The sequence below is a fragment of the Haloarcula marina genome, assembly GCF_024218775.1.
In the GTDB taxonomy this organism is placed as follows: Archaea; Halobacteriota; Halobacteria; order Halobacteriales; family Haloarculaceae; genus Haloarcula; species Haloarcula marina.
This window is the reverse complement of sequence record NZ_CP100404.1, coordinates 991284-1046503: the sequence shown is the minus strand read 5'-3', so window position 1 is coordinate 1046503 and position 55220 is coordinate 991284. Positions and strand designations below refer to the sequence as shown.

General features: G+C 67.0%; 57 protein-coding genes (2 of these 57 cut by a window edge). 21 read left to right on the top strand and 36 right to left on the bottom strand.

The window, feature by feature from the left end; all coding sequences use genetic code 11:
- Positions 1 to 606, top strand: the 3' portion of a protein-coding gene (locus tag NJQ44_RS05425) for an SAM hydrolase/SAM-dependent halogenase family protein (RefSeq protein WP_254273662.1). 150 nt of this gene lie to the left of the window's left edge; only the last 606 of its 756 coding nucleotides appear in the window; its start codon lies off the left edge, out of view; it ends in the stop codon at positions 604 to 606.
- A 332-nt stretch (positions 607 to 938) separates the two neighbouring features.
- On the opposite strand, the gene NJQ44_RS05420 is transcribed toward NJQ44_RS05425, so the two are convergent.
- Both NJQ44_RS05420 and thsA read right to left on the bottom strand, forming a co-directional pair.
- On the bottom strand, positions 939 to 2258 hold the full coding sequence (locus NJQ44_RS05420; protein ID WP_254273661.1) for an APC family permease: 1320 nt from the start codon (positions 2256 to 2258) through the stop codon (positions 939 to 941).
- Between the two features lie 201 nt (positions 2259 to 2459).
- Complete coding sequence (thsA, locus tag NJQ44_RS05415) at positions 2460 to 4019, bottom strand: thermosome subunit alpha (RefSeq protein WP_254274315.1); 1560 nt, start codon at positions 4017 to 4019, stop codon at positions 2460 to 2462.
- A 198-nt stretch (positions 4020 to 4217) separates the two neighbouring features.
- Here thsA and NJQ44_RS05410 point away from each other — a divergent pair, with 198 nt between their 5' ends.
- Entirely contained in the window at positions 4218 to 5027 is an 810-nt protein-coding gene (locus NJQ44_RS05410) for an amidohydrolase family protein (protein ID WP_254273660.1), read from the top strand.
- 1 nt (position 5028) lies between these two features.
- Here NJQ44_RS05410 and NJQ44_RS05405 read toward each other — a convergent pair whose 3' ends face one another.
- The gene (locus NJQ44_RS05405) at positions 5029 to 5931 is read right to left on the bottom strand and encodes a glycosyltransferase family 2 protein (protein ID WP_254273659.1); all 903 of its coding nucleotides are present in this window, start codon (positions 5929 to 5931) and stop codon (positions 5029 to 5031) included.
- Between the two features lie 156 nt (positions 5932 to 6087).
- Complete coding sequence (locus NJQ44_RS05400; protein ID WP_254273658.1) at positions 6088 to 6792, bottom strand: class I SAM-dependent methyltransferase; 705 nt, start codon at positions 6790 to 6792, stop codon at positions 6088 to 6090.
- A 229-nt stretch (positions 6793 to 7021) separates the two neighbouring features.
- On the opposite strand from NJQ44_RS05400, the gene NJQ44_RS05395 reads away from it, so the two are divergent.
- From NJQ44_RS05395 to NJQ44_RS05385, 3 genes are read left to right on the top strand one after another with little or no spacing between them, the layout of a single operon-like run.
- On the top strand, positions 7022 to 7294 hold the full coding sequence (locus NJQ44_RS05395) for a winged helix-turn-helix domain-containing protein (RefSeq protein ID WP_254273657.1): 273 nt from the start codon (positions 7022 to 7024) through the stop codon (positions 7292 to 7294).
- A gap of 48 nt (positions 7295 to 7342) precedes the next feature.
- A complete protein-coding gene (locus NJQ44_RS05390) occupies positions 7343 to 8131 on the top strand; it encodes an MBL fold metallo-hydrolase (RefSeq protein WP_254273656.1) in 789 nt (262 codons plus the stop codon).
- A gap of 59 nt (positions 8132 to 8190) precedes the next feature.
- Positions 8191 to 8883: a YkgJ family cysteine cluster protein gene (locus NJQ44_RS05385; protein WP_254273655.1), complete on the top strand. Its 693-nt coding sequence runs from the start codon at positions 8191 to 8193 to the stop codon at positions 8881 to 8883.
- 3 nt (positions 8884 to 8886) lie between these two features.
- On the opposite strand, the gene NJQ44_RS05380 is transcribed toward NJQ44_RS05385, so the two are convergent.
- Positions 8887 to 9291 carry a TRAM domain-containing protein gene (locus NJQ44_RS05380; RefSeq protein ID WP_254273654.1) on the bottom strand — a complete coding sequence of 135 codons (405 nt, stop codon included), beginning with the start codon at positions 9289 to 9291 and terminating at the stop codon, positions 8887 to 8889.
- Between the two features lie 237 nt (positions 9292 to 9528).
- Here NJQ44_RS05380 and NJQ44_RS05375 point away from each other — a divergent pair, with 237 nt between their 5' ends.
- Positions 9529 to 9771: a DUF7123 family protein gene (locus tag NJQ44_RS05375; protein WP_254273653.1), complete on the top strand. Its 243-nt coding sequence runs from the start codon at positions 9529 to 9531 to the stop codon at positions 9769 to 9771.
- An 87-nt stretch (positions 9772 to 9858) separates the two neighbouring features.
- On the opposite strand, the gene NJQ44_RS05370 is transcribed toward NJQ44_RS05375, so the two are convergent.
- From NJQ44_RS05370 to NJQ44_RS05320, 11 genes are all read right to left on the bottom strand, one after another.
- Positions 9859 to 10464, bottom strand: coding sequence for a winged helix-turn-helix transcriptional regulator (locus tag NJQ44_RS05370; RefSeq protein WP_254273652.1), 606 nt, complete (start codon positions 10462 to 10464; stop codon positions 9859 to 9861).
- A gap of 44 nt (positions 10465 to 10508) precedes the next feature.
- Positions 10509 to 11678 carry an SPFH domain-containing protein gene (locus NJQ44_RS05365; protein ID WP_254273651.1) on the bottom strand — a complete coding sequence of 390 codons (1170 nt, stop codon included), beginning with the start codon at positions 11676 to 11678 and terminating at the stop codon, positions 10509 to 10511.
- A gap of 71 nt (positions 11679 to 11749) precedes the next feature.
- Positions 11750 to 12367: an NfeD family protein gene (locus NJQ44_RS05360; RefSeq protein ID WP_254273650.1), complete on the bottom strand. Its 618-nt coding sequence runs from the start codon at positions 12365 to 12367 to the stop codon at positions 11750 to 11752.
- A gap of 25 nt (positions 12368 to 12392) precedes the next feature.
- On the bottom strand, positions 12393 to 12746 hold the full coding sequence (locus NJQ44_RS05355; RefSeq protein WP_254273649.1) for a DUF7312 domain-containing protein: 354 nt from the start codon (positions 12744 to 12746) through the stop codon (positions 12393 to 12395).
- A gap of 41 nt (positions 12747 to 12787) precedes the next feature.
- Positions 12788 to 14947 (bottom strand): methionine--tRNA ligase, encoded by a 2160-nt coding sequence (gene metG / locus NJQ44_RS05350; RefSeq protein WP_254273648.1) that lies wholly within the window; start codon positions 14945 to 14947, stop codon positions 12788 to 12790.
- A gap of 44 nt (positions 14948 to 14991) precedes the next feature.
- The gene (locus NJQ44_RS05345) at positions 14992 to 15570 is read right to left on the bottom strand and encodes a YqaA family protein (protein WP_431357792.1); all 579 of its coding nucleotides are present in this window, start codon (positions 15568 to 15570) and stop codon (positions 14992 to 14994) included.
- A gap of 100 nt (positions 15571 to 15670) precedes the next feature.
- Positions 15671 to 16723, bottom strand: coding sequence for a tyrosine decarboxylase MfnA (gene mfnA, locus NJQ44_RS05340; RefSeq protein ID WP_254274313.1), 1053 nt, complete (start codon positions 16721 to 16723; stop codon positions 15671 to 15673).
- Between the two features lie 50 nt (positions 16724 to 16773).
- Positions 16774 to 17676, bottom strand: coding sequence for an RAD55 family ATPase (locus tag NJQ44_RS05335; RefSeq protein ID WP_254273647.1), 903 nt, complete (start codon positions 17674 to 17676; stop codon positions 16774 to 16776).
- Between the two features lie 58 nt (positions 17677 to 17734).
- Positions 17735 to 20041 (bottom strand): phosphoenolpyruvate synthase, encoded by a 2307-nt coding sequence (gene ppsA / locus NJQ44_RS05330; protein ID WP_254273646.1) that lies wholly within the window; start codon positions 20039 to 20041, stop codon positions 17735 to 17737.
- Positions 20042 to 20131: 90 nt separating this feature from the next.
- Positions 20132 to 21040: a PhzF family phenazine biosynthesis protein gene (locus NJQ44_RS05325; RefSeq protein WP_254273645.1), complete on the bottom strand. Its 909-nt coding sequence runs from the start codon at positions 21038 to 21040 to the stop codon at positions 20132 to 20134.
- A gap of 40 nt (positions 21041 to 21080) precedes the next feature.
- Positions 21081 to 21500 (bottom strand): hypothetical protein, encoded by a 420-nt coding sequence (locus tag NJQ44_RS05320; RefSeq protein ID WP_254273644.1) that lies wholly within the window; start codon positions 21498 to 21500, stop codon positions 21081 to 21083.
- A 198-nt stretch (positions 21501 to 21698) separates the two neighbouring features.
- On the opposite strand from NJQ44_RS05320, the gene NJQ44_RS05315 reads away from it, so the two are divergent.
- Positions 21699 to 22394: a phosphoribosyltransferase gene (locus NJQ44_RS05315; protein ID WP_254273643.1), complete on the top strand. Its 696-nt coding sequence runs from the start codon at positions 21699 to 21701 to the stop codon at positions 22392 to 22394.
- A 223-nt stretch (positions 22395 to 22617) separates the two neighbouring features.
- Positions 22618 to 23319, top strand: a complete 702-nt coding sequence (locus NJQ44_RS05310) for an SDR family NAD(P)-dependent oxidoreductase (protein ID WP_254273642.1) — start codon at positions 22618 to 22620, stop codon at positions 23317 to 23319.
- Here the strand turns inward: NJQ44_RS05310 and NJQ44_RS05305 are convergent.
- Positions 23316 to 23588: a hypothetical protein gene (locus NJQ44_RS05305; RefSeq protein WP_254273641.1), complete on the bottom strand. Its 273-nt coding sequence runs from the start codon at positions 23586 to 23588 to the stop codon at positions 23316 to 23318. The two genes, NJQ44_RS05310 and NJQ44_RS05305, sit on opposite strands and share 4 nt — an antisense overlap.
- An 81-nt stretch (positions 23589 to 23669) precedes the next feature.
- Between NJQ44_RS05305 and NJQ44_RS05300 the strand changes: the two genes are divergently transcribed.
- Positions 23670 to 23903, top strand: coding sequence for a DUF7576 family protein (locus tag NJQ44_RS05300; protein ID WP_254273640.1), 234 nt, complete (start codon positions 23670 to 23672; stop codon positions 23901 to 23903).
- Positions 23904 to 23951: 48 nt separating this feature from the next.
- Entirely contained in the window at positions 23952 to 24602 is a 651-nt protein-coding gene (locus tag NJQ44_RS05295; protein ID WP_254273639.1) for a DUF6663 family protein, read from the top strand.
- On the opposite strand, the gene NJQ44_RS05290 is transcribed toward NJQ44_RS05295, so the two are convergent.
- The 4 genes from NJQ44_RS05290 to NJQ44_RS05275 all read right to left on the bottom strand — a co-directional run bounded on the left by NJQ44_RS05290 (position 24599) and on the right by NJQ44_RS05275 (position 30759).
- On the bottom strand, positions 24599 to 25705 hold the full coding sequence (locus tag NJQ44_RS05290; protein ID WP_254273638.1) for a site-2 protease family protein: 1107 nt from the start codon (positions 25703 to 25705) through the stop codon (positions 24599 to 24601). The genes NJQ44_RS05295 and NJQ44_RS05290 overlap by 4 nt on opposite strands.
- 56 nt (positions 25706 to 25761) lie before the next feature.
- Positions 25762 to 26718 (bottom strand): segregation/condensation protein A, encoded by a 957-nt coding sequence (locus NJQ44_RS05285; protein WP_254273637.1) that lies wholly within the window; start codon positions 26716 to 26718, stop codon positions 25762 to 25764.
- Between the two features lie 77 nt (positions 26719 to 26795).
- Complete coding sequence (gene smc / locus NJQ44_RS05280; RefSeq protein ID WP_254273636.1) at positions 26796 to 30383, bottom strand: chromosome segregation protein SMC; 3588 nt, start codon at positions 30381 to 30383, stop codon at positions 26796 to 26798.
- Between the two features lie 19 nt (positions 30384 to 30402).
- Positions 30403 to 30759, bottom strand: coding sequence for a DUF7518 family protein (locus NJQ44_RS05275; protein ID WP_254273635.1), 357 nt, complete (start codon positions 30757 to 30759; stop codon positions 30403 to 30405).
- 186 nt (positions 30760 to 30945) lie between these two features.
- Here NJQ44_RS05275 and gatB point away from each other — a divergent pair, with 186 nt between their 5' ends.
- Positions 30946 to 32460 (top strand): Asp-tRNA(Asn)/Glu-tRNA(Gln) amidotransferase subunit GatB, encoded by a 1515-nt coding sequence (gene gatB / locus NJQ44_RS05270; RefSeq protein ID WP_254273634.1) that lies wholly within the window; start codon positions 30946 to 30948, stop codon positions 32458 to 32460.
- Between the two features lie 124 nt (positions 32461 to 32584).
- On the opposite strand, the gene NJQ44_RS05265 is transcribed toward gatB, so the two are convergent.
- Positions 32585 to 33136, bottom strand: a complete 552-nt coding sequence (locus tag NJQ44_RS05265; protein ID WP_254273633.1) for a hypothetical protein — start codon at positions 33134 to 33136, stop codon at positions 32585 to 32587.
- Between the two features lie 162 nt (positions 33137 to 33298).
- On the opposite strand from NJQ44_RS05265, the gene NJQ44_RS05260 reads away from it, so the two are divergent.
- Complete coding sequence (locus NJQ44_RS05260) at positions 33299 to 34705, top strand: aryl-sulfate sulfotransferase (RefSeq protein WP_254273632.1); 1407 nt, start codon at positions 33299 to 33301, stop codon at positions 34703 to 34705.
- Positions 34706 to 34864: 159 nt separating this feature from the next.
- A complete protein-coding gene (locus NJQ44_RS05255; protein WP_254273631.1) occupies positions 34865 to 37348 on the top strand; it encodes a DNA topoisomerase I in 2484 nt (827 codons plus the stop codon).
- Here NJQ44_RS05255 and NJQ44_RS05250 read toward each other — a convergent pair.
- Genes NJQ44_RS05250 through NJQ44_RS05235 form a run of 4 tightly spaced genes read right to left on the bottom strand, consistent with a single transcriptional unit; the run spans position 37345 to position 39702 of the window.
- Positions 37345 to 37911, bottom strand: coding sequence for a cysteine hydrolase family protein (locus tag NJQ44_RS05250; RefSeq protein WP_254273630.1), 567 nt, complete (start codon positions 37909 to 37911; stop codon positions 37345 to 37347). The genes NJQ44_RS05255 and NJQ44_RS05250 overlap by 4 nt on opposite strands.
- 2 nt (positions 37912 to 37913) lie before the next feature.
- Complete coding sequence (locus NJQ44_RS05245) at positions 37914 to 38741, bottom strand: YqcI/YcgG family protein (RefSeq protein ID WP_254273629.1); 828 nt, start codon at positions 38739 to 38741, stop codon at positions 37914 to 37916.
- A gap of 52 nt (positions 38742 to 38793) precedes the next feature.
- Positions 38794 to 39258: an MOSC domain-containing protein gene (locus NJQ44_RS05240; RefSeq protein WP_254273628.1), complete on the bottom strand. Its 465-nt coding sequence runs from the start codon at positions 39256 to 39258 to the stop codon at positions 38794 to 38796.
- Between the two features lie 42 nt (positions 39259 to 39300).
- Entirely contained in the window at positions 39301 to 39702 is a 402-nt protein-coding gene (locus NJQ44_RS05235; protein ID WP_254274312.1) for a Rieske (2Fe-2S) protein, read from the bottom strand.
- Positions 39703 to 39847: 145 nt separating this feature from the next.
- On the opposite strand from NJQ44_RS05235, the gene NJQ44_RS05230 reads away from it, so the two are divergent.
- The 4 genes from NJQ44_RS05230 to aspS are packed head-to-tail and all read left to right on the top strand — an operon-like array spanning position 39848 to position 43572.
- Positions 39848 to 40567 (top strand): phosphoglycerol geranylgeranyltransferase, encoded by a 720-nt coding sequence (locus NJQ44_RS05230; RefSeq protein WP_254273627.1) that lies wholly within the window; start codon positions 39848 to 39850, stop codon positions 40565 to 40567.
- A gap of 43 nt (positions 40568 to 40610) precedes the next feature.
- Complete coding sequence (locus NJQ44_RS05225; RefSeq protein WP_254273626.1) at positions 40611 to 41300, top strand: HAD family hydrolase; 690 nt, start codon at positions 40611 to 40613, stop codon at positions 41298 to 41300.
- Complete coding sequence (locus NJQ44_RS05220; protein ID WP_254273625.1) at positions 41297 to 42232, top strand: phosphotransferase family protein; 936 nt, start codon at positions 41297 to 41299, stop codon at positions 42230 to 42232. Before NJQ44_RS05225 ends, NJQ44_RS05220 begins: the two co-directional genes overlap by 4 nt.
- Positions 42233 to 42267: 35 nt before the next feature.
- The gene (gene aspS / locus NJQ44_RS05215) at positions 42268 to 43572 is read left to right on the top strand and encodes an aspartate--tRNA(Asn) ligase (RefSeq protein WP_254273624.1); all 1305 of its coding nucleotides are present in this window, start codon (positions 42268 to 42270) and stop codon (positions 43570 to 43572) included.
- A gap of 243 nt (positions 43573 to 43815) precedes the next feature.
- Here the strand turns inward: aspS and NJQ44_RS05210 are convergent, their stop codons facing one another.
- The 6 genes from NJQ44_RS05210 to NJQ44_RS05185 form a co-directional block, all read right to left on the bottom strand.
- Complete coding sequence (locus NJQ44_RS05210; protein WP_254273623.1) at positions 43816 to 44577, bottom strand: aldo/keto reductase; 762 nt, start codon at positions 44575 to 44577, stop codon at positions 43816 to 43818.
- 37 nt (positions 44578 to 44614) lie between these two features.
- Positions 44615 to 45019 (bottom strand): DUF7344 domain-containing protein, encoded by a 405-nt coding sequence (locus tag NJQ44_RS05205; protein ID WP_254273622.1) that lies wholly within the window; start codon positions 45017 to 45019, stop codon positions 44615 to 44617.
- Positions 45020 to 45109: 90 nt separating this feature from the next.
- Complete coding sequence (locus NJQ44_RS05200) at positions 45110 to 48604, bottom strand: PAS domain S-box protein (RefSeq protein WP_254273621.1); 3495 nt, start codon at positions 48602 to 48604, stop codon at positions 45110 to 45112.
- Between the two features lie 96 nt (positions 48605 to 48700).
- Entirely contained in the window at positions 48701 to 48952 is a 252-nt protein-coding gene (locus NJQ44_RS05195; protein WP_254273620.1) for a KEOPS complex subunit Pcc1, read from the bottom strand.
- The gene (locus NJQ44_RS05190; RefSeq protein WP_166968497.1) at positions 48949 to 49083 is read right to left on the bottom strand and encodes a DNA-directed RNA polymerase subunit P; all 135 of its coding nucleotides are present in this window, start codon (positions 49081 to 49083) and stop codon (positions 48949 to 48951) included. Before NJQ44_RS05190 ends, NJQ44_RS05195 begins: the two co-directional genes overlap by 4 nt.
- Before the next feature lie 26 nt (positions 49084 to 49109).
- Entirely contained in the window at positions 49110 to 49415 is a 306-nt protein-coding gene (locus NJQ44_RS05185; protein WP_431357786.1) for a 50S ribosomal protein L37ae, read from the bottom strand.
- A gap of 113 nt (positions 49416 to 49528) precedes the next feature.
- Here NJQ44_RS05185 and NJQ44_RS05180 point away from each other — a divergent pair, with 113 nt between their 5' ends.
- Genes NJQ44_RS05180 through NJQ44_RS05170 form a run of 3 tightly spaced genes read left to right on the top strand, consistent with a single transcriptional unit; the run spans position 49529 to position 50782 of the window.
- Positions 49529 to 49753, top strand: coding sequence for a hypothetical protein (locus tag NJQ44_RS05180; RefSeq protein WP_254273618.1), 225 nt, complete (start codon positions 49529 to 49531; stop codon positions 49751 to 49753).
- A 35-nt stretch (positions 49754 to 49788) separates the two neighbouring features.
- On the top strand, positions 49789 to 50391 hold the full coding sequence (locus tag NJQ44_RS05175) for a hypothetical protein (RefSeq protein ID WP_254273617.1): 603 nt from the start codon (positions 49789 to 49791) through the stop codon (positions 50389 to 50391).
- A 49-nt stretch (positions 50392 to 50440) separates the two neighbouring features.
- The gene (locus NJQ44_RS05170; protein ID WP_254273616.1) at positions 50441 to 50782 is read left to right on the top strand and encodes a TfoX/Sxy family protein; all 342 of its coding nucleotides are present in this window, start codon (positions 50441 to 50443) and stop codon (positions 50780 to 50782) included.
- 15 nt (positions 50783 to 50797) lie between these two features.
- On the opposite strand, the gene NJQ44_RS05165 is transcribed toward NJQ44_RS05170, so the two are convergent.
- The 3 genes from NJQ44_RS05165 to NJQ44_RS05155 are packed head-to-tail and all read right to left on the bottom strand — an operon-like array spanning position 50798 to position 54325.
- The gene (locus NJQ44_RS05165) at positions 50798 to 51526 is read right to left on the bottom strand and encodes a DUF2103 domain-containing protein (protein WP_254273615.1); all 729 of its coding nucleotides are present in this window, start codon (positions 51524 to 51526) and stop codon (positions 50798 to 50800) included.
- Between the two features lie 54 nt (positions 51527 to 51580).
- Positions 51581 to 52936 (bottom strand): tRNA pseudouridine(13) synthase TruD, encoded by a 1356-nt coding sequence (truD, locus tag NJQ44_RS05160; RefSeq protein ID WP_254273614.1) that lies wholly within the window; start codon positions 52934 to 52936, stop codon positions 51581 to 51583.
- Between the two features lie 42 nt (positions 52937 to 52978).
- A complete protein-coding gene (locus NJQ44_RS05155) occupies positions 52979 to 54325 on the bottom strand; it encodes an MFS transporter (protein WP_254273613.1) in 1347 nt (448 codons plus the stop codon).
- A 166-nt stretch (positions 54326 to 54491) separates the two neighbouring features.
- On the opposite strand from NJQ44_RS05155, the gene NJQ44_RS05150 reads away from it, so the two are divergent.
- Positions 54492 to 54656, top strand: coding sequence for a hypothetical protein (locus NJQ44_RS05150; RefSeq protein WP_254273612.1), 165 nt, complete (start codon positions 54492 to 54494; stop codon positions 54654 to 54656).
- A 68-nt stretch (positions 54657 to 54724) separates the two neighbouring features.
- Here NJQ44_RS05150 and psmB read toward each other — a convergent pair whose 3' ends face one another.
- Positions 54725 to 55220: the 3' portion of an archaeal proteasome endopeptidase complex subunit beta gene (gene psmB, locus NJQ44_RS05145; RefSeq protein ID WP_254273611.1), read on the bottom strand. 197 nt of this gene lie beyond the right edge of the window; only the last 496 of its 693 coding nucleotides appear in the window; the start codon falls outside the window, past its right edge — the gene reads right to left on this strand; it ends in the stop codon at positions 54725 to 54727.

Sequence of the window (55220 nt, the reverse complement as noted above, 5' to 3'; positions counted from 1 at the left end):
CTCCCGTACTTTCCGCCCGCAGTCCACTGCGTCGTGGTCGACCCCGGCGTCGGAACCGGCCGAGATGCGGTAGTCGTGCGTGCGGGCGACCACGCGCTGGTCGGCCCCGACAACGGCGTCCTCCTCCCGGTGGCCCGCGAACTCGCCGACGAGTTCGAGGCGTTCACGTGGGCGTACGACGACCCCGCCAGCACCACGTTCCACGGCCGAGACGTGTTCGCGCCCGCGGCGGCGACGGTCCACGACGCGGGCGTAGACGCCGTCGAATCGCTCGATGCGACCGCCCCGACGACCGAGTTCGTCGACCTCCGCTTTCCCGACCCGACCGTTACCGACGACCGCGCCGTCGGCGAAGTCCTCGTCGTCGACGACTTCGGGAACGCCGTGACGAACATCCCCGGCGACGCGGTGACCGACGCCGTCGGCGGGTCCGTCCTCGTGAACGGCGAGTCGGTGCCGGTCCGGCAGGCGTACGCGACGCTCGACCACGGCCAGCGACTCGTCACCGTCGGCAGTCACGGTAACGTCGAACTCGCGGTGAACCGGGGCCGCGGCGACGACGCGTTCGGCGTCGGCGTCGGCGACAGCGTGACGGTGGCGTGGTGACACCGAGGTTTTAGGTCGTCCGAAAAACCGACACGTTTTTATTCTTTAGGTACACCTAAACGATTGCATGAGGACTCCCTCGGTCCGGTGGCCGACGAGCGGTCGCCCGGCGGACGACGAGACGACTGTCACTGGCCGAGCCGTCACTTTCCCGACGACAGCGGAGGTGAGCGTCCCGGCGACTCAATAATCTCCCCCCTTCGACCCTCGCGGCGACGACGGCCGTGGGCATGGCTGGTCGGTCCGTGTGGACCGACGCCGTCGCCGCACCACGAGTCCCAGCTCGTGTCTGTCCCCCTTCTTCGCGATTTCGCAGTCCGTGACCGCACCGTTCAGAGCTTCGTCTCTATCTGTGCGACACCGTCCTCGATGGAGTCGCGCTCGAAGTAGAGCAGTTCCAACCCGACGACGACGGCCGTGAGGAGTACCACCGTCTCGAAGACGGCCGGTTGCTTCGTCGCGAGGTGCCACAGGAGAATCGGACCGAACGCCGCCGTCCCGAGAACTCCGCAGGCGGGCCAGACGGCCGACACCTCCTCGTGGTCGCGCTGTGTGAACGCGAGCCAACTCATCGTCCCGAAGACGACGAGGAAGGCGAGCGACCCGAACGACGTGATGCCCTCCAGACTGCCGACGGCCGCGAACGCCGCGGCCCCGAAACCGAGGACGACGACGGTCCGTTGGGGCGCGCCGTCGGAGTCCGAGTCACCGAGTTGATCCGGCACCAACCCATCCGAGAGTAACCGCTTAGTGAAGTGCGCGGCCGAGAACAGCGTCCCGTTGATGGCGCTCCCCGTCGAGAACAGCGCGGCGACGGCGACGAACGTGAACCCGATTTCTCCGAGAAACGGTTCGACGGCCTGCGCGACGGCGATTTCGGGATGCGCTTGGATGGTCTGTCGCTCCGCCAAGTTGACCACCAGAATCGCCACGAGGCTGTCGATGATGATTGCCCCGACGATGGAGACGTATATCGCCCGCGGGATGGTCTTGCTGGCGTCCTTGATGCTCTCGTAGTCGTAGACCAGCAACTGCCACCCCTGAAACGAGACGAACGAGATGGCCGTCGCGGTCACCAGCCCGATACTGGCCGCTCGGGAGAATCCGAGCGTGAGCGTGTACTCCGGCGACTGCCACCCGAAGTACAGTCCGGCGACGCTGACCCCGCCGAGGATGAGTATCTTCAGCGCGACGAGCACCTCCTCGGAGGTCCCTGTCGCCCGCGCGCCGACGACGTTCAACAGCACGAATAGGCCGACGGCGGCGATAGAGGCCACCGGCCGAATCGGAACGCCGAGACCGAGGTCGGGAACCAACCGCACGGCGAACTCCCCGAACGCGAAGGCGTACATCGCGATAGCGCCGACGTAGCCGAAGAGGAGCGTCCACCCGACCATCCCGGCCAATGTCCCGTTCCCGAGGAACTGCTCTATCTGCGTTACCGACCCGCCGTTCTGGTCGCTGATGCGATTGAGCGCGATGTAGGAGTACGCCGCGCACATCGAGACGAGGCTCGCAGCGGTGAAGGCCATCCACGCCGCCGGACCCGCGACGCCGACGACGACGCCCAACACCGAGAAAACGCCACCGCCGATCATCCCGCCGAGGCCGATTGCGGCCGCGCCGGGCAGTCCGAGTTTGTCTCCGCTCATGTCGCCGTTTTGATTCGTCGTCGGGCCTTCTATACCCTGTGCTTGCACCTTAACTGTGACCGCCCACTGCGACTGAAAGCGGAACGGGACTGCGAAAATTGGTAGTTCGGCGGTCGTCCGGCGTCCGCGGTCGAAATCGACCTCGTTAGCTCGATTCGAGATTTCGTCGGCTTAGACCCTCTGGCCGAGACCCTCGGGTGTTTAACTAGACGAGATGACGTCGTCGATGCGGACGATCATCGTCGCGGCTTCGGTCGCCGAGTCGATGGCCTCGCGCTTGACCGCGGCGGGGTCGAGGATGCCGTGCTCGACGGGGTCGCCGACGACGCCCGTCTGGCCCTCGCTGATGACGCCAGCGATGCCCTCACTCTCGTGCTCGGCCCGCAGGTCGACGAGCGCGTCGATGGCGTCAAGTCCGGTGTTCTCGGCGAGCGTGCGCGGCAGCACGTCGACGGCGTCCGCGAAGGCCTCGACGGCCAACTGCTTGCGGCCCTCGATGGACGCGGCCGTCGAGCGGATGTGGTCGGCGATGGAGATTTCGGTCGCGCCAGCGCCGGGGACGACGCCGCCCGCGTCGAGCGCGGCGACGACGACGTCCAGCGCGTCGTTGAGCGCGCGCTCGATTTCGTCGACGACGTGGTCGGTCGAGCCACGGGCGAAGACGGTGACGGACTCGGCGGCCGCACCGCCCTGGATGAACGTCACTTCCTCGTCACCGTGCTTCTGGACGCTGATGCTGTCGACGTGTCCCAGTGCGTCCTCGTCGAGCGCCTCGACGGAGCCGAGTCGCTTCGCGCCGGTCGTCTCGACCACGTCCTTCGCCGTCGAGGAACTGACGCTGTCGATGGCGATGACGCCCGCCTTCGCGAGTTGGGAGGCGACGCGGTCGGCGACGTCGTCGGTGACGAAGACGACGTCGACGTCAGCGTCGACGATGGCCTCGGCGTAGCCGCGGAGTTCCTGTTCCTCGGCGTCGAGCGCGGCGTTGAGTTGGTCGACGTTCGTGACGTTGTAAGCGGCGTCGACGTTGCTCTCGCGCACGTCGAGTTCGGTGTCGAGGACCGCCACGGAGGCGTCCTCGGCGGAGCGGGGCATGTTGTCGTGGACGGGGGTGTCGTCGATGATGACGCCCTCGACCAGTTCCGTCGCGGAGGTGGCCGCGCCGGTCTGCGTGTGAATCTCGATGTTGTCCCGACGGACGCCGTTATCCGACTTGGCGTGGCGGACCGCTTCGACGACGACTTCCGCGAGGCGGTGCGCGTCGACGTCACCGGTGCCCTTCCCGGTCATGGAGGACTCGGCGACTTCGACGAGCGTCTCGTCGTCGAGGTCGACGTCGAGCACTTGCTCGTCGATGGCCTCTTGGGCGAGTTGGGAGGCGGTGTGGTAGCCCTCGACGATGGTCGTCGGGTGAACGTCGTCGTCCAGCAGGTCCTCCGCCTTCGCGAGCAGTTGACCCGCCAGCACGGACGCCGTGGTCGTCCCGTCGCCGACTTCGTCCTCCTGGGTCTGGGCGACTTCGACGATCATCTGCGCGGCCGGGTGCTCGATGTCCATCTCCGAGAGGATGGTCGCGCCGTCGTTCGTGATGACGACGTCACCGCTGTCGGAGACGAGCATCTTGTCCATGCCACGGGGGCCGAGCGTGGTGCGTACCGCTTCGCTGACGGCCTTCCCGGCGGAGATGTTCGACGACTGTGCGTCCTTGCCGTGTGTGCGCTGGGCGTCCTCGTCGAGAATGAAGAGGGGCTGGCCGCCCATGCGTCGCTGGCCAGATGACATATTGTGTAGCCTCACCTATTTCATCGTAAGCGGTTCTATATAAGCTTTTCTAACAGTGTAGCGACCCCTATCCCCGGGACCCGCAGACGCCGCCCCGGTGGCGCGCACTGGCGGCGGACGTGCGCGCTCCGTAACGCCCGGATGATTTAATACAGGGTTCCACTCAAGGTGGGATAGATGCTGGAGTTGGAACACGAGTTCCGAATCGTCGACATCCACGCCCGGGTCGAACCCGACGAAACCCGACGGCCGCGGGCGGGAATAGGCGACCCGGAGCAACTCGAACGGGAGATGCATCAGGCAGGGGTCGTCCGCTCCGTCGTCTATCCGGGACCGCGCGAGGACGGCTATCTGAAGGCGAACAACGCCGTCGCCCGGATGTCCGTCGGTCGCCCGCTGGTCGCGTTCGCCCGCGTCAACGGCTCTCGGGACGTGACGACCGGGCCGAGCATTCGCCTGCGCAACCTCACCGGCCGCCGGAGCGACGACCACACCTCGCCCGGCGACATCGAGAAGTACGCCTACGACGACCGCTTCTACGGCTTCAAACTCCATCCGCCGAAAGACGGCCTTCCGGACGAGGAAGTCTTGGAAGAACTGGCCGACGTGTCGCTCCCGGTCATCGTCCACGGCGGTGCGGACTGTTCGCCGAAGAAAGTCGCCAACGAACTGCTCCCCTACGACTTCCCGGTGATCCTCTCGCACTTCGGCGGCCACCCGCTCCGGAAGGAATTGATGAACGACGCCATCGACCGACTGGACGACCACGACCACCTGTATCTGGACACGAGCGTGGTCCGCTATCGAGAACCGCTCGAACGGGCCATCAGGGAGCACCCCGACCGGGTATTGTTCGGGAGCGGCGCGCCCCACGCCCACCCGAACGTGGCGGTCATGGAGATACTCACACTAGACGTGTCCGAGGACGCGATGAAGAAGGTGTTCTCGAACAACCCGGGCCGCGTAGTCGAGGAACTCGCGCCGTGAGTCAGCGCCAGTCGTAGACGGCCACGGCCCGGTCGGCCCGCTGCGAGCGCCCGTTCGGGTTGCGCTGTTCGCTCCGGTCGCGGTAGCGGGCGAGGACGCCGTCTTTCACGCCGATGCCCGCGCCCTTGAGGACGTTCTCTCCGGTTCCGAGCCACTGCGAGGGGGCCGTCTCGCCGCGCGCGACGTCTTTCAGTGTCTCCAGCGCGTCCCGACCCGCGTGGCTCACGACGCGTCGGGCGACCGTTGGACGCACCCCGTAGTTCTTGACGAGTCGGTACGTCAGCGACCGGTACTTCCAGTTCCAGTCCGTCTCGCGGATGCCGCCGTCGGCCTCGAACTCGCGGCTGACGCACATCCCCGTGTTCCACCCGACCCGGTCGCCGCGCGCGGCGAGTCGGTGGGCCACGTCGCGGGACCCGCCGATTTCGAGGTACTCGTCGAAGCCGTCCAACGCGTCGAGCGTCCCGCGGTGGAAGGCGACGTTACCGGGGTTGAAGTACGTCACCTCCCGACCGCCGATGGTCCGCGTCTCCTTCGACTCGGTGGTCATGCCCGCGACGAGTTGCTCGTGTGTCGGTCCCGTCACCGCGGCGGCCTCCGCTAAGCCCGCACGGACGGCGTCGGCCCACCCTGCCTCGACAGAGAGACCTTGACTCACCAGCGCCACCACGTCGCCCGTCGCGCGGTCCAGTCCGGCGTTCCGAGCGACGTTGACCGAGCGGTCCGCGATTTCGACCAGCACGTCCACGTCCGGCCGGTCGCGAATCATGCCCGTCGTCCCGTCGGCGGAGGGGCCGTTGACGACGATGGTCTCCGCGTCGGGGGCCTCCTCGGCGAGTGCGTCCAGACTACCGGCCAGTTCCTCGCGGCCGTTCAATGTCGGGACTACCACCGAGAGCTCCATACGTCTCGATTCTACTCCGGAACCGCTTAAAAGTCGCGGGCGAACGGGGCCACGTGCGCACGTCACATGCGACTGGGGAGCGTCAGTGACCGAATCGCAATAGACCGGGAGCGACCCAGAATTGAATCGGGAACCGGGCGCTCGCGACTCGCGCAGTCAGACGTGCGTGTTCCAGTAGGACACCGACGCGAGTTTCGTTCCCAGCGGCGTCCCGCCGATAGCCGTGTCGATAGAGCGGAACGAGGCCGCCAGTTCGTTCGGAATCTTGCGGTAGAAGCCGTAGGGGAGGATCCAGTCGTGGGACTCCGTCGAGAGTTCGAGTCCCGCGCCGTCCAGTAGGCGGTCGATTTCCCACCGGGAGTAGAGCCGCGACCCCATCGGGAGCGCCCAGTTGTACAGCGACCGAGTGGAGAATCGGTTGAAGGTGTCGAAGAACACCTGTTCCTTCGAGACCCGGCGCATCTCGGCGAGGAAGGCCGCCGGAGTGTCGGCGAGGTGGAAAAACCGCATCGCCATCACGGTGTCGAAGTGGTCGTCCGGGAACGGGAGGCGGGCGGCGTCGCCGCGCATGAACTCCACGTGGTCGGCGACGCCCGCGGCCTGCGCCTTTTGTCGGCCCTGCTGGAGCATCGGCCCGGAGATGTCGAGGCCGGTGATGTCCGCGCCGCGTTCTGCGAGCATCACGGTGAATCGACCGGTCCCGCAGGCGACTTCGAGGACCCTCTTCTCGTCGACGGGGCCGATAGCGTCAAGTACCGCCTGCTTCTCCCGGCGGTCGATGAGGCGGCCGCCGCGGGAGAACCGCTTGGCTTCGTACTCTTCGGCCACCGTGTCGGCCTGGTACCACTCCTGCCCTTTCACGCTACAACTCTCCCCGCCGGGGGGATAAAACGATACTGGAATCGTGGCTCCGCGCGGCCGTGACGGCCACGCGAGGGCGCGGTCGAACGGGTCGCGCCGCCTCGGGACTGGTCGTCTGACAGCCCCGACGGTCAGTTGTATAAGGATACATTAAACACATCTAAGAATCGGTATTGTTTGGTCATACATATAGCCAAGTTTTACCCGTAGCGTTGGACCATCGGTCAGTATGAGCACCACTACCACCGAGGACGTAGCCGTTTCCCCCTTCGCCGAAGACGAGTTCCGCGAGCGCCTCCGCGAACTCCCGCCGAGCGCGAAACTCGTCGCGAAGGTTCTGGAAGACGACTCCCCGCTCTCACAGGGGCAACTCGCCGAATCCTCGCTGCTCCCGGACCGGACGGTCCGGTACGCGCTGAACCGCCTCGAAGAGTCCGGCCTCGTAGGCTCCCGGTACAGTTTCACGGACGCCCGCAAGCAGGTCTACTTCCTCACCGCGTAGTCCCGCCCGCCGCTGGAGTTTTGCCCGTCACCCGCGAGAACTCATTCGATGACATGGACCCGGGTGGACGTACCGGTAGCGACCCGCGCACCGACCGGCGAGACGGCCGCGTACCTCTCTTCGGGGCCGGACGCGCTCCTCGTCGACCCGGCGGCCCGAACCGACGGATTGGACCGCGCCGTCGCCGAGCGGTCGGTCGGCCACGTCGCCGTCACGCACCACCATCCCGACCACGTCGGGGCCGTCGCCCGCTACGCCGACGAGACGGACGCGACGGTGTGGGCGCGGCGCGGTCGCGCCGACGCGTTCGAGGCGGCAACCGGTATCCGGCCCGACCGAACCTTCGCCGACGGGACGACGATTCCCGCCGCGGACGGCGTCACCGTCCTCGATTTGCCCGGCCACGCGCCCGAACACGTCGGCTTCGTCACGGAGAGCGGCGTCGTGAGCGGTGACGTGGCCGTCGCCGAGGGGAGCGTCGTCGTCGGCGCGCCGGAAGGCGACTTGCGAGCGTATCTCACGTCGCTCCGTCGCCTCTACGTACGGAATCCACCGCAACTGCTCCCCGGGCACGGCCCGACCGTCGACGACCCGCGAGCGACCTGCCAACGACTCATCGGGCATCGCTTGCGCCGCGAGCGTCGGGTCCGAGAAGCGGTAGCGACGGGCGCACGGACCGCCGACGAAGTGCTCGACGCGGCCTACGAGAAGGACCTCGACGGCGTGCGTGACCTCGCGCGCGCCACCGTCGTCGCCCATCTGGAGAAACTCGCCGTCGAGGACGCGATTGCATGGGACGGTCGGCGGGCGCGACCGAGCGCCGAGGCCGGGGGATAACCGGACGTGGACCGACCCGCCGTCGCGCCCTTTTTCACCGCCGAGGCCGACGAGTACGTATGGAGTCGCTCGAAGCCGAACTCGACCGCGCCCGCGACCTCGACGAGGCCGAACTGGCCGACGCCGTCGAGTCCATCGGCTTCGAGTGTACGCGCTGTGGGGCCTGCTGTAAGGCCGGTGAGGCGGCCTGTGACGACGGGGGTGCTGCTTCCGAGACGGACCCGGAACCCCACACAGCGACTGTGTTCCCCGACGAGATTCGGGCGTTACAGGCCGAGGGGTACGATTTCCGCGACGTGGCCCGCCCGATGCCGTACGGCATCGAACAGACACCGGACGGGCCGCGGGGCGAGACCTTCGAGTGGGCGCTCCAGACCGACGACTGCGGCGACTGCACGTTCTACACCGAGGACGACGACGGCGTCGGGGCGTGTTCGGTCCACGGCGACCGGCCGCTCATCTGTCGGACCTACCCGTTCAGCGTCGCCCTCGGCGGGACGAGTCAACCGATGGGCGAAGCGGTTGATACGGACGGGATAGTCCGCGCCCACGAGTGCGAAGGTCTCGGTCGCGACATCTCCCGCGAAGACGCCGAAGAACTGGCCGCGGCGCTGAAAGAGCGAGCGGTTCGGGAACTGGAAGAGGCAATCGCCGTCCGAGAGAACTACCGGCCGACGGACGGTGACGGCGTCGTCGTCCACGACTCGGAAGGGCAAAAGCGGCCCGACGGGACGCGACTACAGAGAGACTGAGACTCAGACGCTTTCGTCGAGTATCTCGCCGACCGCGAAGTTGGACTTGACCTCGGTCACCTCGATTTTCACCCGCTCCCCGATGTCCGCGCCGGGGACGATGATGACGTAGCCGCGTTCGACGCGGGCGATGCCGTCGCCCTGCTTACCGATGTCCTCGATTTCGACGTACCGGACTTCACCGGGTTCGACGGGCGGTTGCGGTTGGTCTGGCGGGGTCTCCACCTCCTCGTCGTCGGTGGCCGTCCCGTCCTCACCCGCCGCAGAGATGAGCGCGACGCGATACGTGCCGCCAGATTCGACCGCCCCGGTCTCGACTTCGCGACGCGGCACTTCGACGACGTAGCGGTCGCCGTCGTCGCTTACCTCAGCACTGAACAGACACAGGAGTTCGTCCGAGATTTCCAATGTAGTAGACCTCCGTTCGCCGTAATGTCGTTCCACTACTAAAGAACTGCCGGACGGTCAAACCGGCCGTTGACGCACGCCCGAGGCCTGTTTCCTGCACGTACCAAGCGACGGGGCAGACGGACAACTACCACCGCTGTCGACACCGGCCGCCGACCGAAACCGCAAGACAGCGGCGCGTTAACCGACTGTACCAAACTCACTAAGGGTATCTCGCCGAAAGGAACGGGTGTAGCAATGAGCGCGACTGCACAGGCGGCCGATGGCCCACTCTCGGAGAAACAGCGGCGAATCTTGGAGTACCTGCAAACGAACGCGGACGACCAGACGTACTTCAAATCCCGCCTCATCGGCGACGAACTGGGCCTCTCGGCAAAGGAAGTGGGGACGAACATGAGCGCAATCGCCGACGGCGACCACGGCATCCACGTCGAGAAGTGGGGGTACTCCTCCTCGACGACGTGGATGGTCGACGCCTGAGCGGCCCCGTCGAAGGCCGGTTCCGACTCGCCCGGTTGCACCACACGGCGAGTCAGATTTTCCCGTTCTCCCACCGCCGAGCGACGGTTACGGGTCGTACCGGAACAGCGACGACGCCTCGTTGGCGAGTTCCGCGGCCTCGTCGCCGAACGAGTCGGCGTAGCGAATCAGGAGCGTCAACACCGTCTCCGGTTCGGCGACGGCGTAGCCGTCGTCACGCGAGAGCAGGTCCGCCGATTCGAGGTCCCCCGCGTAGTTGCTGATGGTCGGCCGCGAGACGCCCAGTGTCGTCGCCAGTTCCGAGGCGGTCACCGTCGGGTCTCGGAGGAGCGTCACCAGCATTCCACGCGGCGTCTTCCGACGGAGGTAGCCGAGCGTGACTTGCTCGAACTCGGAGAACTGGCCCGCCGGAAAGTACCGGCGGTAGTCGCCGTCCTTCCGCGAGGCGACGACGCCGTCGTTTTCGAGGCGGTGGAGGTGGTGTTGGGCCTCGCCGGTCCCGAGTTGCAGGTCGTCGCGGAGTTTCGAAAAGTGGGTGCCGGGGTGGGCGGAGACGTACCCGGCGATGGCGTCGGGAGCGTCGCTGTCGCTCCCGTCGTCGGTGAATCGCACGAAGGGGCTGGCAGCGCCGAGAGCGGCGAAGCGGCGCAACGTGGCGCGCTTGTCCTCGTCGACGTCACCAGTTTTCGTCATATCTTTCGGAAGGAGATTCCCCTACAAAACGTCTTCGGCTACGCTTATTGGTCCTCGGCGGTGTCGGATTCCTCCGGCCCGCCAGCGATGTCGGTCTGTCCGCCGTCGATTTCGGCGTCCATCTGTTCGATGACCTCGTCGGCGCTGTCGACGCCGGAGTCCTCGCCGTGTTTTATCTTCTGTGCCTCCTGTTCCATCGCTTCCACGTCGACTTCCGCTTCCTCGTCTATCTGGCCGAGAATCTCCTCGATGTCGTCCAGTCCGAGCATCTCGCGAGTCTCCTCGTCGAAGTCCAGGCCGTCCAGCACGTGGCCGTTCTCCTTGATGTCGGACCCGGTGAGGTGCTTGCCGTAGCGGCCGACCAGCGAGGTGAGTTCCTGCGGGAGGATGAACGTCGTCGACTCGGACCCGCCGATTTCGGCGAGCGTCTCCATCCCCTTGTCGATGACGGCGCGTTCGCCCATCGACTCGGCGGACTTCGCGCGCAGGACCGTCGAGATGGCGTCACCCTGCGCTTCGAGAATCTGACTCTGCTTCTCACCCTGTGCGCGGATGATGTTGGACTGCTTGTCACCTTCCGCCGTCTCGATGGCGGAGCGGCGTTCACCCTGCGCCTCCAGAATCATGGCGCGGCGTTTCCGCTCTGCGGAGGTCTGTTGCTCCATGGCCTGCTGAACGTCTTTCGAGGGGTTGACCTCGCGGACCTCGACGCTCTCGACGCGGACACCCCACTCGTCGGTGGGTTCGTCGAGTTCCTTCCGGATGCGGGCGTTTATCTCCTGTCGCTTGTTGAGCGTGTCGTCGAGTTCCATGTCGCCCAGGACGGCGCGGAGGGTGGTCTGGGCGAGGTTGGAGACGGCACGTTCGTAGTTGTCGACTTCGAGGAACGCCTTCTTCGGGTCCATCACCTTGATGTAGACGACGGCGTCGGCGGTGACCGGCGAGTTGTCGCGGGTGATGGCTTCCTGTCGGGGCACGTCGAGCGTCTGCGTACGCATGTCGAACCGTGTCACGTCGGAGACGAACGGGTAGATGAAGTGAATCCCCTGGTCGAGGATACCGCGGTACGTCCCGAGGACGGTGTAGGCCCCCTTCTGATACGGGCGGATGATTACGACGCTGGAATACACCAGCGCGATAGCGAGGAGGAGGAAAATCACCGTGACGAAGCCGATGATACCTCCGATTTGCAGCGGTGCTAGCGCGGGGAACATAACGATTGAAGCTCAGGGTCGCTGAAAGAAAAGCCTTCGGTGCGTCTGTCACATACTGACGTATCGCACGGCTACGCCCGCTCTGATTCCGTGTCGCGCTCCGCCTCCTCGCTCGCCGCGCGGTCGCGCTCCAGCGCCCGGTCGATGTCGTCGCCCGCCGCGTCCACCGATTCGACAGTGATGACGTTCCCGCCACCGGGGTCGACGACCATCACTTCGGTGCCTTCCTCGATGACACCGTCGACGCTCCGGGCCTGATAGTAGGGATTGAAGCCGCCGTCTTCGAGTTTGACCTCGCCCGACGACCGCGTGACGCGTTCGGTAACGGTGCCGAACTGGCCTTGGAGGGAACTCGAACTGAGCGTCTGGCCGCGTTCGCCCCCGGCGAAGTCGAGTTTTCGGTACCCCCACAGCGTCGCCCCCGTGGTCGCGAGGACGACGACGGCGAGGATGATGGGCGCGAAGATACCCAGACTCGCCGGGATGAACAACCCGACGAGTCCGGCCGTCAGCAGCGCGATACCGAGGACGAAGAAGTGAGTCCCCGGCGCGAACGCCTCGGCCGCGACGAGGCCCGCACCGGCGAGAAACAGCAGTAGAGAGAGCGAGAGGCTGAACAGCGGGTCGACCTGCGCGGGCGAGAGCGCGGGAGTCAGCGCGAACGTGAGCGACCCCGGAGGGACTGCCATACCCGAACCTACGGTGTCGGCGGGATTAAGTGTCGGGGTCCGTCCGCGAGAAGATGCCGTAACAGACAGCGGTTCCGACCGCCACGGCGGCGGTGATGGCCGCGAGCGTCTCCGGAGCGTAGATGACGGGGCCGACGAACATCTGTCCGATGGCGAGCGTCGCGACGTAGACGCCGACGGCGACGAACAGGACGTTCTCGGGCGTCGGCGTCTGCGGTTTCACGTCGAGGTCCGGGGCGAACGACCCGGCGACCGCGCCCTCCTCGGACGGGTCGGCCGTATCGGGCTCTTCGACCTGAATCACGTCGGCCTCCGTGGCGTACTCGTACGCGTCGACGAAATCGTCTTCCTCCGTCTGGTCGCTCCCGTCGGCTACCATGAACACAGGTACGGGCGGCGACTACAAAAAAGACCGCAACGCTACTGGACGCGGGTCCCCAGCGGCGCGTCCTCGTGTGTGGTCAGCAGGTCCGCCTCGTCCCCCGCCGCGAGGACCATCCCGTTGGACTCGATACCGAACAGTTCCGCCTTCTCCATGTTGGCCAGCAGGATGACCCGCGTGCCCGGCAGGTCGTCGATTTGGTGGAGTTCCGCGAGACCGGCGACCACCTGCCGGACCTCGTGGCCGATGTCGACCTCCAGACGGAGGAGTTTATCCGCGCCGTCGACCGGTTCGGCGGCGACGATTTCGCCGACGCGCATGTCGACGCCCTGGAAATCCTCGAAGCCGATGCGGTCCTCGACCAACGGTTCGAGGTCGGCGGCGTCCGCATCGCCGCTCTCGTCGTCCGCGTCGCCGCTCTCGTCGTCCTCGCCGCCGCTCTCGTCGTCCGCGTCGTCCTCACTCGCGGCCTCGACTCGGTTCTGTAGTTCCGCGTTGAGGTCTTCGATGTGGTCGTCCTCGACCTGTTCGAACAGTTCCTCGGGCGCGTCGAACTCGGCCGGTGGCGCTTCCAGCGCGGCGTCGAGCGATACGTCCGCGACGGAGCCTTCCTCGTTGAGTTGGCCCCACAACCGTTCGGCTTTCCCGGGCAGAACGGGTTGCATGACGACGGCGACGGCCTTGGTCAACTGGACGCAGTCGCGGATGACCTGTTCCGCTCGCTCGGGGTCGTCGTCGACGAGGTTCCACGGTTCGTTGCGCTGGATGTACTCGTTGCCGAAGTTCGAGAGTTCGATTGCCACGTCCGCGAGGGTGCGCACGTCGTACTCGCGCACGGCGGCCTCGAACCCGTCGAGCGCGTCCTCGATACGGTCGCGCACGTCGTCGCTGACGGCGGCCTCGGGCGTCCCGTCGTAGTTGCGCTCGGCGAACAGCAGCGAGCGGTAGATGAAGTTGCCGACGTTACCGACGAGTTCGCCGTTGACGCGCTCTTGGAAGCGGTTCCACGAGAAGTCCACGTCCGTCTCCAAGCCCGCGCCGGTCGCGATGTAGTAGCGGAACAGGTCGGGGTGGAAGCCCGCGTCGAGGTACTCGTCGGCCCACACCGCCCGATTCCGGGAGGTCGAGAGCGCCTTCCCGTCGATGCCGACGAACCCGGTGGCGAGGATGGTCCGCGGTTCGTTGTACCCCGCGCCCCGCAGCATCGCGGGCCAGAAGACGGCGTGATGCTGGATGATGTCCCGGCCGATGACGTGAATTATCTCGCCGCCCTCGTCGGTCCACGAGTCGTCCCACTCGGTCCCGTGGCGCGTCTCGCCGTCGAACTTCCAGACCTGCTCCCAGTCGTACTCCTCGCTCCCGACGCGTTCGGAGTACTGCTTGGTGGAGGCGACGTACTCGATGGGGGCGTCGACCCAGACGTACAGGACGAGGTCCTCCCCGTCGCCGTCCTCGCCCGGATAGTCGATGCCCCAGTCCATGTCCCGCGTGATACAGAGGTCCTGCAGTTCGCCCTCGACCCACTCGCGGGGCTGATTCTGCGCGTTGTCCGTCCCCTCGATGCGGTCGAGGAAGCCCTGGAGGTACTCCTGGAAGTCCGCAAGCCGCAGGAACTTGTGTTCGCGGGTGCGGTACTCGGCGGGGTTCCCCGTGATGGTGCTGACCGGGTCCTCGATTTCGCCGGGTTCGAGGTGGCGCTGACACCCCTCGTCGCACTCGTCGCCGCGGGCCTTCTCGCCGCAGTACGGGCACGTGCCCTCGACGAAGCGGTCGGGGAGCGGTTGGTCCTCCTCGGTGTCCCACGCGACTTCGATTTCCTGCTCCTGGATGTGGCCCTCGTCAATCCACGACCGGACGAACTCCTGTGTGAGTTCGGTGTTCGTCTCGTCGTCGGTGTGGCCGTAGTTGTCGAACTCGACGTTGAACTGCGGGAACGTCTCCGCGTACGTCTCGTGGTACTGGAGGGCGAACTCGCGGGGTTCGACGCCCTCTTTCGCGGCGTTGACGGCGACGGGCGTGCCGTGCATGTCCGACCCGCAGACGAAGGCGGTCTGCTGGCCGATGCGTCGCAGGCCCCGCGAGAGGGCGTCCCCGTCGACGTACGTCCGCAGGTGGCCGACGTGCAGGTCGCCGTTGGCGTAGGGCAACCCGCAAGTGACCACCGCCGGTCGGTCCGTGGGGAACTCGTCGTGGCTCATACCTACCCGTGAACCGCCGACGGGTCAAAAGGGGGTTGGTTTCCTCACAGCAGGGCCAGCGTGCCGCCCGCGAGGCCGAGAGTCACTATCAAGCGGCCCGCACTGCCCGCGAAGGTGGCCGCGCCGAACCGGAGATAGTCCTCTTCGAGGACGGTGAAGGCGTAGATGGAGAGCGTGTCCGGGAAGAAGGGGACACACAGCGCCAGCGCGAGGCCGACGTAGCCGTACTTCTTCGCGAGTTTGATGGTGTTCTTCTCGGACCACGCGATGATGTCGAACCGCGAGCGCTGTATCCAGCGGACGAGCGGGCCGTACTCCTTGGCCTCTTGGCCGATGTGGAAGGCGAAGAGGCTCCCGACGGCCTTCCCGAACGCGCTGACGATGACGATGGCCACGATGTTCCCCGTCGTCGACAGCCCCAAGCGGAGCGACTCGGCCGGGACGAGGACGACTTCGCTCGGGAGGGGGAGGACGAAGGCGATGAGGAACGAGTACACCGCGATGATGGCCAGCCCCGTCGGGCCAGTCGCGGTACAGACGGCCTCCTCTAACAGCGCGAGCGAGTCGCCCGCGGTCGTACAGTCGCCGACGAACGACACCAGTATCGGGAGGGAGGCCACCAAGTCCACACCACTCCTATCCTACAGGGCGAAGTAAATCTTGGTATGTTCTCTCAGGAGTGCTACCGAGAGGCCGCCAGTTCGCTCTCGGTCGCAGCGACGCTCAGTACCAGTCGAGGTCCGCCACGAACGACCGCAGCATCGACCGCGTGACGTGGGGCATACAGACGACGCGCATCTCTCCGGACCCCGTCTTCGAGACGCGCCAGCCCCGGTCGCGGAGTTCGTCGGTCATCGGCACCGAGAGGTCGGCGGCGACGAGGGGCAGTTCCGGGCCGACCACGTCGTGACCGCGGGCGTCGAGTTGGTCGGCCAGCCATCGCGCGTTGTCCATCGACACCTCGTACTGTTCGCGGTAGCCGCCGGGCCACAGCGCGTCCATCGCGGCGACGGCGGAGGCGACGCCCGCGCCCGACCGGGTGCCCGTCAGCGTCAACTGGCTCGTCGACTCCAGATAGGGCGTCTCGACGGCCAGTTCGTCCAACAGCGTCTCGTCGCGGGCGAGGAGGCCGCCCGCCGGAACCGCCGCCTGCCCGACCTTGTGGGGGTCGATGGTCATCGTGTCCACGTCGGCGTGGCCGAAGTGCCAGTCGTGGGCCGTGAAGGGCAGATAGAACCCGCCCCACGCGGCGTCGACGTGACAGATGGCGTCGGCCTCGGCCGCGAGGTCAGCGATGGCCGGAATCGGGTCGACGAACCCGTACTCGGTCGACCCGGCGACGCCGACGACACAGACCGTGTCCTCGTCTATCAGTTCGGCCATCGCGTCGGTGTTGACGCGGTAGTCCTCCGCGGGCGCGGTCCGCAACTCGACGCCGAGAACGTCCGCGGCTTTCGTGAACGAAAAGTGCGCGTGGACCGGTGCGACGACGTTCGGGTCGTCGGTGTCGGCCCGGTTGCGGGCGATGCGAATCGCTTGGATGTTGGCCTCCGTCCCGCCCGAAGCGACGTACCCCGCGGGGTCCGTGAGGCCGGTCAGTTCGCCGAGGGAGTCGACGGCCTCGCGTTCGAGTTCGGCCACCGTGTCGTAGGTGCCGGGGTCGCCGGGGTTGGTGGCGAGGAATCGCTCGGCCGCCTCGCGGGCCGCGGGATGTGGGACGGTACACATCGAGGAGAGGACGCGGTCGAAATCCTGTGGCTCGGCCCGCTGGAGCATTCTATCGGCACTCATGTGTGCAAACCGTTTAGCCGTTTTGCTCGGGGACGCTACCAGTTCGACGGGCCGATTTTCTTCGTGGCCTTCGCGCGGAACCCCGTCGGCCCGACTTGCGACTCGAACACCATCTGCTGTTCCGTATCCAGCGCGCCCCCGAAAGAGCCAACCCGCATCGTCCGGTACGTCTCGAACCCCTTGTCGTTGGAGTAGAAGTAGACGGACCCGTGAAGCAGGCCGTGAATCCGGTCGTCTTGCCGGACCGCGCCAGCGGGCCGGTCGAGTTTGACGTAGGCGACGTTGCCCCAGTTGACCACCGCCTCGCGCAAGCCCATCAGGAACGCGATGACCCGGCCCTGCGAGAGGCCGAACTCTCCGGCGCGTTGGAGGTCGGTCAGCGAGTCGACCACGACGATGTCGTCTTCGGCCTCGATGATGCGCTCGCTCAGGTCGTTCAACAACGCTTGAAACGTCTCGTCGTCCGGTTCCGTCGCGTCGGGTTCGTCGTCGGGTTGCTCGATGTCGGGGGAGTTCCGGCGGGCGCGAAACAGCGCCGGTGGTACCGGGAGCAGTTCCATGAACCGCTGGGAGAAGTCCGCGACGGTGAGGTTCTCCGTGAGCGCCTCGAACTGGTAGCCGTCCAGCACGGCGTCGAGTTCGCTGTAGAGGTGTTCGCGGTCGTGCGAGAGCGTGATGTAGGTCACCGAGGACGGAATCGCCTCGCTCCGCCGAGCGAGGCCGTTGGGGACGAGGTCCGGGTCGTGCTTGGCGAGCATCAGCGTCGCGAGACTCGTGTAGGCGAAGGCGTCGCCGCCCGCGTCCGAGGCCCCCGCGAGCAAGACGGCGCTTCCGGTTGGAATCCCGCGAACGGCCCCGTCCAGCCCCGGGACACCGAAGGGGATGTACGACACCGCGCTACTGATGCTCTTCGCGTCCGAACCGGATAGCCCACCCATACATCCGGCAAGCGAAAACGAGGCAAAAAGTGTACCGGCTACCGCGGTCCGCCGGGCGTCAGCGGACCGATTCGAGGAGGAGTCGCTGTTCGACCCGCTTGACCTCGTGTTGCACGTCGCGGACCGCGTCGATGTTCGCGGAGATGGAAGTGACGCCCTCGTCGACGAGGAACTGGACCATCTCGGGTTTCGAGGCGGCCTGTCCGCAGATGCTCGTCGCCACGTCGTATTCGCGGCACGTCCCGATGACCCGACTCATCAGGTCTAACACGGCCGGGTGGAGTTCGTCGAAGCGACCGGCGACGTTGCCGTTGTTGCGGTCGACGGCCAGCGTGTACTGGGTGAGGTCGTTCGTGCCGAAGGAGACGAAGTCCAGTCCCGTCTCACAGAGGTCCTCGATGCAGAGGGCGCTGGCGGGCGTCTCGACCATCACGCCCCAGTCGCGCTTCTCGGGGTCGATGCCGACCTCCTGCATCAAGGACTTCGCCCGGAGTACGTCCTCGGCGTCGGTCACCAGCGGCAACATCAGTTCGACGTTGTCGTAGCCGAGTTCGTACAGGCGCTCGAACGCCCGGAGTTCGAGTTTGAACTCGCCGGGACGGTCCAGCGACCGTCGGATGCCCCGATACCCGAGCATCGGGTTGTGCTCGCTGGGTTCGTCCTCCCCGCCCTGCAACTGCCGGAACTCGTCGGAGGGGGCGTCGAGCGTGCGGACGCGAACCGGGCGCGGGTAGAACGCGTCGGCGACGGCCCGGACGCCGTCGACGATTTCATCGATGTAGGCGCGTTCGCCGTGGTCCTCGACGTAGCAGGCGGGCGTCTTGTCCGTCGAGAGAATCATGTGTTCGATGCGGAGCAAGCCGACGCCGTCCGCTCCCGTCGCCGCGGCGCGTTCGGCCGCCTCGGGGATGGAGACGTTGACCTTGACCTCGGTCCCGGTCATCGGCTTGACCGGGGAGTGGGCCTGTGGCTGCTGGGCCGTCTGCCCGGCCGGTTCCTCGGCCTCGCTCTCGGTGTCTGCGATTTCGGTCCCCTGCTCGACGGTCCCCATGTCGCCGTCGATGGTGACCGTCTGGCCGTCCCGGAGTCGGTCGGTAGCGTCGTCCGCCCCGACGACGGCCGGGACCCCGAGTTCGCGCGAGACGATAGCGGCGTGACTGGTCATGCCGCCTTGGTCGGTGACGATGCCCGCGGCGCGCTTCATCGCGGGGACCATGTCGGGCGTCGTCATCTCGGTGACGATGATGTCGCCCTCCTCGACCTTGTCGAGGTTGTCCAGTTTCGTCACGATGCGGACCTCGCCGGTCGCCTTGCCGGGACTGGACCCGATACCCGAGAGGCGCACGTCGTCGCTCTGGGACTGCATCGACCCGCCGTCGGCGACGCCGGAGTCGCTCGACCGGTCGGCCGTCGCGGTGGTGTCGACGCTCTCGTCGATGGTCGTGATGGGGCGGGACTGGAGGAGGTACACCTCGTCCTCGAAGATGGCCCACTCCACGTCCTGTGGCGTGCCGTAGTGGTCCTGGACGCGTTCACCGACTTCGACGAGGCGGTGAATCTCCTCGGCGGACAGGACGCGTTCGGTCCGCTTCTCCTCGGGGACCGACCGTTCGACGGTCTCGCCGTCGTCGCCGCGGACGCACATCACCTTCTTCTCGGCGACGGTTACCTCGTCTATCTCGCCGCTCTCGCGGTCGACGACGTAGTTGTCCGGCGATACAGCGCCGGAGACCACGGCCTCGCCGAGGCCCCACGCCGCTTCGAGGATGGCCGTCGGCGCGCCGGTCGAGGGATGGCTGGTGAACATGACGCCGGACTTCTCGGCGTCGACCATCTGCTGGACGACGACGGCGATGTCCACCGAGGCGTCGTCGAATCCCTGTTCGTTGCGGTAGTAGATGGCCCGCTGGGTGAACAGCGATGCCCAACACTCCTTGACTCGCTGGAGGAGGTCCGCCCGCGAGACGTTCAGATAGGTGTCCTGTTGGCCCGCGAACGAGGCGTCGGGGAGGTCTTCGGCCGTCGCCGAGGACCGCACCGCCACGTCCATATCGCCCATCTCGTCGTAGGCCGCGAGCAGTTCCTCGCGGACCGACTGCGGAACGTCCGTTTCGAGGATGAGCTCCTGTGCGCGCTCCGCCGCCCCCGCGAGGGCGTGGGAGTCGTCGCTGTCGACATCGACGACGTCGAACAGTTCGTCGTCGATGCCGCTTACTTCGATGAACGACCGGTAGGTGTCGGCGGTCACCACGAACGCCGACGGGACGGGCAGGCCCGCCGCGGTCAGTTCTCCGAGAGACGCCGCCTTGCCGCCGACCCGGTCCAGGTCGTCGGCACCGATTTCGTCGAGCCACAATGTTGGCATTGACTCGTGTTCTGGTACACTAACTAATATTATGGACCTTTCGGCCGCGGCACGTTCGGGGGGTCGTTCACTCGAATCCGAAAGAACGACCTACGCCTCGATGATGCCGTCTTCGTCGTCGTCGGCCGCGGGGACCGTCAGCGTCCCGTCCATCGTCGTCACGCCGCGGCCGCCGACCCACACGTCGGACCCGTCCGTATCGACTTTGACCGTCCCCGGTCGGTCGATGAAGTGTCCCTGTTCGACGACCACCTGCTCGACTGTCTCGTCGATGGCCCCGTGTCGACGGATGAACGCGCCGCAGGCCGCCGCGCCCGTCCCGGTGACCGGGTCCTCGGTGATGCCCGCCCGCGGCGCGAACGCCCGAGCGTGGAGCGTCGACTCCCCCGCGATGGTGTCGAAGGTGAACGCGTAGACGCCCATCGCGTCGACGGATTCGCACATCGCGGCGATGGCCGCCATATCGGGGGCCGCGCCGCTCAGGTGCTCGAAGTAGTTGACCGGGACCAACAGCCACGGGAACCCGCTGTCCCCGACGGCCATCGGGAGGTCCGCACCCACGTCCCGGAGCGTCGCCACGTCGACGCCGAGGGCGTCGGCGGCCGTCTCGTGCCCGAGGTCGACTTCCCGGAGGTCGACGCTCCCGTGGTCCATCCAGACGGTCCCGTCGGCCTTCGTCTCCACGTCGAGGACGCCCCGTTCCGTCGCCATCGTGTGCTGGCCCGTCTCGACGACCCCTCGCTCGAACAGGGCGGCGTGCGCGCCGATAGTGGCGTGCCCGCAGAGGTCCACCTCCTGTTCCGGTGTAAAGAAGCGCAGTCGGCGGTCGGCGTCGTCGCTGTCGACGACGAACGCCGTCTCGCTGGCCCCCAGTTCGCTCGCGATAGCCCGCATCTGGTCGTCGGTCAGTCCGTCGGCGTCCGTCACGACCCCCGCCGGGTTGCCCGTCAGCGGTTCCGCAGTGAACGCGTCGACGAGCGACACCTGTCGCGTCTCCATGCCGCAGTGTTCGACAACCCCCCGGATAACAGTTGCTGGACTACAGCGTCTGTCGGCCCCTCGCGACGAAGGTGTGCGTCACGTTCTCGCCGTCGATGAGCAGTCGGTACTCCGACTCGCCGCCGGTCTTCTCGAAGTTCGTTATCCGGCCGTCGATGACGTAGGCGTCGCCCGACTGGTCCCCGGCGTACCCGGTGACGGTCACCGTCCCGTCCCCGTTGTCGGTGATGTGGTCGCTGTCTTCGCTTGTAAAGCGCGCATCGTCGGCGGGGGCCACCGTGCCGTTGACCGTGAACGTGTAGGTGAACTCGGCGTCCGCCGTGGTCGATTCGACGACGAGGGTTCCGTCGTCGACTGACTGGGCCGCGCCCATCATCGGGAACAGGCCGATACCCGTCGTTCCCGCGACGATGAGCGCCGAGAGGAGGAGCAATCCAGCGTGGGTCCGGGCCGCTTTCATACGCGGGCCATGCGAGACGGGATAGTTAGTTAGACACCACATTTCCGCGGCGGCGACGACCGGCCGCGAGTAAGCCGAGCCAACCGCCCAGACGGGGGAGGGGAGCGACGCCGCCGACCGGTCTTCTCACGGTCCGAACACCACCGACCCATCGCTGAGTCCTGAAACGGTTAAGTCCGCGCACCGACGCCTCCCTGTATGGGCGAGTTATCGGACGAGTTCCCCTGCACCATCACCAACTGGGAGTACATCTACGGCCTCTGCCGCGACGTGGCCGACGACGTGAAAGCCGCCGAGTTCGAACCCGACGTGGTCGTCGCGCTGGCGCGCGGCGGGTGGTTCGGCGGCCGCTGTCTGTGTGACTTCCTCGGACTGGACGACCTCGCGTCGCTGAAGGTCGAACACTACGTGGGAACCGCCCAGAAGGGCGGCGAACCCGAGGTCCGCTACCCGTTGGCCGACGGGGCCGTCGCGGGCAAGGACGTACTGGTCGTCGACGACATCGCCGACACCGGCCAGTCTATCGAGACGGCCGCCGAATGCGTCCGGGACCGCGACCCCGCGAGCGTCCGCACCGCGACGCTCCAACTGCTCCAGACCAGCGAGCACGAACCGGACTTCGTCGGCGAGCGACTCGACGAGTGGGCGTGGGTCGTCTACCCGTGGAACTTCGTCGAGGACATGATAGAATTGATCGGCGGCGTCATGGAGAAGAGCGACCGACAGGTTCACACGGAGGAGGACGTTCGCGCCCTGCTCACCGACTACCACGACGTGAGCCACACCGAGATGGAGATAGCCCAACCGGGCCGCCTCGACGAAGTGATGAACGAGATGGTCCGACGCGACGAGGCGGTCGCTACCGACGACGGCTGGCGACTCGCGGGCGATTGAACGCCAGGGCTCTCAGCGACGACGCCGCCGCCCGTCGTCGCGGACGTACTCGAGCGCGGTGAGGAATTTCTCCGTATCGACGCGGTCCTCGGACTCTTCGAGCCGTTCGCGTATCTTTGTCGGAGTCATGAGCTGTGCTAGCATACAACTCTACAATCCATAGTTCTTTCCAATCTGGTAACAAAATAGCACACTCTTCCCAGTGGAAGCCGTATGTCCCCACATGTCACGAACCGCAGTTATCGCTGGCGTCGGTCCCGGTCTCGGTGCGTCGCTCGCCCGCAAATTCGTCACCGAAGGGTGTCAGGTCGCGCTCTTTGCCCGCACAGACGCCTACATCGACGCCCTCGCGGCCGAACTCGGCGAGAACGCCGTCGCCGTCCCGACGGACATCACCGACCGCGAGGCGGTCGCCGCCGGGTTCGAAGCAGTTCGGGACGCGTTCGGTCCGGTCGACGTTCTCGTCGTCAACGCCAGCGGCGGCGCGTGGAAGGGACTCACGGACATCTCGCACGCGGAGTTCGAGTCGGCCCTCGCCGTCGGCGTCGAGGGCGGCCTCCACTGCTCGCAGGAAGCCGTCTCGGACATGCTGGCGGGCGACGGCGGCACCGTCGTCTTCACCGGGGCGACTTCGGCCGTCCGCGGCCGGGGCGGCGCTATCGGATTCAGCGCCGCGAAGTTCGCCGTCCGCGGGATGGCCGAGTCGATGGCCCGCGAACTCGGCCCGGAGGGGATTCACGTCGCCCACGTCGTCGTCGACGGCCAAATCCTGCCGTCCGAGTCCGGAGAGACCGACCCCGGCCGCGGCGAGGAGACGTACTTAGACCCGGACGACATCGCCGCGTCGTACTGGCACCTCGTCGAACAGGACCGCTCGGCGTGGACGCTCGAACTGGACCTCCGGCCCCACGTCGAGGAGTTCTAGTCGTCGCCCTCGACCGGTCGCTGTTCGTGGAGGTCGAACCACTCTCTCAGCGGCCCCCGAATCCCGTCGACGGTGACTGTCACGTCGCCGTCGAACCGCCACTTCGCGCGCGGCGAGTCGTCGCCAAAGCGGATGGGTACGTCGACTTCGAGGTCCTCGACGGAGACGGCCAGCGCCTCCTCCCGGTCGACCGTCTCGTCCAAGAGGCGCTCGACGGCCAAGCGCAACTGTTCCGCGTCCGGTTCGGGCACGCCCGCTGACTCGCTCATACGCCCGTGTTCACGCTCCACGTATCTCTGTGTTTCCCCGTGACCAAAGGTCGATACCGGTGGCTCCCGTAGGCGCGTTCGATGGACCTCCCGACGCCGTACCACCTCGGCGGCCGCTACTACGTCGACGCAATCTCCGTCGGTCGACTGCCCGACGACGAGACGGTCCGGGACTGTCTGGTCTGCGGCGGCCACGTCTACGACGACCGCTGGCACGTCGTCGCCGACGTGCGCGACACCGGCGGCGGCCCGCGACAGCACCACCACTACTGTAGCGGCGACTGCCTGCGGGCGTGGCTCCGACTCGTGACGTAGTGCGACCGGAACCCGCGGAGTCTTACCGTCCGCCCCGCTACCGACCCCATGGAACAGCGCACCGGTCGGTTCCGGGTCTATCGCGTCGTCGAGGACGTGCCCCACGTCAACTTCTTCGACACCGACGCGACGCGCCTCTACACCGTGTATCAGTCGGGCTACGGCGACCGGCAGGCCGACGTGGACGCACTCCGTACCGGCGACCTCGTAGACGCGACGCTGGCCGGCAATCCCGACGACGCCGAGGAAGCGTGGTCAATCCAGTCGCTGAACCGCGTCGACGGCGTCCGGATGCACTTCGCCGTCGGCGCCGAGATGCCCGCCCGCGCCGAGGAGTTGTGGACCGAGGGAATGCAGCGCCCCGCGACGACCACGCTCGAAGAAGACGGCATCCCCGTCGCCGAACTCCACGTCCAACCGCGCTCACCGCTGCCCGGCGGGTCGTTCGTCCCGAGCGTCCTCACCGGTCTCCTCCCGATGGAACCGACGCTCACCGACCTGCCGACGATTCGGAAATCGGTTGCCGACGCGCTCTTTCTCGACCCCGACGCGCCCGATTCCGACGGCTACTCCCGGCCGTTCGGCGTCGCCGTCCTGTTCACCGACGCCGCCGACGCGGTGCTCGACGAGTGGTACGACCGCTACGACATCGACCCCGAGGGAGATTCCCGGCCGACCTACGACCCGTACGGCATCTAGAGCGTGATGGCGATGGGGACCGGGACGAAACACAGCAACCCGAGCACGAGCGTCAACACACCGACGGCCTGCCGCTTCGGACCGAGGGGCGTCTCGTCCAACGGCGTCGCCGTCCCCGCCCGTCCGAGCAAGAGCGTCAGGACGCCCCAGAAGCCCCACAGCGCGGCGGCCCGCCCGCTCTCGAAGACGACGAGGTAGCCCGCCAGCGCGAACAGGGCGAACGGGACGGCCGTCTGGACCGTCGCGGTTCGGTCGCCCAGCAGCGAGCGGGTGATGTGCGCGCCGTCCAGTTGTCCCACCGGCAGGAGATTCAGGAACGTGACGAACGCGCCGACCCACGCCCCGATGACGACCGGATTCGGAATCAGCGTCGGGTCGGCGTAGACGACCTGTTCGCCGAGAATCGCGGCGATACCGCGAATCAGGAGCGGGTAGCCCAGTTCGATTTGCGTGGCGACGCCGCCCGTGACGCGAATCGGGTCCAGCGAGACGCCGACAGCGGTGACCGCTATCGTGGCCGCGAGTCCCGCCAGCGGCCCGGCCACGCCGATGTCGAACAGTGCCCGTCGGTCGGGGATGTTGTCGTCCATCCGGATGACCGCCCCGAGCGTCCCGATGACGTTCAGGGGGAGCGGGATGAAATAGGGGAGACTCGCCTGCACCTCGTGGTAGCGACTCAGCGCGTAGTGGCCGAACTCGTGAACGGCGAGGATACCGAGGACGGCGGCCGCGAAGGGCCACGCCTGGAGTATCGCCGCCGGGTCGTCCACGACGGAGAGACCGTACCACCGACTGCCCGCGAACAGCGTCGAGAGCAGCGTCGCCAGCGCCAACGCGACGTTCGTCCACGGCACGCCGTCGACGCCCAGCGAGCGCTCGGTGGCGACGAGGACGTGTTCGCCCATCTCGCGCTGGAGGCGGACCCGATACCCGCGCTTGCGAAAGCGGGGTGCGACCCGCCGGAGGACTTGCTGGGACTCCGTCACCGGTTCACCGTAGTACCGTACCCCGTCCTCGGGAGTGGTGTCCACCTCGTAGACCCGAAAGGCGTCGGCGAGTCGTTCGGGGTGCGGGAGGTCCGTCGGCAACGACTGCTGGGCCATCACTTATACTAGGGACTCGACCCGTTTGAACCTGTTCGCCGCGTCGGCGCGAGAACTCAGTCCGCGACGGCTTCCTCGGACCCGCTCACGGCGTTGGGGTCCTGTATCCACAGGTCGCCGAACAAATCGTCCTGCTGGAGGCGGACCCGGCCGCGGTGGGCCAGAAAGAGCAGGCCGAGGAACGTCTCGACCCGCGAACCACCGGCCGTCTCCACCTCGCGGTAGAGGACTTCGTCGCGGCCCTTCTCGTACTGCTCGCGGACGGCCGCGTACACGTCCTCGATGACCTCGTCTATCTGCTCGGCGTGGGCCGTGCCCGTCACGTCCGCGGCCGAGGGTTCGTCGTCCAGTCGCATGTCGTCGGCCCCGCGGTAGTCCAGTTCCTGCGTGCCGCGCTGGAAGCCCTTCGGCGAGTCGCTGGTGTCGTACTCGCGGGATTCCTTCCACCACGAGTCCCGTTCGGCGTCCCGCAGGTCCCGGACGAGTTCGTCCAGCGTCTGGGGCATCCCGCGGGCGCGGCGGCGTTCGAGACGGCGGTCCATCTCCGATTCGAGCGCGCCGAACGGGTCGGGGTCCTCGATGGGCGCGTCGTCGGTCATCGCCTGCTCCCACGGTTCGGCCGGGGGTTCCTCGGGTTCGTCCTCGCCGAGCATCGCGTCGCTCTTCATCCGAATCAGGACCGAAGCGTAGAACAGCGCCCGGCCGCCGGTCCGCAGGTCGCCCTCGTCGATGCGCGCGAGAAACTTGTCCGTGACCTGCACCACGTCGATGTCCCACGGGTCGATTTCCCCGTCGTCGGCCAGTTGGACCAGCACCTCGACGGGTTCGGCCGGTTCCTCGTCGGCGTCTTGCTCGTCCTCGGGCGCGTCGGCCGCCGACTCGTCGTCGAGGAGTTCCACGTCCTCGGTGTCGGCCGCCTCGCCCCCGAACGGCGAGTCGCCGTCCATCGACCCGCCGGGCCGCTCTCTGTCCTCGTGGCCGGTGATGTCCAGCGGGATGTCGTCGTCAGTCACGGCGACTCACCCCGGTAGTCGCCTTGCTCGCGGCCTCCACCGCTCGCATCCGAGGACCGCGCTCCGCGCGCCCCTCGCTAGTCATCGGCCACCACTTCCTCGTCCTCCGAACTGTCCCCGGAGAGGTCGATACCGGTCACCGAACTCACGTTGTTACCCTGCATCATCACGCCGATAGCGCGTTCGGACCGCTCCAACAGGGCCGAGCGGTGCGAAACGACCACGAACTGCGCGTCACCCGCGAGTTCGTCGACCATCTCGCCCACGAGGTCGGCGTTCTTCGCGTCGAGGAACGCGTCGACTTCGTCCAGCGCGTAGAACGGCGCGGGGTTGTGCCGCTGGATGGCGAAGATGAACGCCAGCGCCGTCAGGGACTTCTCCCCGCCGGACATCGCCGCCAACCGTTGGATGGGTTTGTCGCCGGGTTGGGCCTTCATCGTCAGGCCGCCGTCGAACGGGTCGTCCTCGTCCTCCAGATGGAGGTGCCCCGTGCCGTTCGAGAGGCGTTCGAAGATGTCCTGAAACTGCTCGTTGATGGCGTCGAACGACTCCATGAACGTCTCCTTCTTCCGGGCCTCGTAGCTGTCGATGCGGTCCCGGATGCCCTCGGCCTCCTCGACCAAGGTCGCCATCTGCTCTTCGAGGTCCGCGAGGTCGTCCGCGACGCGGTCGTACTCGTCGATGGCCCGCATGTTGACCGGCTCTAAGGCCTCCATCTCGCCGGTGAGGCGCTCGATTTCGGCCTCGACAGTGTCGTGGTCCGGGACCTCCTCGGGGTCGTAGTCGTCGACCTGCGCTTCGAGTTCGTCGATTTCCCACGAGAGGCGCTCCTCGTCCTCGCGTTCGTCTTCCAGGTCACGTTCCACGTCGGCGACCTTCGAGCGCTGTTCGTCGCGGGCCTCCTTGGCCGCCTGCACGGACTCACGGAGGTCCTCGCGCTCGCTTTTGAGGTCCGCGAGTTCGTCTTCGAGGTCGGCGACCTCCTGTTCTTTCTCGACTTTCTGTTCGCGCTTCGCCTCGATTCGGTCTTCGAGGTCGGCGATGCGTTCTTCCTTCTCGGCCTTGCGGTTCTGTGCGGCCTCGATGTCGTCGTGCAGGCCCTCGATAGCGTCCTCGGCGTACTGCTTTTCGAGTTGGAGTTCGTTCAGTTCGGCGTCGAGGTCGTCGAGGCGGTCCTCCAGCGCGTCGATGTCCTCGCGAATGGACTCTCGTTCGTCGGTGAGCGCGGGCAGTTCGGAGTCCTGCACCTCCGCTTCGAGGGCCTCGATGTCGGTTTCGACCTCGGTGATGGCGTCGTTCTTGGCCTCGATGTCGGCCTCCAACTCGTCCATCTCGTCGGCGACCTCCTCGCGGTCGGTCGCGATGTCGTCGAGGTCCGCCTCCAGGTTCGAGATGCGCTCTTTCGCGTCCTCTAGTGCGGTCTCCTTGCGCTCGATGCTCGTCTCGATGTCCCGGACCTGTTCGGTCGCGTCCGATTCCCGGTCGCGCGCGTCGTCGAGGCGCTCCTCCACGTCGCGCAGGTCCGACCGAACGTCGGCGCGTTCGTCTTCGAGGTCGTTGATGCGTTTCGCGACCCGTTCGAGTTTCCCGGCCCCGCCGGAGAAGGAGTAGCGCGTCCCCGAGGACGACCCGCCGGTCATCGCGCCGGACTTCTCCACGAGGTCACCGTCCAGCGTCACCATCCGGTACTTGCCCATCAGGTCGCGGGCGGTGTCCATCTCGTCGACGACGACGGTGTCGCCGAGGACGTAGGCGAACACGCCCGCGTACTCGGGGTCGAAGTCGACGAGGTTGTACGCGAAGTCGACGACGCCGTCGGCGGTCGGCAGCGACGGGAGCGAGCGGTTCTGCATCTGCGTAATCGGCAGGAACGTCGCCCGACCCGCGTTGCGCGCTTTCAGGTACTCGATGCAGGACTGGCCGACGCCGTCGTCGTCGACGACGACGTGGGCGAGTCGTCCCCCGGCGGCCGTCTCACAGGCCGTGGCGTACTCGGGGTCGACACCGCCCAACTGGCCGACGGTCCCGTGGACGCCCTCGCGGTCGGCGTTCAGGATGGCCGTCACCGCGCGGCCGTACGAGGAGTCGCCGTCCTGTCCGGCCTTCGCTTCGAGTTGGGCGTACTCCTGCTGTTTGGCGCTTATCTCGTCTTCGAGGTCGTCCAAGTCCGACTGGAGTTCCCGTTTCTCCGCTCGCAGGTCGTCGACCACCTCGCCGATGGTCGCCTTGTTCTTCTGGGCCTTCTCCAGTTCGCGCTCTAAGTCCTCGATGTCGGCTTCGAGGTCGGGAATCTCCGCCTCGGCCTCCTCGATGGCCGCCCGCTTTTCGTCCTCTTCGTTGGAGCGTCGGCGGGCCTCGTCGAGCAGGCGGTCCTGCTCTCGCTGGAGGTCGTTGCGTTCGCTCTTCAACTGTTCGAGGCGGTCGCGTTTCGCTTCGAGTTCGTCCTTTATCTCCTCGAACTCCTCGCCGATGTCGTCGATTCGCTGTTGGACCTCGGCGAGTTCGGACTCCTTGCTCGCCACGTCGGCCTTGACGTTCGATTTGGCGACCTTCGTCTCGCGGATGTCGGTTTCGAGGTCGTCGATGGTCTCCTGCTTGCGGTCGATTTGGACGAACGCCTGTCGGCGCTCGTTCTCGGCGGCCTCGACGGACTCCTCGGCCGTCTCTATCTTGTCTTCGAGTCGCGAGATGTCGCCCTTTATCTCCTCGATGTCGCGTTTGATGGCGAGTTGTTCGTCCTCCCCCTTGCGCTCTATCTCCTGATTGAGTTCGTGGAGTTCGTCCTCCAGTCGGATGACCTTCCCCTGGCGCTCGTCGAGTTCCTGCTGGAGGTCCCGGAGTTCCGATTCGAGGTCGGCGATGCGGTCCTCGACGGCGTCGAGTTCCTCCCGCTTGTCTTCGAGTTCGGCGGCCTTGCGGTAGCCTTCGTACTCCTCGCGTTCGTCGCGGAGCGACTGATACTCCAAGGCCGTCTCGCGTTCGTCTTCGAGTTGGTCGAGGCGGTCCTGCTTCTCCTCCATACGGAGTTCCGCCTCGTCGATTCGCTCCTCGACGATTTCCAGTTCGTCGAAGGCGTCGGCCTTCTTCTGGTCGAACTGGGCGACCCCGGCTATCTCGTCGATAATCTCGCGACGCGACCCCGCGGTCATGTTGATGATTTCGGTCACGTCACCCTGCATGACGACGTTGTATCCTTCCGGCGTGACGCCCGCCTGCGCGAGCAAGTCCTGAATGTCCGAGAGGTTGACCGAGCGACCGTTGATGTAGTAGTAGGAGTAGTAGTTGTCCTCGGTCTCCTTGACGCGACGCTTGATGGAGATTTCGTCCACGTCGCCGACGTCTTCGGTCCCGGCGGCGTTGACCACCTGCGCTCGGCCGACGGTCCGGTCGTCGTTGGCGAGGATGACCTCGACGCTGGCCTGTCGGTCGCCGGAAACGTCCACGTCCTCGTCGGCGTGGCCCGGGTTGTAGATGAGGTCCGTCAGTTTCTCGGCGCGGATGCCCGAGGTTCGAGCGAGTCCCAACGCGAACAGGACGGCGTCGATGATGTTGGACTTGCCCGACCCGTTCGGGCCGCTGATGGTAGTGAAATCTTCGTAGAACGGAATCCGAGTCTTCCGGCCGAAACTCTTGAAATTGTCGAGGACGAGCTCTTTTATGTGCATACGGTCGTGGGCCGTCTCGCTACGCGACGATGATGTCCGACCCAGAGTCGTCGTCGGATTCGGACTCTGACTCGGACGCGGCCTCGGCCTCCTTGTCCGTGTCGTCGGCAGCCTCCGTGTTAGATGTGTCGGCACCGGGCGTCAGAATCTCGTCCTCGCCGTCGTCCTGACTCTCGGCCTCGGTGTCGGGTGTCTCCGCCACCTCTGCAGCGGCCGGAGACGGGGCGTCGGCCCCGAATCCACTTTCGTCGTCGACGGTGTTCTCCAGTTCGCGGAGTCGAACCTTACACTCGACGAGTTCGTCAGTCAGCCCCTCGACCGATGCTTGCAGTTCCTTGACCTGCGCTTCGAGTTCCTCGACGCGGTTGCCGCACATACCGACAAATCATCACTCGCGCACACTTATACCTACGTCAGACATTCACAACGAAGCTGATACTTATTGGTTGCTCACAGACGGTCGACTGCCGCAACGCCTCCCGCGTTCGATACTCGCGGGAGGCCAGCGAGACGACGGCCGGGGGTCGTTAGCCTTTAGCCAGCGGACGCCGAACGGCGGGTAATGACTGCGCAAGCCGCCGAGTCCCGCGAACTCGCGGCCGTCATCGGGTTGGAGGTCCACGTCCAACTGGAGACGGAGACGAAGATATTCTGCGGGTGCTCCACCGAACCGACCGAGGAACCGAACACGCACACCTGTCCGGTCTGCCTCGGCCTTCCCGGTGCGCTCCCGGTCGTCAACGAAGGGGCCGTCGAGGCCGCCGTGAAAATCGGGAAGGCCATCGACGCCGACATCCCCGCGGAGACGACGTTCCACCGGAAGAACTACTACTACCCCGACCTGCCCAAGAACTTCCAGGTCACGCAGTACGACGCCCCCATCTGTCAGGACGGCGAACTGGAGTTCGCCGTCGAGAGCGAGCGACGCGCCATCGATATCCGCCGCGCGCACTTAGAGGAAGACCCCGGGTCCATCAAGCACGTCCGCGACGGGACCGGGCCGCTCGAATCGCGGACCTGTTCCATCGACCGCGCCGACTACACGCTCATCGACTACAATCGCGCGGGCACGCCCCTGATGGAAATCGTGACGGAACCGGACTTCCGCGACCCGAGCGAGGTGCGCGCCTTCCTCGAAAAACTCGAAGAAGTCCTCGAATACCTCGGCGTGTTCGACGCGACCCGCGACGGCAGTCTCCGCATCGACGCGAACCTCTCGATGGTCGACGCCGACGAAGTGGGCGACGACGGCCACATCGACGGCGACGTGCTGGAGGACGCGAACCGCACCGAAGTCAAGAACATCTCCAGCCACAAGGGCGCAGAGCAGGCCCTCGCGTTCGAGGCGTCGCGCCAGCGCAAACTCATCCAGTCGGGCCGCGCCGTCGAACAGGAGACGCGCCACTTCAACGAGACGCACGGCAACACCGTCTCGATGCGCTCGAAAGAGGAGGAGAAGGACTACCGCTACTTCCGCGAGGCCGACATCCCGCCGCTCCGGGTTTCCAGTTGGAAGGACGAAATCGCCATCCCGGAACTGCCCGACGCCCGCCGCGAACGGTTCGTCGCCGAGTACGGCCTGAGCGAGGAGGCCGCCTCGAAACTCACCAGCACGAAACAGGTCGCGGACTTCTTCGAGGACGTGGCCGAGCAGTTCGACGCCGACCTCGCGGCGACGTGGGTCGCCGACAACCTCCTCGGCGAACTGAACTACCGCGACATGGAGATTACGGATGTCGCCGACCGCTTCGACGAGGTCACGCGACTGGTCGAACTCGTCGACGACGACGAGATTACGGCGAAGAACGCCCGCGAGACGGTTCTGCGGGACATGCTCGACGAGGGCGACGACCCCGATACCGTCGTCGAGCGCGAAGGTCTCGGCAAGACGTCCGGCGACGAGGTCCAGCAGGCCGTCGCGGAAGCTATCGACGAAAATCCCGACGCCGTCGAGGACTACCACAGCGGCGAGGGCGGCGCGCTGAACTTCCTCGTCGGTCAGGTGATGCAGAAAACTGGGGGGAGCGCCGACCCCGGCGAGGTCAACGGGATGTTGCGAGAGGCGCTGGAGGAGTAGCATACCGCGCCTGGGGCGCGATTTCACGCGGACGAAGCGGTGACGGGTCTGCGCCTTTTTTCCCTCACGTTTTTCCCGGGAGCGGTGCGCTCCGCGCGAACCTGGCCGCGAAAAACGCGGGTGGTCAGTTCTCCGTCGCGTCCCTCGATTCGGAGTGAGTCCGCCCGTCGCCCGGCAGGATCGCGGGGTCTCTCCACAGGAGCGTTACGAAGATGGCGACGCCGAGCGCCTCTATCGTCTTGATGGCCGACTCGACGGGTTCGGTGTCGAAGTGGTCGAGGATGAGGAACACCGTGCTCTGTTGGCCGTGCGTGTGGCCGCTCCCGGCCGACGACGCCGCCTCGGCCCCGCCGAGCAGAAACGCGCCGTGGTCGGTCGCGTGCCAGAAGACCCATGCGGCTATCGAGAGCGTGAGTAAGGTCATCCCGGCGAGATAGGCGGTACGGAGGCTGACCACGCGACGCGTCACGAGATAGGGGCCGGACAGCAGGAGCACCGCGAAGACGACGAAGAGGTACGGCCGCGGGTCCGGGACGATGCCCCCCGCTGGAGAGAGGCCGTAGGCCTGGAAGTAGACGATGCTCCGGGGAAGCCCCCACCAGAGGTGGAACGCCGCCGTCGAGAAGACGAGGGCGGCGGCGGCGACGCGGAGCGCCGTCACGGTCCGGTTGTCCATAGCTGAACGTTGGCCGTCGACACTATGAGGGCATCGGACTCCGGGGCGGTCCTGTGCGGCGGTCGCCAATCCGCTCGCGGTTGCCGTCGCCGACCGAACACCCCACTGCAGTCGGGCGGAAAGTCTCGAAGCGTTTAATCGTGTGACACTCGCAGTTCGAGTGTGCTTTCCGGTCGTCCCTCTCGGCGAACGCTCGCCCGCGGTGCGGTGTTACTGCTCGTTCTCGCGCTTCTCACGCCGTCAGTCGTCGGCGCGCTGACGTACGAACCGAGCGACGGCGAGTCGCTTCAGCGCGGGACCGTCACCGACGCCGCGAACGGGACGACGGTCGTGAGTACGCAGGGCTACACCTTCGACGGGAATACGAACCCCAAGAAGCCCGCGCGACTCGTGGCGCTGGACGAACGCGGCGAGTTGAACTGGACCTACGAGAGCAGAGAGGGGGCGAACGCGTGGTTCTTCGACGTCGACCCCCTGCCGAACGGGAACTTCCTCGTCGTCTCGCCGCGCTCGGGTAACACCCTCGTCTACGAACTCGACCCCGAGACGCGGACCCGCGAGTGGGAGCGGTTGCTCCCCTACGAGGACACCCACGACATCGATATGCTGAACGACACCGCGCTGGTCATCTCGCACATGCGGGCGTGGAACGAGAGCCAGCAGGTGTCCAACGACGAAATCGTGGTCTACAACCTCACGACCGATTCGGTCACGTGGCGCTGGCGCTATCGGAACCACGTCGACACCGACTTAGACGGCGGGATGAACGCCGACTGGAGCCACAGCAACGACGTGGACGCCGTCGGCGACGACCAGTTCCTCCTCTCGCCGCGGAACTTCGACCAAGTGTTGCTCATCAACCGGTCGACGAAGGCCATCGATATGCGACTCGGCGAGGACGACAACCACAGCGTCCTCAACGAGCAACACAACCCCGACTACCTCGTCGGCGAGGACGGCACGCCGACGATACTCGTCGCCGACAGCCACAACAACCGCATCGTCGAGTATGCCCGCACCAACGGCACGTGGACGAAGACGTGGGAGGTCGGGTCCAACTCGCTGAACTGGCCCCGGGACGCCGACCGCCTCCCGAACGGCAACACGCTCATCACGGACACGCTGAACCACCGGGTCATCGAGGTGACGCCGACCGGTGAAATCGTCTGGGAGTACTACGCGACGTGGGGACCCTACGACGCCGAACGGGTCGCCCACGGTGACGGGTCCAACGGCCCGACCATCCGCGAGCAGAACGCGACCGGCACGTACGAAATTACCGGGAGCGCGGGCCTCACCGCGGGCGGCAACGACCGCGTCGATGTCGGGTCGTTCATCGAGGCCACGGTGGCTGGCACCCCCCTGTCCGCGGTCGGTAGCGAACTCGGAACGCTCTGGGGCCACTACGCGCCGTGGCTCCGCCCGGTGTGGATGAGTGGATGGGACCTCCTCTACGCGATGCTTGCGGGGCTACTCGTCGCCGGATGGCTCCTGGCGGAACTCGGCGTCGCGGGGTATCGGTTCGTCCGCACGAGCGACCGATTGGGGCGGCGTCGTCGGGCCGACTGAGCCGATACCGACCGTTTTCGACACCTACGCGCGTGTGCTCGCGACCGTCCGCAGACGCCCGCTAGCGCCCGCACACCCGCGCTGTGTGTCGGTTCGCCGAAAGTCTTTAGGACATCTCCGAGCGTAGCGACCCCCAATGACTGCAACAGGTGGTGTCCGGTGGAGCTAATCATCACGGAGAAGGACAACGCCGCCCGCCGCATCGCCGAAATCCTCTCGGAGGGGAGCGCGTCGGCCGAGCGACGAAACGGCGTCAACGTCTACCGGTGGGGCAACACCCGCGTCGTCGGCCTCTCGGGCCACGTCGTCGGCGTCGACTTCCCGCCGGAGTACAACGACTGGCGCGACGTCGAACCGGTCGAACTCATCAGCGCCGAGGTGACGAAGGAACCGACCCAAGAGAACATAGTCACGACGCTCAAGCAACTCGCCCGCCGGGCCGACGAGGCCGTCATCGCGACTGACTACGACCGCGAGGGCGAACTCATCGGGAAGGAGGCGTACGAACTCATCCGCGAGGAGACGGACATCCCCGTCTCGCGGGTCCGGTTCTCCTCGATTACCGAGCGCGAGGTGCGAAACGCCTTTTCCGAACCCGAGGACGTGGACTTCGACTTGGCGGCCGCGGGGGAGGCCCGCCAAATCATCGACCTCGTGTGGGGCGCGGCGCTGACGCGCTTCCTCTCGCTGTCGGCCCGCCAGTTGGGCGACGACTTCATCTCGGTCGGTCGGGTCCAGTCGCCGACGCTGAAACTCATCGTCGACCGCGAGCGCGAAATCGAGGCGTTCGACCCCGAGGACTACTGGGAGATATTCGCCGACCTCGGGAAGAACGGGTCCTCGTTCGAGGCCCAGTACTTCTACGACGACGACGGCAGCGAGGCCGAACGCGTCTGGAACGAGGCCGACGCCGACGCCGCCTACGCCGACCTGACGAGCGTCGACGCCGCCACGGTCACCAGCGTCCGCCGTCGGACCCGAACCGATAGCCCGCCGACGCCGTTCAACACGACGGCCTTCATCTCCGCGGCCAGTTCGCTGGGATACTCCGCCCAGCGAGCGATGTCCATCGCCGAGGAACTGTACACGGCTGGCTACATGACCTACCCCCGGACCGACAACACGGTCTACCCCGAGGATTTGGAAGAGGACGCTCTCTTGGACGAGTTCGTCGGGTCGCCCGACTTCGGTGAGGACGCCGAGTCCCTGCTCGAACAGGACGACATCGTCGCCACCGAGGGCGACGAAGAGACGACCGACCACCCGCCGATTCACCCGACCGGAGAGATTCCCTCGAAGGCGAAGCTCTCCGAGGACGAGTGGGAGATTTACGAACTCGTCGTCCGGCGCTTCTTCGCCACCGTCGCCGAGGCGGCGACGTGGGAGCGCCTGCGCGTCGTCAGCGAGGCGGGCGGTCGCTCGCTGAAGGCCAACGGCAAGCGCCTCGTCGACCCCGGCTACCACGCCGTCTATCCGTACTCCAGCGCCAGCGAGAACCACGTCCCCGACGTGGAGGAGGGCGAGGAACTCGCCATCGACGAAGTTCGACTGGAGGCCAAACAGACCCAGCCACCCCGCCGCTACGGCCAGTCGCGGCTCATCGAGACGATGGAGGACCGCGGCCTCGGGACGAAGGCGACCCGTCACAACACCCTCGAAAAGCTGTACGACCGCGGCTACATCGAGGGCGACCCGCCCCGGCCGACGGCGCTCGCCAACGCCGTCGTCGAGGCCGCAGAGGAGTTCGCCGACCGCGTGGTCAGCGACGAGATGACCGCGCAACTGGAAGCGGACATGACCCGCATCGCCAACGGCGAGGCCACGCTGGAGGAAGTGGCCGACGAGTCCCGCGAGATGCTCCAGCAGGTGTTCGAGGAACTGCGCGACTCCAGCGAGGAAATCGGCGACCACCTCCAGGAGTCGCTGAAGGCCGACAAGACGCTCGGCCCGTGTCCCGACTGCGGCGAGAGCATGCTCGTCCGGCGCTCCCGACAGGGGTCGTACTTCGTCGGGTGTGACGGCTTCCCGGAGTGCCGGAACACGCTCCCGCTCCCGTCGACGGGCGAACCGCTCGTCTTGGACGAGAAATGCGAGGACCACGACATGCACCACGTGAAGATGCTCGCCGGACGCGACACCTTCGTCCACGGGTGTCCCCGCTGTGAGGCCGAGAAGGCCGACGAGAGCGACGACGAGGTCATCGGCCCGTGTCCAGAGTGTGGCGAGGACGAGGGCGGCGAACTCGCCATCAAACACCTCCGCTCCGGCTCTCGGCTCGTCGGGTGTACGCGCTACCCCGACTGCGACTACTCCCTGCCGCTGCCCCGCAACGGCGACATCGAGGTCACCGACGAGTTCTGCGAGGAGCACGGCCTCCCCGAACTCGTAGTCGACCCCGACAGCGACGACCCGTGGGAACTGGGCTGTCCCATCTGCAACTTCGCCGAGTATCAGGCCCGCAACGCCGTCCAGGACTTAGAGGACCTCTCGGGTATCGGCTCTGCGACGGCCGAGAAACTCGAAGCCGCGGGCGTCGACTCGCTGGACTCCCTGCGCGACGCCGACCCCGACACCGTCGCCAGCGAAGTGCAGGGCGTCAGCGCCGGACAGGTGCGAGACTGGCAATCAGAGTTGCAGGCCTAAGATTCGTCGCCGATTGCCTCACGCAGTTCCCCGGCCGTCCGAATCGCCGCGAACTCCCCCTGTAAATGCGCCAGCGCCGTCCGGTGGACCGTCTCGGGGTCGAACCGCTCGCCGTCGAGCGTGCGGTCGAACGTCGCGGTGGCGTCGGCGACGACGACCACGTCGAAGCCGCGATTCTCCGCCATCCGCGTCGTCGTCGAGACGCAGTGGTCCGTCGTGAGGCCGCAGACCACGAGCGTCGTGTAGCCCCGGTCGCGGAGCCATCCCTCCAGTTCGGTCCCCACGAACGCGCCGTTGACGCGCTTGACGAACTCGGGTTCGCTCTCGTGGGAGTCGAAGCCGTCTTTGAACGCGAACCCCGGTCCGTCGCCGCGGAGCGGCGAGTCGGGTTCCGTCGAGTCGTGACGGACGTGGACGACAGGGCGGTCGGCCTCGCGCCACGCGGCCAGCAGTTCCAGCGCCGTCGCTTCGGCGTCGGGGTTGTTGCGCTCGCCCCACCCGTCCGCCTCGAATCCCCGCTGAAAGTCCACCAGGAGGAGGACGGCGTCGTCCGGGAGCGCCATCGTCACTTCTCCGCCGCGAGCGCACCCACGCCGGGGTCGAACCGCGGGTCGAACTTCGGGTGCTCGCGGGAGACGGTCATCGGGCACTCGTCGGGGGCCTGCGATTCGTCGGCGGCGAGCATGTACTGGGGCCACTCCCGGTCGCCCTCGACGCCCCAGTCCCCGAGGTCGGCGTGCGGGCAGACGCCGTCGTAGTCGACCAGTCGGTCCTGAATCACCTCGCGGGCGTGCTGTCCGGCCTCGGTGTCGCCGGTCACGCCGAGGCTCTCGAACAGGGCGCGCGGTTGGAACGTTATCTCCAGTCCGATGGGGCAGTACCGACTCTTGCGGTCGTCGTAGAACGGGGCGCGGCAGGTCGGGAACATCGGGACGCCCGCGAAGGAGAACTCCCAGTAGGGGTCGTCCGGGTCCGTCGGGATGTCCTCGGGCCACGGTTCGGGGTCGTGGAGATGGAGGAACTGCAAGATGTGCCACAGCGTGTCGTGGTACTCAGCCTCCGAGAGATGGCGGTCGGGCGGCCGGAAGAACGTCACGAGCGACGCGCGGTCGCTGTGGTCCTCGTACCGGTCGAGATACGTGGCCAGCGTATCCCGAAAGGACAGCAGCGCGTCCGTTCGGGTCAGCGACGGGACGACGGTGTACAGCGGGTCGCCCTGCGCGACGGATTCCGCGCCGAAGAAGCAGGGGAACGGCGACCCGTTACGCTCGCCGAGCAACCCCTCGCGGAACGTGTGCCAGTGGGCCGCGACCCACTCCGGCGCGTCACCGCTCTCGGCCCACGACGCCAGTTCCGCCTGTGTGAGTAGCGTGCCGACTCGGGTGGCGGTCATTACCGCTAGTTCGTCCGAGCGAGCAAATATGCTTCGAGCGACCGCCGTGAGGCTACACCGACGCCGTCTCGACGGCGTCACCTGTCGCGATAGTCCCGCTCTCGACGATGCGCGCCCGCAGGCCGCCGCGGTGGACCAGCGCTTCGCGGACGCCCGCTTCGTCCAGCAAGTCTTCGAGGTACGCGCAGGGTTCGCACAGTTCCTCGCCGACGCAGACGGCGCCGCCGACGGCGAATCGCTTGCCGACGAGGTGGTTCAGCGCCACGCCCTCGGTGGTGACGTTGCGCCGGTGTTCTCCCGCCCCGATGGAGACGCCGTAGTCGTCTTCGACGGCCGAAAGCGCTTCCGCCTCGATGAGCGTGAGGTCGCTCCCCGAGCGGTCGTCGAAGGTCCCCTGGTCGCGGAAGTACCGGTCGCCGCGGAGGCCCCGTCCGGCGACGGCGTCGGCGCTCTCGGCGGGTTCGACCGTGCCGCCCGAATCGCGCGCGAGGTGGATGGCCGTGACTTCGCCGTGCATACCGTCCGCTGGACCGTCGGGAGATTCAGTGTTTCGTCCGGACTACAACTGGAGGTGCGACGTGGAACTCGGCCCGTCGTCGTCGTCGACGCCGCCCTCGTGGTCGAACGCGTAGTCGTCGTCGATGAGGAACACCGTCCCGTGGCGCTCGGCGATGTCGACGCCCGGAAGCGTCGTCCCAGCGGCCTCCCCGTTGTCGCAGTCGCCCTCGCACGCGTCGAACAGCGACCCGTGACGCGGACAGATGAGTTGCCCCTCGCGCATCGGGACGCCGCGGCCCGTGTCGAAGCGCTGGTCCTCGTGGGTACAGCGGTTTACCCACGCTTCGACGCCGTCCTCGCAGGGGACGACGACGACTTCCTCGGCGTCACCGTAGGGACCCGTCGCGGTGAACAGATACGACCCCGACTCGTGAACCTCGTCGACGGTGGTGAGTTGGTGCACGAGACGACCCTCGTCGGCCAGCGAGTAAGCCGTGGCGGTCACGCCACGAGCGGAGAGGTTCGACCGAGAGACCGCGCGTCGCCGCTCGCCCGACGACGTTCCGCCATCCGAAGGCGTTATGCCCTCACGCAAAAGTCAAAGCGGTATGAGCGACTGGGCGGATTGGAATCACATCGTCAAAATCGACCCCGACAAGACGCTGGTCGACGGCGAGACGTTCGAGGACGTGGCCGCGACCGGCACCGACGCCATCGAAGTCGGCGGGACCACCGGCATGACCGAGGAGAAGATGAAACGGGTCGTCGACGCCTGCGGAAAGTACGACATCCCCGTCTACATCGAACCCTCGAACCCCGCCTCCGTGGTCCACAGCGACCGCCACGACGGCTACCTCATCCCCGTCGTGATGAACGCGGGCGACGTGACGTGGATTACGGGTGCCCACAAGGAGTGGATTCGCATCGACGACGAAATCGACTGGTCGCGGACCTTCACCGAGGCGTACATCGTGATGAACCCGGACGCCTCGGTCGCCACCTACACGCAGGCCAACTGCGACCTCGATGCGGAGGAGGTGGCCGCCTACGCCGAGGCCGCCGAACACCTGCTGGGACAGGAAATCGTCTACGTCGAATACTCGGGGATGCTCGGCGACACCGAGAAAGTCGCCGCGGCCGCCGACGCCGTCGACGACGCCACCATCTTCTACGGCGGCGGCATCCACGACTACGACTCCGCTCGCACGATGGCGCAGCACGCCGACACCATCGTCGTCGGTGACCTCGTCCACGACGAGGGCGTCGACGCCGTCCGCGAGACGGTCGAGGGCGCACTCGACGCGAAGGCCGCCGCCGCCAGCGAGTAGCAGGCGCCCGCCTCCTTTTCTCGCCGGAGCGCCTACCTCGCCCATGCCCGAGATACGTGCCGTCGTCTTCGACCTCGACGGGACGCTCTGTGAGTCCACACAGGACGAGGAGACGTTGTTTTCTGCGGCCTTCGAGGCGGTCGACTACGAACCGTTCGGGGCCGTCGGCGACCTGTGGGCGGCGCTCGACGGCCCGCCGGACCCGTCGGGCGAACAGCACTACCTCGCCGCCGGGTTCCGGCGACTCGCCGCCCAGCACGGACACAAGCGCGTTCCCGCCGACGACCTCGCGGCGGGCCTGCTGGACGCCGTCGACCGCGGGGCCGTCGCCTTTCGCGAAGGGGCCGAAACGGCTCTCGACGCCGCGCGCGAGGCCGGTCCGGTCGCCGTCTTGACGAACGGCCCGGCGAGCCGTCAGCGGCCGAAAATCGAGACGCTCGCCCTCGCCGCCCGCGTCGGAACGGTGTGTTACGCAGGCGACCTCCCGCGGCGCAAGCCCCATCCCGAACCGTTCGAGACGGTCTGTGAGACCCTCGGCGTCGACCCGGAGCGGACGCTGTACGTCGGCGACTCGCTGGGCTACGACGTGGCGGGCGCACACGGCGCGGGCCTGCAAGCGGCGTGGTGTCCCCGAACGCCCGGCGACACGGACGGGTATCGTCCCGAGTTCGTCTTCGACCGTCCGGACGAGTTGGCGGGCGTACTGGACGCCGGTGGCGGCGAGCGACCGTGACGCCCGCCGAGGCAGTCCTCCGCCGCGTCCTCCCGGAGCGAGCGCCGGAGCGAATCGACCGGCCCAGACAGGGCAACCACAAGCAAACCGCCGTCGCCCGCTACTCGGACCGCCCGGCCGTCGTCGTCCAACTGGCCGACGACCCGACGGCAATCCACACCGAAGCGAACCTGCTGAGCGCTATCGACCACCGGACGAGCGTGCCGGTCCCGCACCTGCTCGCACACGGCGAACTCGGGGACCGCGGCTACCTCGTCACCGAGTACGTCGGCGGTGTGGACCTCCACGCGGCGTTCGTCGACCTCCCGCCAACGCGACGGGAGGCCATCGCTCGCCGATTCGGCGCGATTCTCGCCGAACTCCACGCGGCGTTTCCGTTCGAGTCGGCCGGGCCGCTGTCGGTCGACGAGACGGGGGCGCTCGTCGCCGCCGGACGGACGCCCAGCGAGGAATTCCGCGCGTCCACGGATGCGGCGCTCGCGGCGCTCCCCTCGGCGTTCGACAGCCTCCGACCCGCACTCGATTCGGCGCTTCGGCCGCCCGAGGAGACGCGACCGCCGCGACTGTTCCCGTGGGACCTCCGGCCGGGGAACGCCGTGGTCGCCGACGGCCGCCTCGCCGCCGTCCTCGACTGGGGTGCGCCGCGGGCGGCCGACCCCGCGCTGTCGGTCGCCAAGGCCGAACACCTCGTCGCTCACTGGTACGGCGTCGACGCGGAACCGCTCGTGAGGGCGTTCCGAACGGGATACGCGTCGGTTCGACCGCTCCCGGAGGCACCCGTCGCCTACCGACTCGCCGCCGTGGTCAGCGCCGCCGTCGACTCGACCGGCACGGTGACGCGCCCGCACTACCCCGAGCGCACCGGCGAGGACGCCCTCGCCGTCCATCGTGACTGGCTCACACGCTGGCTCGACGCCGCCGAATCCGAATAAACGGAGTTTAAGTCCGTCCCGGCAAACGGCCCTGTATGGACGACCGAACCTACACAGCGGACGCCGAACCCGGCGACACGGTCACCGTCGCTGGCTGGGTCCACGAGATTCGGGACCTCGGTGGCATCGCCTTCCTCATCCTGCGAGACACCACGGGGAAGATTCAGGTCAAATTCGAGAAAGACGAGATGGACGAAGACCTCGTGGAGACGGGGCTGAACGTCCACCGCGAGTCCGTCATCTCGGTCAGCGGCGACGTGGAGGAAGAACCGCGCGCACCCACCGGCGTCGAAGTCACGCCCGAGAGCGTCGAGGTCATCTCCGAGGCCGACCCGGAACTGCCGCTCGACCCCTCCGGGAAGGTCGACGCCGAACTCCCGACGCGACTCGACAACCGCACGCTCGACCTCCGAAAGGACGACGTGAAGGCCATCTTCGAGATTCGCGCCGAAGTCCTGCGCTCGGTCCGCGAGGCCTTCCGCGACCTCCAGTGCACCGAAATCAACACGCCGAAAATCGTCGCCACGGGGACCGAAGGCGGCACCGAACTGTTCCCCATCACGTACTTCGGCCGCGAGGCGTTCATGAACCAGAGCCCGCAGCTGTTCAAACAGCTGATGGTCGGGTCCGGCCTCGAACGCGTCTTCGAAATCGGCCCCATCTTCCGCGCCGAGGAGCACAACACGCCGCGGCACCTGAACGAAGCGACGTCCATCGACTTCGAGTCGGCCTTCTACGACCACACCGAGGCGATGGACGCCTGCGAACACGTCGTCAAGGCCGCCTACGAAGGCGTCGCCGAGAACTGTCAGGACCAACTCGAAGCGCTGGACCTGCAAGACGAGTTCGAGGCCCCCGAGGGCGAGTTCCCCCGCCTGAGCTATCAGGAGGCCATCGACAAAATCAACGCCACCGGCGAACTCGACGAACCGCTCGTCTGGGGCGACGACCTCTCGACGGAGGCCGAACACGTCCTCGGCCAGGAAGTCGGCGAACACTACTTCATCACGGACTGGCCAAGCGAAATCAAGCCGTTCTACATCAAGGACCACGACGACGACGAGGAGATTTCCACCGGCTTCGACATGATGCACCCGTCGATGGAACTCGTCTCCGGCGGGCAGCGTGAACACCGCTACGACCACCTCGTCGCCGGGTTCGAACAGCAGGGCCTCGACCCCGAGGCGTTCGAGTACTACACGAAGATGTTCAAGTACGGCATGCCGCCCCACGCCGGATGGGGCCTCGGCGGCGAGCGCCTCGTCATGACGATGCTCGGCCTCGGCAACATCCGGGAAGCGGTGCTGTTCCCGCGAGACCGGCAGCGGTTGTCGCCGTAGGCGAGGTCGTGACCTCGTGGGAGCGACCTCGGAGAGGCGAGCGGGAGCGGGGCGACACGCGAGCGGCGACACCGCACGGTGTCGAGCGGGGGCTCGTTGGACGAACAGAGAGAGTCCAACGGCGTTCCCGCGAGACCGGCAACGTCTGAGTCCCTGACGAAGACGGTGGGAGCCAGCGAGGCGAGTGGAGTGAGTCTCGCAGGACCGGCAGCGACTTTCGCCGTAGCGTCGCCCGGACGCTGATTACTCCGGAAACAGTTCTTCTTCGCGCTCGATACCGTCGATTCGTTCGATGTCCTCGGCGTCGAGTTCGAGGGCGGCCGCCGCGAGGTTCGCTTCGAGGTGCGCGCGCGAGGAGGCTTTCGGGATGGTGATGACGTTGTCGTGGGAGAGAACCCACGCGATGCTGACGGCGGCGGCCGTCGTGTCGTGCTTCTCGGCGACGGCCCGTATCGTGGGGTCGTCGAACACCTGTCCGCCAGCGAGCGGCGAGTACGCGACCAGCGGGTAGCCGTGTCGCTGGGCGTCGGCGAGGAGCGCCTCTCGCCAGAAGTAGGGGTGGAACTCGACCTGATGGGCGGCGATGTCGTCGAGGTACTCGCGGGCGGCGTCGAGTTGGGCTGGTTCGAAGTTCGAGAGGCCGACGGCGTCGGTCAAGCCGTCGTCGCGGACCGCTTCGAGTGCCGGGAGCGTGGTTTCGGCGTCGTAGCCGCCGCGCGGGCGGTGGACGTACAGCAGGTCGACCGAGTCGAGGCCCAAGCGGTCGAGGCTCGCTTCGGTCCCGGGTCGAACGTCGTCGGCCGCGAGACGGTCTATCCACAGTTTCGTGGCGACGGTCAGCGCCTCGCGGTCGGTGTCGGCCGCGGCGATGCCGTCGCCGACCACGCGTTCGTTCTCGTAAATCTGTGCCGTATCGAGGTGTCGGTACCCGGCCTCGATGGCCGTCTCGATGGCCGCCGAGTCAGCGACGCCCATCGTCCCGAGACCGACCGCTGGGAGGTCCATAGCGGTGGGTCGAGCGGCCGCGAAAAGGGTGTGTCGGTCAGAACTCGGTTCGGTCGGTGACACTCTGTGCGTGTTCCGCCCACTTCTCGACGGTGGGCGACTCCCAGTAGCGAACTGACTGGCTCCGTTCGTCGAAGTCGACGATGCCGAGACGGTGAAGGACTGGCAGATGCGTTTCGGTCAACGTGCGCTCGATAGCCGCAGCAGATGCCTCCGCTTCCGGAACGTCGCTGGCTTGTGCCCGCTTCGAAATCGCTGTGGCGAGCGTCGATACCTCGACTCCGCCCGCGTCACACGTCGCGAGATAGCGGCACACCGCCCGCCGTCGCCAGTCCGACAGCGCATCGAACACGTCGTCGACCATCGGCGTCGTGAGGCCGCGGTCCTGTGGCGTCATCCCGCGCCACTCGTCGCTTCCCGGCCCGCGTTGTTTGTTAGTCATGGACGACCACGAAAACGACTATCACAGTGCCACATCAACCTTCCACCTAGGTTTCTAGGCCCGTCCCGAGGACTGGCGCCGACGGGTCGCTCACAGGTCGAGGAGGGCATCGAACAGGTTCCGTTCGGCCCGTCGGAGGTGCTGGTGGAGGGTCGGCGAGGCGATGTCCAGCGTGTCCGCGAGTTGCTCGGCGGTCGTGTCCCGCGGCCACTCGTAGTAGCCCGCGAGGTACGCCGCTTGCAGGACCTCCAGTTGCCGGTCGGTCAACCTGTCGCGGAGCGACGAGCTATCGGCCGGTTCGGTCGGGCGCTGCTGCCGCTCCTGTTTCGAGACGAGTCGCAGGCCTGGCACGTGGTCGAGGAGCGTCTGCTGTATCGTCCACGGGTCGGCGTCGGTCGGCGCTTCGACCGTGAGCGTAAAGTGCCCGTCGTCGACGACGAAGTCCCTGAGCCGTGCCCCCGCGTCCAACAGCGCCGATTGGTACTTCTCTGTGAGCAGGATTTCGATGACGCCTGTCTCCCCGGAACTACGGATGACCCGCCCCTCGATTACCGCCGGGCGCGAGTGGAAACTGTCGAGAACGGCCGCTGGCGACGCGCCCTCGACCGAGAGATACTGGAGCGTCTCGTCTCCGAGGTTCACGCTCCCGGCGGACTCGAACCGACAGCCGTGTTCCGCCGCGACGGAGAGGAGGACGGAGTCGCTCGACTCCGTCTGAAACTCCATTTCGAGGAACCGGTCGCTGGTGAGCAGGTTCCGATTCTGGACGGCGCTGAACGCGAACCCGACCATCTCGCCGAGGACGGTAAAGGCCTCGACGACGCGGTCGGTAAACGCCCCGCGCCGGTTGGCGTAGACGACGAGGGCGGCGTGAACGACCTGGTCGTGTCGGAGCGGGATGACCGCCGCGGACCGGAAGTTCCGAGCCAGCGCTTCGGTCCGCCACTTCGCCATGCGCCTGTCGGTGGTGATGTCGTCGATAACCTGTGCCTCCCCGGACGCTATCGCGGTCAGTCCCGGGTCGGTGGTTTGGTCCTCTTCCGTTGCGCGGTCGGCGACGATGTCGAGGTACCCATCGTCGCGCCCCGCCGACACCACCGGCAACAGCACGTTTCTCGGCCTGTCGCGCTCGCCGACCCACGCGAGTTCGTAGAGGTCCGACGCGACCAGTCGCTCACAGACCGTCTGCTGTATCTCCTCGCGCGTCGCGGCCGACCCGAGCGCACCGATGACGTCGTGGATGAGTCGATGGGTCTGTGTCAGCCTCGCCAGTTCGTCCCGCTGTGCTTCGAGTTGCTGCTGGCGCTCTTTCCGGTAGGTGATGTCTTGGTCGATACCGACAGCGCGAAGCGGTTCGCCGTCCTCGTCGCGCGAGACGACGCGGCCGGTGCCGCGAACCCACCTGTACTCGCCGCTGGCCGACAGTATCCGATGTTCGCTCTGGTACGTCTCGGCCTCACCGTCGAGCACCAGGTCGAGCCTGGCCTCTACGTCCGCCTCGTCCTCCGGATGGATGAGGGCTGTCGGTTCCGCGAGGATGTCTGCGTGGTCGTCCCAGTCGTACCCCAGCATCTCGGCCCAGCGGTTGTCGACGGTCACCACGTCCGATTCGAGGTCCCAGTCCCAGATACCCACGTCCGCACCTTCGAGCGCCAACGAGAGGCGCTCGCTGGTCCGTTCGAGTTCTCGCTGACGCTCGGTCCGGTCGGTCACGTCGCGGTACAGCCAGAGGTTACCGTTCCCTCGTGGCAGTTCCATGGGGAGATAGCTCCGCTCGACCGTCCGACCGTCGACCAGTTCGAACGATTCGTCCACCGTCGGGTCCCGCTCGTCCAGGTGACGCTCGATGCCGTCGCGGAACGCCTCGGGGTCCGCGAAGAGTTCGCTCACTCGCTCGACGCTCTCGGCGCAGTCCGTCCCTTCGAGTTCCGACGGTGACGCCGATATCCCGAAGAGGTCGACGAAGCGCTCGTTGGCCGTCAGAATCTCCCGGTCGGGACCCTCGACGAGGATACCGACGGGGAGTGCGTCGAACAGCGTCGAGAGCAGGGTGTTCGAGTGCTCTAGGTCGCGTTCGCGCTGGACCCGTTCGGAGATGTTCTGTGCGACGCCCATCCCCATCCTGTGGCCGTCCGGACTGCCTATCGGCATCGTCTGGACGTGGTACTCCCGTCCGAGGAACTCGTCTTCGAAGGCGTCGCTCTCGCCGTTTAGGGCCGACGCGTACGCCGCCTCCAGTAGTTCGGCGTTCTCCGGCGGGAACACCTCTCTCGGCGTCCGGCCGACGAAGTCGTCCGCGCCGAGGCCCACGTCGTCTAAGTCCTCCCCGCCAGCCGCGATGTACCGCATCTCCTCGTCGAAGATGAACACGCCGCCGTTGGGGAAGTTCTCCACGAGGCCGTCGAACAACTCTTTCCAGCGTCGGAGTTCGTGCTCGCGGCGTTTTCGCTCGGTCACGTCTCGCGCGACGCCCATCAGTCCGCGGTAGACCCCGTCGTCGTCCCGCAGGAGCGTGTAGTGAATAGACACCTCGAACTCCGTGCCGTCCCGGTGGACGAACGTGAGGTCGACGGTCGTCTCGTCGCTGTCGGCCGCCAGCAACTCCGATATCGTTCGCTGGCCGCGTTCGAGTTCCCCCGGCGCGAGCGTGACGGCCGCGTGACGGCCCTGTAACTCCGCCGGTTCGTACCCGAGCATCTCGGCGAACGACTCGTTGCAGAAGTCGATGACGCCGTGTTTGTCCAGCGTGTACAGGCCGTCCTGTGCGTGCTTGGTGAGTACGGCCAGTAACTCGCGGTGGGACTCTCTGTGGACCCGCTCGGTGATGTCCGTCAGGTGGAACAGCCGATGCGACCCCGCGGATTCGGGCAGGTCGTGTCCCCGACAGCGGAGCCATCGCTGGTCCCCATCGACGGTCACGGAAAGCGTCACCGGTTCGCTCGGGTCCCGTCGAAGCGACGCCACGGGCGCGTCGGTCCCGTATCCCCCCTTCGTCACCGACGCCAATCGCTCGTAGAACGTCTCGCCCGTCGCGTCGCTCCCGAGTAGCGTTTCGAGCGGCCGACTCGACCACGCCACCCTCTCGCCGTCGACGAGGACCGACAGGTCGGTGTCGGCCTCCGCGTCGATGGTGTCGAGGGCGTTGTCGATGGTGTATTCGCGCCGGTCGGCCGATGACGTCGCGGCGCTCACGGCCTTCTCGGCGAGTAACCCCCCGCCGTCAGACGCCTTCTCGACCACCGTCGACGCCGCCGAGAGGATGCGGTCGTCGAGTTCGGACGGGTCGCGGTCGGTGTAGAGGACGACCGGGACATCCGTCTCCCTGAGGAATCGCACCGACGCCTCGACGCCGACGGGGTCGACGACCAAACACGACGGTGGGTCCGCCGTCACCGCTTCGACGGCCGCGTCGAGACTCTCGGCAGTGGTGACGACGGCGGCCGGATGCGACTCGTCCATCGTCGCCGCTACCGCCTCCCGCGTCGCCGCGTCGCTATCGACGTAGAGGATGTCGATTGGCGCTTGCGACCGAGACGCGTCCCGATGAACCGCCGAACGGTCGTCGTGAGATGGTCGTTCTGTCACGAATTGACACACCGAGTGATGTTACTGGACCAACAATCTCTGTGAACTATATACTGTCGACTAGATCACAGCAGGAGCAAAAAATCACGCCCGTCGTTACGCGATGCCGCCCGCCGCCTCGGCGACGCCGACCAGCGTCGCCCACGTGTTACACCCCGCCCGCAGGGCCACGAGGTCGTCGGCGAGGACGGTGACTTCGAGCGTCGCGCCGTCGCGTGCGAGCGTCGCCGTCGCCCGGTCGCCGTCGATGTCGCCCAATTCGGGCCGAACGCTCCGCTCGACGCGGCGCGCGCGCTCTTCGTCGGCGTACCGAAACGTGAGAAGCGTGCGGTGGGGTCGAGCCGTCACTTGACGTCGATTTCTTTGACGTCGGGCGACCGCTCTTTCAGCAGGACGCGGTGGCCGCAGTACGGACAGCGGACGCCACCGTACTCGTCGAGTGTTACGTCTCGCTTGCAGCGTGAACACTTGTAGCTCATAGCTGAGAGATAGGGGTCGAGGTCCTTTACTCCTCGTCTTCGGCCAGCGCGGCGCGAATCGAGCGGCGGACGGTCTTGCCACCGGGCGTCTCGGGCTTGTAGCTCCCACCGGTGAACGTGTAGTCACAGTAGCTGCACTGCCAGATGCCCGTGCCTTGGCGGTCGACGCGGTCCTCGCCGCAGTTCGGGCAGGCGTGGTCTTCGTTCATCTCCGACTCGATTTCGGCGACGCGGCGGCGAGCGACGCGACCGTAGCGAGCGCCGAATCGGCCAGCACTCCCGGTTCGCTTCTTGTTGGCCATAGTACTCTGTGGTCGGCACAGCGGCCACATAAGCCCTTCGAGACGAACCCGTTTCCGCCCCCTGACGGGCCCGTGAGAGGCGACCCCACGGGCGCGGACAGCCACAGCGACTATCAGGCTCCGTGGGGAAACCGTCGCCCGCAATGGACGAAGCACTCGACGTTGTCGACGTCGTCGCCGACTCGGAACTCGAGGGCATCGTCACCGGCCTCATCCGCGTCGTGGGGCTACTGGTACTACTCGGTGGACTCGGACTGTGGCTGTTCACCGAGATGGGACTCCTCGTACTCCCGGCCGTGCTGATGCTGGCCGGTCTCGTGTTGCTGGCCGCGCCGAGCGTCCTCCTGCTGGCCGCGGAGTTGGCGTAGGCACAGCCAAGGCGGTCGGGACCCTACGGAGGGTGATGTCCGCAGGAGATTCCCTCCGGGCACGGCTTCGGTACGTCGCCCCGCCGACCAGCGGCCGCCTCACCGAATCGGAGTTCCTGTTGGCGGGCGCGACGGCTGGCGTCCTCGGATGGGGCGGGACCCAACTACTGTCGTGGGTCGACCCGCCGCGCGCCGCGTTTCTCGCCGTCGCGCTGTGGGTCGTCCTCGTCGCCGGGTTCTCCGCTCTCACCGTCCTGCACGGGCCCGACGAGACGCGCTTTTCGGACGCGATGTTCGTCTGGGCGACGGTCAACAGCGCCGCGACGGCCCTGTCGCTCGCGGGCCTCGCGGGCCTCGTTCCCGGACAGGTGGCGTTTTGGCACGGCTGGGTCGCCGCGGCGGCCGTCGGCTACTGCTGGACCGGCGGCCTGCTGGCGGGTGCAGGCCAGCGCGGCCGGGGCCGTGGCTACCTCGCCGCCGGCCTCGTCGCGCTCTCGGTCCTGCTGGTCGGAACCGTCGCGTTCGCGCGTTTCGAATCGGTGGCGTTCGTCCTGCTGGCACTGCTCCACGCGATTCCGCTGGGACTCGACGCACGGCGGCAGTCGTGGGACGCCCCGACCGGCACCCCGGTGGGCTGACGGACGCCGCCACGACTATCGTGTTAGCCAGCGAACATAGTGTCCGGAGATGACGTACTACGACCCCGAGACCGGCGCGGCGCTGAAGGCGGCCGTCGACGACGTCGTGGCGGCCTGGCCGTCGGTGACCGAGCAGCGGATGTTCGGCTGTCCGTCCTATCGGGCCGACGGGACGCTGTTCGCAGTCGTCGTGACCGATGGCGTCGCCCTCACGCGCCTCCCCGAGACGCACCGAACGGAACTGGACGCGGCGTTCGAGACGGGGCCGTTTCAGGCGGGCGAGCGGACGGTGACGAAGTGGGTGCAGGTGACGGCCGACGAGGGCGACGCGGCGCGACTCGCACCGTTTCTCGAAGCGAGCTACGAGGCCGCGCTCGAAGAAGCAGAGTGAGCGCCCTCGGCGTCGTCAGTCCTGTAACTCGGCCTCGCGCAGCGCTTCGTTGAGGTCCGCGCGGACGTGTTCGCCGAGTTCGCGGTCCCCGGCGGTGGTGACGATGCGGTTCTCCTGGACGCTGGACCCGTCGCGGATGAGCACGCGGACGTTACCGTTGTTGTCCGCGCGGGTCGCCTTCGCCCGAACGCCGGTCCGAGAGCTAGAGCCACCGGCGTCGATGGGGCCGGGGATGACCTTCTTGACGTGCGGATGGCCCGCGACGGTCTGAATGGCCCGCTGGCCCGACCGCCCGCCGATGAGCGTCGAGTGACTGCCGCCCAGTTTCTCGGCGGGCGCGGCGTCGACGACTTCGAGGGCGGCCTCGCCCTGTCGGTCGATGACCCGCTGGACGGGGTCGTCCCCTTCGACGCGGAAGAACTCGTAGTGTAACTGCCCGCGCACGGCGGCGATAACGTCCCGGTCGCCGGTGACGTACACCTCCTCGGGGCGCTTGCGCCGCACCTCGTCGGCGATCAGTCCGGCGAAGTTGCGCAACTCGACGACGGCCGCCTCGTCGCTGTCGTTGCCTTCGGGCGTCGTCGTCACCGTCCGCTGACCCACGACGGACTCCTCGGCGATACAGGAGACAGTCGCTCTGTCGCGTCCCAGTTCGAGGACGACGACATCCGTATTGGCAGTGTGACAGACCAGACAGTAATCGCCCGGGCGGTCGAGCGGCGTCGCACACTGCCGACACTCCATGACCGGATGTAGGGTCGCTCGGCCGGATAAGCCAGACGGTTCGTGCCCGCGCGACTACTCGTCGGGGTCGCCCTTCCGGAACTCGCGCAGGAGGACCGTCGCGTAACTCCCCTTCGGCAAGGCAAAGGAGAACGAGAGGTCGTCGCCGTCCCGGTCGACGGCGAGGCTCGTCCGCACAGCGACGGCCCGGCGGGTCCCCTCGCTGTCGAACGCCCCGGGGAGGTCGAAGTCCGCCGGTTCGAGGCCCACGTCGGCGAGTACCTCACGCGCTATCTCGCCCGGTTCGCCCTCGCCGAGGTCCGTCTCGGTGCCGACCAGCGGCGCGGTGACGAACGCCCGGCCGCGTTCGCAGTGGCGCTCGACGGTCCGCAGGCGCTTTTCGGTCACGCGCTGGGTGCGGTCCGTGTCGGGGAGCGGCAGGTCGGCGGGCGCGTCGCTGTCTCTGAAACACACTACGTCCCCCGCCACCGGCCGGTCGAACGGCAACCCCCGTTCCAACCGCTCCGAGAGGATGCGGTTGAACACGTACGACTGGGCGGCGTTGACGAACAGCGTCTGGAGGTTCGTCGGCAGCGTCTCGACGGCCTCGCGGAAGTCTTCGGGGTCCTCGGCCCCGTTCTCGACGAGGGTGTGACACATCGACCGCTCGTAGCCCAGCGCACGGGGCAGCCGGTCCAAGGCACCCGCCCAATCGTGCGTCTCGTCGACGTATTCGCGCGCGGCTTGGGTGTCCTCGGGTTCGCGTTCGTGGGGGTTGCCCACGTAGGCCAACACCGCCCCCTCCCAATCTTCGCGGACGATTGCGAGGCCCACCTCGTGGGTGACCGGGCGGCGCGACCCGAAGCGCTGCTGGCCGAAGTAGTTCGGGACGGCGACGGCCGTCTCGCCGTTCGGGAGCGTGTCTGTCTCCTCGCCGCCCGCGAACGCCCGCAGGTCCGCGACGACAGACGCCGCGTTCTCGGGATGGTCGGCGTCACGAACGACGATGTCGAAGGCGTTTCCCGCGAGGTCACCGAACAGGACGGGGCGGCCCGCGCGTCCCACCACCTCGATGTCCGCGCCGTCGAGTTCGGGCACGTCGGCGGGGCCGACGCCCTTCACCGAGAACAGTTGTCGGGTGACGGCGCGCTTGTCCTTCGTTCCGGCCCACGAGACGCGCTCCCGCGAGATACCGAGTCTATCGGAGAGCGCGCTGGCGAAGTCGTTCGTGTCCCAGTTCGACAGTTCGACCCGGAGGACGAGATGGGGGTAGCCGCCGGTGTCGGCGTCGACGGGCGCGGTGTCGAACGCCTCCAGTTCGGTCACCCGGAAATCCGCGGGCGATGCGCGGAGACGGCCGCCCACGCCGTCGGCGTCGCTGACGTAGTACTCCATGCCGACCGTTCGCTCTATCGGGTGGGCTTCGCGCATTGGTGGTCTGTTCGGCGGGCCGGGTTTAGCGTTGGCGTTCGCTCACTCGTAGGCCTCGAACTCCTCGCCGAACAGGAGGAAGTACGCGACGCCGACGACGCCGACGACAGACGCGACGCCGAAGGCCAGTTCCGGTCCGGCACGGAGGGTCCGTCCGGCCACGTCGACGGCCCACGAACTCCCGTAGAGCCACCCGCCGAGCGCGGCGCTCGGGATGACGAGCGTGTTCCGGACGAGGTAGTAACTCCCGGTGACGCGGCCGCCCGCGTCGCGTTCGGCCGGGCCGACGATGAGCGCCTTGTGCGCGGGCAGGCCCGCGAATCGGAGGCCGGAGTACGCGAAGAGGGCGACCAGCATCCACTGGTCGGCGGGCGCGTAGATGAGGACGAGAGGGAACAACGCGTACACCGAGAACCCGAGCGCGACAGCGGGTTTCAGCCCGGCGTTCTCCGCGAGTTTCGAGACGGGGACCATCGAGATGATGGCGACGACCATCTCCACGCCCAGCAAGACTCCGAAGAAGGCGTCGGGTCGCAGGTCGAACCCGAACCCCGTGAACCCGACGGCGAGGAAGTCCGTGACGACGATGACGAAGAAGACGTACACCATGCCGTTGGCGAACCGGACCAGCGTATCGGCGACGAGCAAGGGCCGAAGCGTCTCGGGCATCGCCCGCAGGTCGTCGATAACCTGCCCGACGCCCTCGAAGGACTTCCCTAACGAGTCCTCGCTGGCGTCGTAGAGGACGTGCTGGGCCACCGTCGCGGCCACCCCGCAGGCCACCGCCACGAGCAAGACGAGTTGGAACCCGTCGACGAACGCGGGGGCGACGGCGAGCAGTCCGGCGGCGACGAGCGGTCCGACGAGGAACCCCAGTCGGCGGAACACCTCGGTACTCGCGAACCCCATCGCCAGTCGGTCCGGTGGCACGCTCTGTTTGACGATGGCGAACGTCGCGCCGAGGCCGAACGATTTCCACGCCTGCGCGAGGAAGAGACCGACGAAGACGAACGCCCACGCCGGGACGGTCAGGCCGCCGACGGCGACGGACCCGACGACGGCGGCGAGGTACCAGACACCGAACCCGAGCGTCGCCAACACGGCGAAGGCCGTCAGCGCGAATCGGGAACCGAGGCGGTCCGAGACGGCCCCGCCGGGATACGGGTAGACGGCGCTGATGAGGTTGCCGACGCTCCCGTACAGGCCGATGACGCCCGCACTGGCCCCGAGGATGCGCATGTACTCGGGGATGTAGCGACTCGTCATCTGGAAGGCCAGCGAGAACGCCAGCATCGACAGCGAGAGCACCAGCACGTCCCGTTCGAGCGCGAAGAACTGCCGGAACGCGTCGAGGAGGTCCACCCCGTCGCTGGCGCGGTCTGTGCCCATCGGTCGAACCCAGACGCGGGCCGCACTTAATCCCCCGATTTCGTCGAGATGAGGGTCCTACGGAGAGCTATTGCGTCGAAAAGAGAGAAACAGAGGCGCGCGCCGCCGAGGGGTAGGAGCGGCATAACGAGGACGGTCCGCCGGAGAGTTCCGGTGAGGAACTACCGTGACCGACCACGAAATCGAGTCCAGACGGGACGATATGGGCGACTGCGTCGCGCGCTGGCGAGAGAGCGACGTCGAGATTACGGAGTTCAGCGGGCAACTCGTCGCCTACCGCCCCGACGCCGACGAGGCGTGGATTAGCGGGTGGGTCGAGGTCCCTCGCTGAGTCGCGCCGTCGCCGTCGCTCGCTGGTTCGAAAGAAAACGAAAATCGAGATTCGGCCTGTCGCGTCAGTTAGGCCGCCGACTCGTAGTCGTCGAAGCGGTCTATCTCGACGCCGTCGCTCGTGATTTCCGCGATGACGATGCCGTTGCCGGAGCCAGTGTCGCGCTCGGCCGCGGCCTGCACGGCGCGGATGGAGAGCGCGCGGGCCTCTTCGAGGCTCATCTCGGGGTCGTACTCGCCCTCGATGGTCCCCGTCGCGACCATCGTGCCGGACCCGGTGACGGTGTAGTCGTCCTGCAGGACGCCGCCCGCCGGGTCGACGCTGTAGACGTGGCTGCCTTCCTCGTCGACCCCGCCGATGATGGGGTTGATGGCGAAGAAGGGGCCGCCGCGAGCGAAGTTGCCCGCGAGCGTCGACAGCGCGTGAATCGACAGCGGTTCCGAGCGGCGGACCTCGTAGAGGTTCGCCTCGGAGCGCAGCGAGCGGATGAACGACTGCGCGCCGCCGACGCTACCGACCAGCGTCATGGCCGCCGTCGGGTGAATCTGCTCGACCTTCTGGACG

Bases quoted from the DNA above. Each gene is read 5' to 3' on its own strand.
- NJQ44_RS05210 (WP_254273623.1), bottom strand. From the start codon at position 44,577: ATGGACCTCCCAGCGGTCGGTCTCGGGACGATGGGCGTCGCTGACTCG.
- NJQ44_RS05360 (WP_254273650.1), bottom strand. From the start codon at position 12,367: ATGGCAGTCCCTCCGGGGTCGCTCACGTTCGCGCTGACTCCCGCGCTC.
- NJQ44_RS05240 (WP_254273628.1), bottom strand. From the start codon at position 39,258: ATGCACGGCGAAGTCACGGCCATCCACCTCGCGCGCGATTCGGGCGGC.
- NJQ44_RS05300 (WP_254273640.1), top strand. From the start codon at position 23,670: ATGGACCTCCCGACGCCGTACCACCTCGGCGGCCGCTACTACGTCGAC.
- NJQ44_RS05325 (WP_254273645.1), bottom strand. From the start codon at position 21,040: ATGGAGACGCGACAGGTGTCGCTCGTCGACGCGTTCACTGCGGAACCG.
- NJQ44_RS05165 (WP_254273615.1), bottom strand. From the start codon at position 51,526: ATGGAGTGTCGGCAGTGTGCGACGCCGCTCGACCGCCCGGGCGATTAC.
- smc (WP_254273636.1), bottom strand. From the start codon at position 30,383: ATGCACATAAAAGAGCTCGTCCTCGACAATTTCAAGAGTTTCGGCCGG.
- NJQ44_RS05375 (WP_254273653.1), top strand. From the start codon at position 9,529: ATGAGCGCGACTGCACAGGCGGCCGATGGCCCACTCTCGGAGAAACAG.
- NJQ44_RS05310 (WP_254273642.1), top strand. From the start codon at position 22,618: ATGTCACGAACCGCAGTTATCGCTGGCGTCGGTCCCGGTCTCGGTGCG.
- NJQ44_RS05320 (WP_254273644.1), bottom strand. From the start codon at position 21,500: ATGAAAGCGGCCCGGACCCACGCTGGATTGCTCCTCCTCTCGGCGCTC.
- NJQ44_RS05225 (WP_254273626.1), top strand. From the start codon at position 40,611: ATGCCCGAGATACGTGCCGTCGTCTTCGACCTCGACGGGACGCTCTGT.
- NJQ44_RS05410 (WP_254273660.1), top strand. From the start codon at position 4,218: ATGCTGGAGTTGGAACACGAGTTCCGAATCGTCGACATCCACGCCCGG.
- NJQ44_RS05180 (WP_254273618.1), top strand. From the start codon at position 49,529: ATGGACGAAGCACTCGACGTTGTCGACGTCGTCGCCGACTCGGAACTC.
- NJQ44_RS05305 (WP_254273641.1), bottom strand. From the start codon at position 23,588: ATGAGCGAGTCAGCGGGCGTGCCCGAACCGGACGCGGAACAGTTGCGC.
- NJQ44_RS05295 (WP_254273639.1), top strand. From the start codon at position 23,952: ATGGAACAGCGCACCGGTCGGTTCCGGGTCTATCGCGTCGTCGAGGAC.
- NJQ44_RS05420 (WP_254273661.1), bottom strand. From the start codon at position 2,258: ATGAGCGGAGACAAACTCGGACTGCCCGGCGCGGCCGCAATCGGCCTC.
- NJQ44_RS05185 (WP_431357786.1), bottom strand. From the start codon at position 49,415: ATGTGGCCGCTGTGCCGACCACAGAGTACTATGGCCAACAAGAAGCGA.
- NJQ44_RS05155 (WP_254273613.1), bottom strand. From the start codon at position 54,325: ATGGGCACAGACCGCGCCAGCGACGGGGTGGACCTCCTCGACGCGTTC.
- NJQ44_RS05230 (WP_254273627.1), top strand. From the start codon at position 39,848: ATGAGCGACTGGGCGGATTGGAATCACATCGTCAAAATCGACCCCGAC.
- thsA (WP_254274315.1), bottom strand. From the start codon at position 4,019: ATGGGCGGCCAGCCCCTCTTCATTCTCGACGAGGACGCCCAGCGCACA.
- truD (WP_254273614.1), bottom strand. From the start codon at position 52,936: ATGCGCGAAGCCCACCCGATAGAGCGAACGGTCGGCATGGAGTACTAC.
- NJQ44_RS05275 (WP_254273635.1), bottom strand. From the start codon at position 30,759: ATGTGCGGCAACCGCGTCGAGGAACTCGAAGCGCAGGTCAAGGAACTG.
- metG (WP_254273648.1), bottom strand. From the start codon at position 14,947: ATGAGCCACGACGAGTTCCCCACGGACCGACCGGCGGTGGTCACTTGC.
- NJQ44_RS05245 (WP_254273629.1), bottom strand. From the start codon at position 38,741: ATGACCGCCACCCGAGTCGGCACGCTACTCACACAGGCGGAACTGGCG.
- NJQ44_RS05190 (WP_166968497.1), bottom strand. From the start codon at position 49,083: ATGAGCTACAAGTGTTCACGCTGCAAGCGAGACGTAACACTCGACGAG.
- NJQ44_RS05290 (WP_254273638.1), bottom strand. From the start codon at position 25,705: ATGGCCCAGCAGTCGTTGCCGACGGACCTCCCGCACCCCGAACGACTC.
- NJQ44_RS05265 (WP_254273633.1), bottom strand. From the start codon at position 33,136: ATGGACAACCGGACCGTGACGGCGCTCCGCGTCGCCGCCGCCGCCCTC.
- NJQ44_RS05250 (WP_254273630.1), bottom strand. From the start codon at position 37,911: ATGGCGCTCCCGGACGACGCCGTCCTCCTCCTGGTGGACTTTCAGCGG.
- aspS (WP_254273624.1), top strand. From the start codon at position 42,268: ATGGACGACCGAACCTACACAGCGGACGCCGAACCCGGCGACACGGTC.
- NJQ44_RS05390 (WP_254273656.1), top strand. From the start codon at position 7,343: ATGACATGGACCCGGGTGGACGTACCGGTAGCGACCCGCGCACCGACC.
- NJQ44_RS05405 (WP_254273659.1), bottom strand. From the start codon at position 5,931: ATGGAGCTCTCGGTGGTAGTCCCGACATTGAACGGCCGCGAGGAACTG.
- ppsA (WP_254273646.1), bottom strand. From the start codon at position 20,041: ATGCCAACATTGTGGCTCGACGAAATCGGTGCCGACGACCTGGACCGG.
- gatB (WP_254273634.1), top strand. From the start codon at position 30,946: ATGACTGCGCAAGCCGCCGAGTCCCGCGAACTCGCGGCCGTCATCGGG.
- NJQ44_RS05395 (WP_254273657.1), top strand. From the start codon at position 7,022: ATGAGCACCACTACCACCGAGGACGTAGCCGTTTCCCCCTTCGCCGAA.
- mfnA (WP_254274313.1), bottom strand. From the start codon at position 16,723: ATGCTCCAGCGGGCCGAGCCACAGGATTTCGACCGCGTCCTCTCCTCG.
- NJQ44_RS05385 (WP_254273655.1), top strand. From the start codon at position 8,191: ATGGAGTCGCTCGAAGCCGAACTCGACCGCGCCCGCGACCTCGACGAG.
- NJQ44_RS05205 (WP_254273622.1), bottom strand. From the start codon at position 45,019: ATGACTAACAAACAACGCGGGCCGGGAAGCGACGAGTGGCGCGGGATG.
- NJQ44_RS05370 (WP_254273652.1), bottom strand. From the start codon at position 10,464: ATGACGAAAACTGGTGACGTCGACGAGGACAAGCGCGCCACGTTGCGC.
- NJQ44_RS05315 (WP_254273643.1), top strand. From the start codon at position 21,699: ATGGGCGAGTTATCGGACGAGTTCCCCTGCACCATCACCAACTGGGAG.
- NJQ44_RS05175 (WP_254273617.1), top strand. From the start codon at position 49,789: ATGTCCGCAGGAGATTCCCTCCGGGCACGGCTTCGGTACGTCGCCCCG.
- NJQ44_RS05355 (WP_254273649.1), bottom strand. From the start codon at position 12,746: ATGGTAGCCGACGGGAGCGACCAGACGGAGGAAGACGATTTCGTCGAC.
- NJQ44_RS05170 (WP_254273616.1), top strand. From the start codon at position 50,441: ATGACGTACTACGACCCCGAGACCGGCGCGGCGCTGAAGGCGGCCGTC.
- NJQ44_RS05365 (WP_254273651.1), bottom strand. From the start codon at position 11,678: ATGTTCCCCGCGCTAGCACCGCTGCAAATCGGAGGTATCATCGGCTTC.
- NJQ44_RS05335 (WP_254273647.1), bottom strand. From the start codon at position 17,676: ATGGGTGGGCTATCCGGTTCGGACGCGAAGAGCATCAGTAGCGCGGTG.